Annotated in this window: 53 protein-coding genes and 4 pseudogenes; 13 read left to right on the top strand and 44 right to left on the bottom strand. The window is 42.4% G+C overall.

Annotated elements, in window-relative coordinates; all coding sequences use genetic code 11:
- Positions 1-133: 133 nt before the first annotated feature.
- From LOSG293_RS03670 to LOSG293_RS03660, 3 genes are all read right to left on the bottom strand, one after another.
- A complete protein-coding gene (locus LOSG293_RS03670; RefSeq protein WP_034527136.1) occupies positions 134-820 on the bottom strand; it encodes a 2,3-diphosphoglycerate-dependent phosphoglycerate mutase in 687 nt (228 codons plus the stop codon).
- A 100-nt stretch (positions 821-920) separates the two neighbouring features.
- The gene (locus tag LOSG293_RS03665) at positions 921-1991 is read right to left on the bottom strand and encodes an AI-2E family transporter (protein ID WP_034527134.1); all 1071 of its coding nucleotides are present in this window, start codon (positions 1989-1991) and stop codon (positions 921-923) included.
- Positions 1992-2064: 73 nt separating this feature from the next.
- Positions 2065-2928 carry a hypothetical protein gene (locus LOSG293_RS03660; RefSeq protein ID WP_034527132.1) on the bottom strand — a complete coding sequence of 288 codons (864 nt, stop codon included), beginning with the start codon at positions 2926-2928 and terminating at the stop codon, positions 2065-2067.
- A gap of 177 nt (positions 2929-3105) precedes the next feature.
- Here LOSG293_RS03660 and LOSG293_RS03655 point away from each other — a divergent pair, with 177 nt between their 5' ends.
- Positions 3106-4278 carry an SAM-dependent methyltransferase gene (locus LOSG293_RS03655; protein WP_034527130.1) on the top strand — a complete coding sequence of 391 codons (1173 nt, stop codon included), beginning with the start codon at positions 3106-3108 and terminating at the stop codon, positions 4276-4278.
- A gap of 38 nt (positions 4279-4316) precedes the next feature.
- Here LOSG293_RS03655 and LOSG293_RS03650 read toward each other — a convergent pair whose 3' ends face one another.
- The 20 genes and pseudogenes from LOSG293_RS03650 to LOSG293_RS03555 all read right to left on the bottom strand — a co-directional run bounded on the left by LOSG293_RS03650 (position 4317) and on the right by LOSG293_RS03555 (position 24718).
- Positions 4317-4709, bottom strand: coding sequence for a hypothetical protein (locus tag LOSG293_RS03650; RefSeq protein ID WP_051907196.1), 393 nt, complete (start codon positions 4707-4709; stop codon positions 4317-4319).
- The gene (locus LOSG293_RS03645) at positions 4702-5997 is read right to left on the bottom strand and encodes a Y-family DNA polymerase (protein WP_034527129.1); all 1296 of its coding nucleotides are present in this window, start codon (positions 5995-5997) and stop codon (positions 4702-4704) included. Before LOSG293_RS03645 ends, LOSG293_RS03650 begins: the two co-directional genes overlap by 8 nt.
- Positions 5998-6136: 139 nt before the next feature.
- Positions 6137-6481 (bottom strand): AzlD domain-containing protein, encoded by a 345-nt coding sequence (locus tag LOSG293_RS03640; RefSeq protein WP_034527127.1) that lies wholly within the window; start codon positions 6479-6481, stop codon positions 6137-6139.
- A 13-nt stretch (positions 6482-6494) separates the two neighbouring features.
- Complete coding sequence (locus tag LOSG293_RS03635) at positions 6495-7295, bottom strand: AzlC family ABC transporter permease (RefSeq protein WP_034527147.1); 801 nt, start codon at positions 7293-7295, stop codon at positions 6495-6497.
- A 266-nt stretch (positions 7296-7561) separates the two neighbouring features.
- A complete protein-coding gene (locus tag LOSG293_RS03630; protein ID WP_034527126.1) occupies positions 7562-8878 on the bottom strand; it encodes a D-alanyl-D-alanine carboxypeptidase family protein in 1317 nt (438 codons plus the stop codon).
- A gap of 87 nt (positions 8879-8965) precedes the next feature.
- Complete coding sequence (locus tag LOSG293_RS03625) at positions 8966-10153, bottom strand: sensor histidine kinase (RefSeq protein ID WP_034527124.1); 1188 nt, start codon at positions 10151-10153, stop codon at positions 8966-8968.
- Between the two features lie 27 nt (positions 10154-10180).
- On the bottom strand, positions 10181-10870 hold the full coding sequence (gene croR / locus LOSG293_RS03620) for a response regulator transcription factor CroR (protein ID WP_034527122.1): 690 nt from the start codon (positions 10868-10870) through the stop codon (positions 10181-10183).
- A gap of 238 nt (positions 10871-11108) precedes the next feature.
- On the bottom strand, positions 11109-11828 hold the full coding sequence (locus LOSG293_RS03615; protein ID WP_034527120.1) for a DUF1129 domain-containing protein: 720 nt from the start codon (positions 11826-11828) through the stop codon (positions 11109-11111).
- 28 nt (positions 11829-11856) lie between these two features.
- A complete protein-coding gene (ychF, locus tag LOSG293_RS03610) occupies positions 11857-12957 on the bottom strand; it encodes a redox-regulated ATPase YchF (protein WP_034527118.1) in 1101 nt (366 codons plus the stop codon).
- A gap of 20 nt (positions 12958-12977) precedes the next feature.
- Positions 12978-13169 (bottom strand): DUF951 domain-containing protein, encoded by a 192-nt coding sequence (locus LOSG293_RS03605; RefSeq protein WP_034527116.1) that lies wholly within the window; start codon positions 13167-13169, stop codon positions 12978-12980.
- A 22-nt stretch (positions 13170-13191) separates the two neighbouring features.
- Entirely contained in the window at positions 13192-14082 is an 891-nt protein-coding gene (locus LOSG293_RS03600) for a ParB/RepB/Spo0J family partition protein (protein ID WP_034527114.1), read from the bottom strand.
- Positions 14072-14839 carry a ParA family protein gene (locus LOSG293_RS03595; protein ID WP_034527112.1) on the bottom strand — a complete coding sequence of 256 codons (768 nt, stop codon included), beginning with the start codon at positions 14837-14839 and terminating at the stop codon, positions 14072-14074. The genes LOSG293_RS03600 and LOSG293_RS03595 overlap by 11 nt, the downstream gene beginning before the upstream one ends.
- An 18-nt stretch (positions 14840-14857) precedes the next feature.
- Positions 14858-15595, bottom strand: a complete 738-nt coding sequence (rsmG, locus tag LOSG293_RS03590) for a 16S rRNA (guanine(527)-N(7))-methyltransferase RsmG (RefSeq protein WP_034527110.1) — start codon at positions 15593-15595, stop codon at positions 14858-14860.
- A 250-nt stretch (positions 15596-15845) separates the two neighbouring features.
- Positions 15846-16760: a ribonucleoside hydrolase RihC gene (gene rihC / locus LOSG293_RS03585; protein WP_034527109.1), complete on the bottom strand. Its 915-nt coding sequence runs from the start codon at positions 16758-16760 to the stop codon at positions 15846-15848.
- A gap of 39 nt (positions 16761-16799) precedes the next feature.
- The gene (locus LOSG293_RS03580; protein WP_034527107.1) at positions 16800-18110 is read right to left on the bottom strand and encodes an NCS2 family permease; all 1311 of its coding nucleotides are present in this window, start codon (positions 18108-18110) and stop codon (positions 16800-16802) included.
- 216 nt (positions 18111-18326) lie between these two features.
- Positions 18327-19562 (bottom strand): NupC/NupG family nucleoside CNT transporter, encoded by a 1236-nt coding sequence (locus LOSG293_RS03575; protein ID WP_034527105.1) that lies wholly within the window; start codon positions 19560-19562, stop codon positions 18327-18329.
- An 88-nt stretch (positions 19563-19650) separates the two neighbouring features.
- A complete protein-coding gene (locus LOSG293_RS03570; protein ID WP_034527103.1) occupies positions 19651-20469 on the bottom strand; it encodes an alkaline phosphatase family protein in 819 nt (272 codons plus the stop codon).
- A 1449-nt stretch (positions 20470-21918) separates the two neighbouring features.
- The gene (locus tag LOSG293_RS10320) at positions 21919-22140 is read right to left on the bottom strand and encodes a transposase (RefSeq protein ID WP_056986975.1); all 222 of its coding nucleotides are present in this window, start codon (positions 22138-22140) and stop codon (positions 21919-21921) included.
- Between the two features lie 249 nt (positions 22141-22389).
- The gene (locus LOSG293_RS03560) at positions 22390-23061 is read right to left on the bottom strand and encodes a type 1 glutamine amidotransferase (protein WP_010009865.1); all 672 of its coding nucleotides are present in this window, start codon (positions 23059-23061) and stop codon (positions 22390-22392) included.
- Positions 23062-23392: 331 nt separating this feature from the next.
- A pseudogene (locus tag LOSG293_RS03555) lies at positions 23393-24718 on the bottom strand (IS1380 family transposase).
- 191 nt (positions 24719-24909) lie between these two features.
- On the opposite strand from LOSG293_RS03555, the gene LOSG293_RS03550 reads away from it, so the two are divergent.
- Both LOSG293_RS03550 and LOSG293_RS03545 read left to right on the top strand, forming a co-directional pair.
- The gene (locus LOSG293_RS03550) at positions 24910-25098 is read left to right on the top strand and encodes a PspC domain-containing protein (protein WP_034527100.1); all 189 of its coding nucleotides are present in this window, start codon (positions 24910-24912) and stop codon (positions 25096-25098) included.
- Between the two features lie 123 nt (positions 25099-25221).
- A complete protein-coding gene (locus tag LOSG293_RS03545; RefSeq protein WP_034527098.1) occupies positions 25222-25632 on the top strand; it encodes a TIR domain-containing protein in 411 nt (136 codons plus the stop codon).
- A gap of 32 nt (positions 25633-25664) precedes the next feature.
- Here the strand turns inward: LOSG293_RS03545 and LOSG293_RS03540 are convergent, their stop codons facing one another.
- The 6 genes and pseudogenes from LOSG293_RS03540 to rbsK all read right to left on the bottom strand — a co-directional run bounded on the left by LOSG293_RS03540 (position 25665) and on the right by rbsK (position 33418).
- On the bottom strand, positions 25665-26564 hold the full coding sequence (locus tag LOSG293_RS03540) for a DUF7601 domain-containing protein (RefSeq protein ID WP_034527096.1): 900 nt from the start codon (positions 26562-26564) through the stop codon (positions 25665-25667).
- An 81-nt stretch (positions 26565-26645) separates the two neighbouring features.
- Positions 26646-30008 (bottom strand): prealbumin-like fold domain-containing protein, encoded by a 3363-nt coding sequence (locus LOSG293_RS03535; protein WP_034527094.1) that lies wholly within the window; start codon positions 30006-30008, stop codon positions 26646-26648.
- Between the two features lie 78 nt (positions 30009-30086).
- On the bottom strand, positions 30087-31001 hold the full coding sequence (locus LOSG293_RS03530) for an adhesive domain-containing protein (protein ID WP_034527092.1): 915 nt from the start codon (positions 30999-31001) through the stop codon (positions 30087-30089).
- Positions 31002-31163: 162 nt separating this feature from the next.
- Positions 31164-31586: pseudogene (locus tag LOSG293_RS03525) on the bottom strand (GNAT family N-acetyltransferase); the annotation flags it as partial.
- A gap of 189 nt (positions 31587-31775) precedes the next feature.
- Positions 31776-32456 (bottom strand): ribose-5-phosphate isomerase RpiA, encoded by a 681-nt coding sequence (rpiA, locus tag LOSG293_RS03520; RefSeq protein WP_034527090.1) that lies wholly within the window; start codon positions 32454-32456, stop codon positions 31776-31778.
- A gap of 44 nt (positions 32457-32500) precedes the next feature.
- Entirely contained in the window at positions 32501-33418 is a 918-nt protein-coding gene (gene rbsK / locus LOSG293_RS03515; RefSeq protein WP_034527088.1) for a ribokinase, read from the bottom strand.
- Positions 33419-33835: 417 nt separating this feature from the next.
- On the opposite strand from rbsK, the gene rbsD reads away from it, so the two are divergent.
- A complete protein-coding gene (gene rbsD / locus LOSG293_RS03510) occupies positions 33836-34231 on the top strand; it encodes a D-ribose pyranase (RefSeq protein WP_034527086.1) in 396 nt (131 codons plus the stop codon).
- Positions 34232-34274: 43 nt separating this feature from the next.
- Entirely contained in the window at positions 34275-35630 is a 1356-nt protein-coding gene (gene fucP / locus LOSG293_RS03505; RefSeq protein WP_034527084.1) for an L-fucose:H+ symporter permease, read from the top strand.
- A 54-nt stretch (positions 35631-35684) separates the two neighbouring features.
- Here the strand turns inward: fucP and LOSG293_RS03500 are convergent, their stop codons facing one another.
- The 6 genes from LOSG293_RS03500 to LOSG293_RS03475 all read right to left on the bottom strand — a co-directional run bounded on the left by LOSG293_RS03500 (position 35685) and on the right by LOSG293_RS03475 (position 41211).
- Positions 35685-36398, bottom strand: a complete 714-nt coding sequence (locus LOSG293_RS03500) for a hypothetical protein (RefSeq protein WP_152551090.1) — start codon at positions 36396-36398, stop codon at positions 35685-35687.
- 300 nt (positions 36399-36698) lie between these two features.
- Positions 36699-37082: a hypothetical protein gene (locus LOSG293_RS03495; protein WP_034527080.1), complete on the bottom strand. Its 384-nt coding sequence runs from the start codon at positions 37080-37082 to the stop codon at positions 36699-36701.
- Between the two features lie 53 nt (positions 37083-37135).
- Positions 37136-37825, bottom strand: a complete 690-nt coding sequence (locus tag LOSG293_RS03490; RefSeq protein ID WP_051907195.1) for a hypothetical protein — start codon at positions 37823-37825, stop codon at positions 37136-37138.
- Positions 37826-37930: 105 nt separating this feature from the next.
- The gene (locus tag LOSG293_RS03485) at positions 37931-39073 is read right to left on the bottom strand and encodes a glycerate kinase family protein (RefSeq protein ID WP_034527078.1); all 1143 of its coding nucleotides are present in this window, start codon (positions 39071-39073) and stop codon (positions 37931-37933) included.
- Between the two features lie 14 nt (positions 39074-39087).
- Complete coding sequence (locus LOSG293_RS03480; RefSeq protein WP_034527076.1) at positions 39088-40389, bottom strand: GntP family permease; 1302 nt, start codon at positions 40387-40389, stop codon at positions 39088-39090.
- 159 nt (positions 40390-40548) lie between these two features.
- Positions 40549-41211 (bottom strand): YdeI/OmpD-associated family protein, encoded by a 663-nt coding sequence (locus LOSG293_RS03475; protein ID WP_034527074.1) that lies wholly within the window; start codon positions 41209-41211, stop codon positions 40549-40551.
- A 146-nt stretch (positions 41212-41357) separates the two neighbouring features.
- Here LOSG293_RS03475 and LOSG293_RS03470 point away from each other — a divergent pair, with 146 nt between their 5' ends.
- The 3 genes from LOSG293_RS03470 (at position 41358) to LOSG293_RS03460 (ending at position 42738) form a co-directional block, all read left to right on the top strand.
- Complete coding sequence (locus LOSG293_RS03470; RefSeq protein ID WP_081919876.1) at positions 41358-41843, top strand: LytTR family DNA-binding domain-containing protein; 486 nt, start codon at positions 41358-41360, stop codon at positions 41841-41843.
- A complete protein-coding gene (locus LOSG293_RS03465) occupies positions 41809-42363 on the top strand; it encodes a hypothetical protein (protein WP_152551089.1) in 555 nt (184 codons plus the stop codon). Before LOSG293_RS03470 ends, LOSG293_RS03465 begins: the two co-directional genes overlap by 35 nt.
- 87 nt (positions 42364-42450) lie before the next feature.
- Positions 42451-42738: a type II toxin-antitoxin system HicB family antitoxin gene (locus tag LOSG293_RS03460; RefSeq protein WP_034527070.1), complete on the top strand. Its 288-nt coding sequence runs from the start codon at positions 42451-42453 to the stop codon at positions 42736-42738.
- A gap of 30 nt (positions 42739-42768) precedes the next feature.
- Here the strand turns inward: LOSG293_RS03460 and LOSG293_RS03455 are convergent, their stop codons facing one another.
- Complete coding sequence (locus LOSG293_RS03455; protein WP_235786795.1) at positions 42769-43662, bottom strand: serine hydrolase; 894 nt, start codon at positions 43660-43662, stop codon at positions 42769-42771.
- Positions 43663-43881: 219 nt separating this feature from the next.
- Here LOSG293_RS03455 and LOSG293_RS03450 point away from each other — a divergent pair, with 219 nt between their 5' ends.
- Together LOSG293_RS03450 and LOSG293_RS03445 are read left to right on the top strand one after the other, a co-directional pair.
- Positions 43882-44079 carry a type II toxin-antitoxin system RelB/DinJ family antitoxin gene (locus LOSG293_RS03450; protein WP_081919875.1) on the top strand — a complete coding sequence of 66 codons (198 nt, stop codon included), beginning with the start codon at positions 43882-43884 and terminating at the stop codon, positions 44077-44079.
- A gap of 70 nt (positions 44080-44149) precedes the next feature.
- On the top strand, positions 44150-44404 hold the full coding sequence (locus LOSG293_RS03445; RefSeq protein ID WP_034527140.1) for a Txe/YoeB family addiction module toxin: 255 nt from the start codon (positions 44150-44152) through the stop codon (positions 44402-44404).
- Positions 44405-44763: 359 nt separating this feature from the next.
- Here the strand turns inward: LOSG293_RS03445 and LOSG293_RS03440 are convergent, their stop codons facing one another.
- Together LOSG293_RS03440 and LOSG293_RS03435 are read right to left on the bottom strand one after the other, a co-directional pair.
- Positions 44764-46047, bottom strand: coding sequence for an immunity protein YezG family protein (locus LOSG293_RS03440; protein WP_034527068.1), 1284 nt, complete (start codon positions 46045-46047; stop codon positions 44764-44766).
- Positions 46048-46238: 191 nt separating this feature from the next.
- Entirely contained in the window at positions 46239-46901 is a 663-nt protein-coding gene (locus LOSG293_RS03435) for an MFS transporter (protein WP_081919874.1), read from the bottom strand.
- A gap of 296 nt (positions 46902-47197) precedes the next feature.
- Here LOSG293_RS03435 and LOSG293_RS03430 point away from each other — a divergent pair, with 296 nt between their 5' ends.
- A complete protein-coding gene (locus LOSG293_RS03430; protein WP_051907192.1) occupies positions 47198-48163 on the top strand; it encodes an FAD:protein FMN transferase in 966 nt (321 codons plus the stop codon).
- Between the two features lie 54 nt (positions 48164-48217).
- Here the strand turns inward: LOSG293_RS03430 and LOSG293_RS10110 are convergent, their stop codons facing one another.
- The 3 genes from LOSG293_RS10110 to LOSG293_RS03420 are packed head-to-tail and all read right to left on the bottom strand — an operon-like array spanning position 48218 to position 50048.
- Positions 48218-49108 (bottom strand): hypothetical protein, encoded by an 891-nt coding sequence (locus tag LOSG293_RS10110; RefSeq protein ID WP_235786792.1) that lies wholly within the window; start codon positions 49106-49108, stop codon positions 48218-48220.
- Between the two features lie 53 nt (positions 49109-49161).
- Positions 49162-49413 (bottom strand): IS3 family transposase, encoded by a 252-nt coding sequence (locus LOSG293_RS10105; protein WP_002816285.1) that lies wholly within the window; start codon positions 49411-49413, stop codon positions 49162-49164.
- Positions 49414-49442: 29 nt separating this feature from the next.
- Positions 49443-50048 carry a helix-turn-helix domain-containing protein gene (locus LOSG293_RS03420; RefSeq protein WP_235786791.1) on the bottom strand — a complete coding sequence of 202 codons (606 nt, stop codon included), beginning with the start codon at positions 50046-50048 and terminating at the stop codon, positions 49443-49445.
- 288 nt (positions 50049-50336) lie between these two features.
- Between LOSG293_RS03420 and LOSG293_RS03415 the strand changes: the two genes are divergently transcribed.
- Positions 50337-51308 carry a S41 family peptidase gene (locus tag LOSG293_RS03415; protein WP_081919873.1) on the top strand — a complete coding sequence of 324 codons (972 nt, stop codon included), beginning with the start codon at positions 50337-50339 and terminating at the stop codon, positions 51306-51308.
- Between the two features lie 253 nt (positions 51309-51561).
- Here LOSG293_RS03415 and LOSG293_RS03410 read toward each other — a convergent pair whose 3' ends face one another.
- Positions 51562-52491 carry an IS30 family transposase gene (locus tag LOSG293_RS03410; protein ID WP_034527060.1) on the bottom strand — a complete coding sequence of 310 codons (930 nt, stop codon included), beginning with the start codon at positions 52489-52491 and terminating at the stop codon, positions 51562-51564.
- A 334-nt stretch (positions 52492-52825) separates the two neighbouring features.
- On the opposite strand from LOSG293_RS03410, the pseudogene LOSG293_RS03405 reads away from it, so the two are divergent.
- A pseudogene (locus tag LOSG293_RS03405) lies at positions 52826-53803 on the top strand (IS256 family transposase); the annotation flags it as partial.
- 196 nt (positions 53804-53999) lie between these two features.
- Here LOSG293_RS03405 and clpL read toward each other — a convergent pair.
- Both clpL and LOSG293_RS03395 read right to left on the bottom strand, forming a co-directional pair.
- Complete coding sequence (gene clpL / locus LOSG293_RS03400) at positions 54000-56114, bottom strand: ATP-dependent protease ClpL (protein ID WP_034527057.1); 2115 nt, start codon at positions 56112-56114, stop codon at positions 54000-54002.
- A 200-nt stretch (positions 56115-56314) separates the two neighbouring features.
- A pseudogene (locus tag LOSG293_RS03395) lies at positions 56315-56442 on the bottom strand (IS30 family transposase); the annotation flags it as partial.

Here is a 56442-nt window from a genome sequence, read left to right as displayed (position 1 = left end):
GTTAAATATTGTGTCACAATAGAAATTCGTAACTCTAAATTAAATTTAGTCATAATAAAACCCCCGAGATTGTTGTCCAATCTCGGGGGTTCACTTCAAGGCGGATGCTTTTTTGATCTAAATGTTAGTTATCTTAGTACTTTTCCTTGCCAAGCACGTTCAACTTGTCATCGAAGTCATAAACAACTGGTTGGCCAGTAGCCATTTCCAAGTTGATGATGTCTTCGTCACTGATTTGTTCGATGTACTTGCTCAAGGCACGTAATGAGTTACCATGGGCTGCGATAATGACGTTCTTGCCATCAAGCAACTTAGGTGCAATTTCATCTTCCCAAAGAGGCATAACGCGTTCCAAAGTAACCTTCAAGTTTTCACCACCAGGGATCAAACGTGGGTCTAAGTTAGCGTAACGACGGTCTTTAGCAGCTGAGCCTTCGTCGCTTTCGTCCAAAAGTGGAGGTAAAACGTCGTATGAACGACGCCAAGTATGAACTTGGTCATCGCCCCATTTTTCAGCGGCTTCAGCCTTGTTTTGGCCTTGTAATGCACCGTAGTGACGTTCGTTTAAGCGCCATGTTTTAGTTTCAGGAACCCAAAGTTGGCCTGATTCTTCCAAAGCGTAGTGTAACGTCTTGATCGCACGAGTTAAAACTGATGTGTAAGCATAGTCAAATTCGATACCAGCTTTTTTGATTGATGCACCGGCACCCTTAGCTTGCTTAACGCCTTCTTCGCTTAAATCAACGTCAACCCAGCCTGTAAATTGGTTAGATAAGTTCCATTCACTTTGTCCGTGACGGATTAATACTAATTTTGCCATAGTAGTCAATGACCTCTTTCTCTATGAATTCAAATTTTAAAATACCTTGCCATTTTACACCAAACGAGCAGATATTTCAGCATCTACCTTAAAATATTGCTCACTCATTATCTTGTCGTTCGGACGCTCGTTTCTCACGCATCTTTTGAAGTGCTTGACCATGCAGTTTGACGCTCTTGACGCCTAGAATATCTAGGAAAAAGGTAAAGATTGGCACACTGACAATCAGTCCCCAAATACCAAGCAGCGCTTCCCCACCAATCAACAACACGAAGGTGTAGAAAATTGGGAGCTCGGTGCGACTCGACATGAATTTCGGATTCAAAATGTAGGCCTCAATCGTGTGTACGACAATAATCGTAATGATGACGGCAATCACATCATTAATCCCACCCACTGAGTAGGCGATGATGCCAAGAGGCACAACGGAGATAATCACACCAGCCACCGGTACTAAACTCAAGAAGAAGATCATAATCGCCAAGGTTGGCAACTGTGGCATCTTCATTACTGCCAAGACGATCGTTGTGATGAACGTATTGCAGACGGCAATGAAGAACTGCGCCTCCAAGACGACGCCAAACGTGTTGATAAACTTTTTGGCGAAAAAGGTAATGTCCTGGAAGAACCAGCCGTAATCACTCGTCAAAAACAATTTTGAGAACCGTGTCATCGACTTCTCTTCGACTGTAAAGAAGAAACTCAGGATGAGTGATAATAGCAGCGTAACTCCCATCGAGCCGATTCCGGTCACGTACGTAATCACTATCTTAATGCCATTTTTAAATTGATCCAGCAACTCTGATTGACCAATATAATTTCCAATCCATTTGACGATTTCATTAGAATCATTACTAGGATCCTGGTAAAAATTGTAAATCGTTTCAACTGAGTGCACCGCTTGAACTGCCATCTTTGGTAGGTACTGAGTGACAGCCAGGTACAACAACCAAATGATTAGGGCATAAACGGCCACAACGATGACACTCGTTGGAATTTTGACATAGCGCTGAATAAAGTGCACCAACTTGATAACCAACAGCGTAAAGATGAAGGTCAGCAATATGGTGTTCATTTCCCCGCGCACTAGGTATAGCACCAACATGATTAGCAGTAAGACGGTGAATCGTCTTAACCTAACATTATCAACAAATTGTTTCCAAGCCTTCATAATCTACCCCCTTGTAATGCGAAAAGGGCATGGTCAACTTGACCACGCCCTTTCCTGGATCACGTTTTAACTTTTATTTGTAAGTCTTTTCTGCGTACGCTTTAAAACTAATTCCCTGCTTGTTAGCAGCAATGAGCCCCGTACGAATATCTTGATCTGAGAATTGTCCCGGTTGAACCCCAACGCTTTGGAGCGTAGAACGTGCGTCATTAATCTGAGCTGCCGTAATGGTCTGACCATTAATTTGGGTCTGGCTCTTTGGCACCGTGTACTCGTTACTACCTTGATAAGCATCCGCTGCTTGCTTTTCACTCTCAGTGAGTGCGGTACTACTACTGCTGCTAGAACTGTTAGTTGATGGCGTTGAACTTTCACCCGTCATCCCTTTATTGTTAGCTTCCTGCAGATTCTTAGCCTTCTCATAGATATTCTTGTAGTAAGCCTTTGAGAACTCAGTATCTGAGAAGAGTTGATTTAGTGTGTTATTTGAGGCTTCATATTCCATGGCCTTGTTTTGAGTGACAGCCTCGCTATAAAGCTTGTTGTACTTCTTCACGTTGGCCATTACAATCTTCAACGTCTTTAGGCGACTCTTAGCCCGTGAAACTAAGATACCAGATGTGTTTTGAGTATTCTTAACCGTCGTAAAGTAGTCCTTAGCAGACTGGAAGTGACGATCTGTCATCGCGTTTTTACCAGAGACAAACGCTTGTGTCTGGTCGAGATAACGCTGTGCTGCCGAATCATTCGTCTTGCGCTTCAAGGCGTTTTCAAAATGGCTCTCAGCCTTAGTATATTGTTTATCTTGAATAGCGGATTTCCCGTTACTCATCTCGGTGCGATATTGGTTTTCGGTGATTTGGTGATTTGAATAGGCATAGCCCCCAACTAAAACGGCTACGACAACGGCCACTACAGCCCATACCCATCGTTTCAAATGTATCCCCTCAATTCATGTAAGCTATTTTTTGTGTTGAGATAATTATACCATGAAGCACTGATAGCAACCAATTTTGGCTTTAATAATTCAGTTCTTACATAAATATTTAAGAAGCGTATAATGTACTTTGTATTTTTTATTAGGCGAGGCCTAATTTCAGAAAGGAATGTTAACATGCTTGAAAAAACGTTTTACAAAGCTTTTCTGAGTCGTACCTTTAACATCCCCGTTTCCGTAACATATTGGGATGGCAAAACCGAAACTTATGGCGAGGGAACCCCAGAAGTTCAAATTATCTTTCATGAGGTCATTCCTGTGAAAGAGATCACCCGTAATGCCTCAATCGCGTTAGGCGAAGGTATTATGGATGGCAAGATTGAAATCAAAGGTAGCCTTGAAAAATTGATTCAAGCCGCCTATGAGAACACTGATAGCTTCTTCCATAACAAGAAGTTCATCAAGTTCTTGCCTAAGCAAAAGCACGATGAAGCTGAGAGTAAGGAAGACGTCCAAAGTCACTATGACTTAGGAAACGACTTCTACAAAATCTGGCTCGATAGCACAATGACTTATTCATGTGCCTACTTCGAAAAGCCAACTGATGATCTTGAAACTGCTCAAATCAACAAGGTTCATCACATCATCAAGAAATTGAACCCTAACAGTGGTCGGACCCTTTTGGATATTGGCTGTGGCTGGGGAACCCTGATGTTAACTGCTGCTCGCGAATACGGGCTCAAGGTAACGGGTGTTACTTTAAGCCAAGAACAATATGACTACGTAAATCAACAAATTAAAGAACAAGGCCTTCAAGACGTTGCCGAAGTTCGTTTGGAAGACTACCGTGAGCTTGGTAACGAGCAATGGGACTACATTACTTCCGTTGGTATGTTCGAACATGTCGGCCAAGAAAATCTTGGCGAATACTTCGATAAAGTGACCCACTACCTTAAAGAAGACGGTGTCGCTTTGATTCACGGAATCACGCGTCAACAGGGGGGTGCCACTAACGGTTGGTTGAACAAATGGATTTTCCCTGGTGGTTACGTGCCCGGTTTGAACGAAATCATGGGCCACATCATCGATTCTGGTCTTCAAGTAGACGATATGGAACCACTACGTCGTCACTACCAAAAGACGACCGAAATCTGGGATGCCAACTTTAATGCCCATCATGACGAAATTGCTAAGATGTTTGACGAGCGCTTCATCAGAATGTGGGATCTTTATCTCCAAGCCTGTGCCGCTTCGTTTGCATCTGGTAACATTGATGTCATTCAGTACTTGTTGACTAAGGGTGCTTCTGGTAAAGTCTTACCAATGACCCGTGACTACATGTACAACTAAACTTAAGCTTATGAACGACCAAAGGAGTCTGACAACTGTCAGGCTCCTTTTTCTGTGAGTTCCACCCACCGTATTTCATCCAGCGCAAGCTTATAGTATTCTTTTCCCACTTGTAACACGATCACTTCATCAGCCATGCCAATCACCATGCCGGTGACCGTAGTCAATTGGCGTTCTTGTTCATCGGTGACGTTAAGTTGGACCTTGATGGTTTGTTTTTCCTGCCAGCTTACCAGTAATTGTTCACTGATTGCTATTAAACTCATTGCTTCGTGACGAGGTTCGACCGTCTGATTAGCATTATGTTTTAGTGCCGCTGTGTGATCCGATAGGAAAAAGCCACCCCACTTCAACATCCCTCGATCATGATAATCACGTTGAAAGAAATGCGCCGCCAGTTGCTCGGAGGCCAATTTGCGTCGCCTACTCATAACTATTACCACCATTATGACCACCGACCAGCGAAGCGCGTTCAATCATTGTACCACCCTTTAATAGACTGCTAGCCATCACTAGTGCGGTAGTCCCAAACCGTTGACGAATAGCGTCCGTCACCCGGTCATAGTTATCACGTTTGATTTGCTGTTCAATTCCGCCATCTAGCAAATCCAGTTGTTGTCCACTGTCCGCAGCAAGTTGACCACAGGAAACCGCCACGTTACGTACCGGTTCTCGCTCCCAGTACTTTCGAAACATCGTAATGACCGTCTCCGCAATTTCTCGATTACTGTTAGTTTGTGGAATTGTCACCGTGTGTGAGAAGCCACCACGTTCGCCTTCTGCTGCGTAAGCGAACCCAATCGATAAACTGACGCGCCTAGCTTGTTTGCCGTGACGACGGACTCGTGAGGCTACCTGGTTAGCCAGTTCTCGTAATACCAGTTCAATTTCTTCTTGACGATGGTAATCACGAGGCAAAACCTGGGAATTGCCTAAACTCGGTTCGCGAACCTTAATCCGTTGCGAAAGCTTTGAACGATCAATTCCCCACGCTACCGCAAAGAGTTGGGTGCCAATCACGCCCATCTCCTCCTTCAGCCAGTAAGGATCCGTATGCGCTAAGTCATCCATGCTATAGATGCCCAATCGATTTAAATGTGCCGCAGTCCGGCGACCGATACCCCAGACTTCAGTCAAATCCTTAATCGGCCAAATCAGCTTGGGAACTGTCTGGTACGTCATCTCGTCGATAAAATCAGGGTCATGCTTGGCATAGACGTCTAATGCAATTTTGGCCTGCACTGGCGTTTCCCCAATCCCGATCGACGTATAGAGGCCCGTCCGCTGAAGCACCATGTGCTGCACCGCCAAAGCTGCCTCTCTGTGCGTTTGACCAAATAAATGCCACGAGTGGGTCATGTCCAAGATAGACTCGTCAATTGAGTACGGGTAGAGATCTTGATCAGTGACAAATTGGCGAAAAATATTGTTAATAATCAAATTCTGTTCAATATACAAATTCATGCGTGGTGGGACAACAATCAGTCGATTATCTTCCGGCACATCTCGGACTCGACTGACGTTCGACACATGGAAGAGTTTCTTTGCCATCGGTGAAGTCGCCAAAATTAAGCCTCCATTAGTGTTGGCAGCTTCAGACATCACAACTAGCGGCGTCCTTAGCGGATTCTCATGGCGCTGAACACACTCCACACTTGCGTAAAAGGACTTGATGTCAATTAAGAAGAAAACGCCATGTGGCTCATTAGCGTAATCCATGTGATTCACCTCTTCGTTTTTGAGTTAAATTCATTATACGAACAAACGTTCTTGTTTTCAACTCAAACATTTCCCCAGTGACCGACAAAAAAGGCCATGACGTTGTCGTCATAGCCTTTGAAATAGTTAAATTAATTTTTCAGATTACCATTGCCAGTAAGAAGACCGAGATTAAACCTAAAATAACCGAGATGGCCATTGACCGCGTCCGATACGCAATGACGATGACAATCAGTGAAGCGGCAAGCTCAGGCAAATGAGTCATTGGTGCCAAGTGATAGTTCGCATCGATGAAGACATCCTTCACAACCAAAGCCGTAAAGAGCGAAACGGGCACGTATTTCATCCATTCGTTAAACCAGTCTGGAATTTTACGTTTTGTGAAAACAAGTAATGGTATATAACGTGGTAGAAACGCCACGAAAAAGCCAAAAATGATAAGCCAAAAATGTTGAGTGGTCGTCCATGTGTTAACAGAATTCATATAATATCCCCTGCTAGTTATTGTCCGATTTTTCTACTGCTTCCTTACGACTACCAGGTCCCCGTACTTTCCAGAACCAACGTGTATCCGGTGACTTCGTCTTAAAGTGATGTTCAAGTAAAAAGCCAATGAAGGAAGCAATCAATGTTGAAATGACTAACCCAAGCGTACTCTTCGTAATGATGAGGAAGAAGGCCGCCAGAAAGGCTGACAAGACACAAATCAATAGCGTTAAACGATTCTTAATCTGCATCACGATCATGTATAAGAAGAGCGCCGTCAGAGCAAAATGTACCACGGAAAGATCAATCTTCAATGCACTCCCGACCAGGCTACCAATAACGTTACTGACAGACCAGAACAGTAAGGAATAGTGCTCGACCATTAACGCCTGCCGGCCATCCCATTTTTTGTCAGTCGCAAATTTTAAATAATTCACGGCGTAGTTTTCATCGTTCATTGAGAAAGCAAACGTAAAGATAAACTTATGCGACTGCCCTTGTAGGTATCGAGATAAACTCGACCCCAGCAAAGCATATCGTAATTCCAAGAAGAAAAGCATTAAAACGATGGATAGTAGTGGCGCATTAATGGTCAGCATTGACGCAATCATAAATTGTGCACCACCCGAAAAAATCACAACGGAAACCATCGCTGTAAGAAGCGTATTAAAGCCAGCCGCGTGCAGTAAAATCCCACACGCCAAACCGATAGGAATGTAACTCAAATTGAGCGGCATGGATACCCGAAGTGTGGATAACCAAAGGGGCTCATTTGGGTTTCGGACCTGTTTAGCCAAGAATAATTCCTCCATCAAAAAACCTGCAGTGAAGTAACTGACAACAAAAGCCTCCAACGGCTGCTTTTGCTCGAATCTAATTGCAACACTCATTTGCAAACAAATAAGTGGCTTATTGGATGAAACCGATTAACTTGTGAAAATATATGTAAGATAGGCGATTGTACCGTCTTCGCCTACCTATTATAAGAAAGATTTCGAGAAATACCAACTTTATTTTCAACATTCATACAAAAAAGGACGAAATTTATCATTCTGTCCTTCTGAAAACCTTTTCTTGATTAGAAGAGTGAAATTAAACCGCGCCACATTCTAACAAAAATGTTAGCTTTTTCCACTTTAGTGGCAGCCGTTACTGGTGTACTTGCACTCATCTTGCCAGAAACAAAACCTAGCTTGTCACCCTTCAAGGAAACGTTGGCCGTTCCAATCGTTTGGCCCTTCTTCACTGGTGCAATCAACTTGTTGTCCTTGTTCAAAGACTTTTTGATCTTGATTGAGCCCGTAGCGTTACTTGCCACTTGGTTGTCGCGAATCCATAAGGTCAACGGCGTCTTGAAATTGGTCTTCACAGTCGTCTCTTTAGCGTTACCCGAGGTTACTGACTTTACACCGTCAATTTGGCTACTCTTGTAAGTCACCGTCTTGAAGTTCTGGAAGACGTATGACATCAAGTGTTGGGTCTGAGTAAAACGGGAGGTATCCGTATCAGACTTGTGAGAAGCCCCCATCACAACCGTGATAATACGGTGGCCGTTCTTCTTCACTGTTCCAGTAAAGTTAGCACCTGCAGCATCTGAGGTACCAGTCTTCAAACCGTCAACTGGAAGTTCCTTGTAAGCTTTTGCCAAACCAGGGAGCATCCAGTTCCAGTTTTCCATCTTGATCTCATCGTCAGTTCCCTTTTGGAATGACAAACGAGTAATCGATGTCGTCTCGAGAACTTCAGGATACTTGTTCAACAAGGCCATTGAAAGCTTACCCATGTCACGAGCAGAGAATTCATTTTCGGCTGAGTCTGCAACGTCATCATAACCAGCATCCCCAACTTGTTTGTTCGTCAATCCAGATGCGCTGTAAATCTTGGCATCCTTGATGCCCAATTTTTTAGCCGTTGAACGCATCTGGTTCACAAATGCGTGTGGCGTACCAGAAATTGCATTTCCTAACGCTGTGATAGCGGCGTTAGCTGAGTAAATAACGGACGCTTGGTACAGTTCCTTAACTGTGTAGGTTTTGTCCTTACGAAGCGAAACATTTGACAGCTCCTTGTTTTGACTCATCTTATAAATCGTGTTATCGATACTAATTTTTTGGTCCCACTTCAGTTTGCCGGAGTGGATGTTTTCCAAAACGATGTAAATTGCGAGCAACTTGCTCATTGAAGCGGCTGGTAAGACCTGTTTTGAATTCTTATCATATAAGATCTGACCGGTCTTTGCGTCAATGGCCAAACCTGCCTTCGCCTTTAAATTGACTGTTGTAACGGCTTCTGCAGTTGCTGCTTCCGTCGTTGCAGTTGGTAGACTCACCCCTGCAGTCGCTACCATAAGGGTTGTCGCTAAAATTGTGCCCAATTTCTTTACTGACTTAAACATGCCTAATTCCTCGCTCTAATTATGTAATATGTAATAAAGGACGGTGAAAAACACCGTCCTCTTATTTTACCACATGAAATTTTGATTCTATACCATTTGTGAAGTTTCATTCTTTAATTTAAGGAGCCGGTCTTCTCCTGCAGTATTTTCATCCTGCTTAATCGGTAGCACCACATTAAACGTCGTCAATTCATCATCAGATTGCACCGTAATGGTCCCATGATGGAGCTTCACAATACTTTGCGTAATCGCCAAGCCCAAGCCGGTGCCACCCGTTTCTTTATTCCGTGATTCTTCTACACGATAGAAACGCTCAAAAATGTGGTCTAAGGACTCCTGAGGAATCTTAGGGCCATCGTTAGAAATCTGAATTTGAATCTGTTCATCATTCAATTTAACGGCACTCATGTAGATATGCTTGCCATCTCCACCATATTTCAAGGCATTTGAAATTAAGTTGTTAAACACCCGACTCAACTGTTCTGCATCCGCATCGAGTGTCAGTGGCTTAGCATCAGTTGTGACCTCAATCGTCTTATCTTGCTTTTCCGCTTCCAATTCAAAACTGGCTGCCACCTGCTCCATCATTTGCGATAGATCTAGCTTGTTAAACGTTGCCTTAGCAGCCGTCTGTTGCACCTTAGTGTACTCAAATAAGTCCTCAACCAAGGCCTTCATCTGGGTCGCCTTCAAATAAGCCGTATGCGTGTACTTCAGAATATCCTCTTCCGAACGATACTGCTTATCTTCAATGAGGCCCAAGTAGCCAATAATGGACGTTAACGGTGTCCGCAAGTCATGGCTAACATTGGTAATCAGTTCATCCTTGGAACGCTCGATTTCTCGTTCCTCAGTCATTGATTCCAGTACCGAGTCAACCAGTGAATTAACAGACTCCACCACGTGTTGGATATCGCCACTCAATTTGAATGGAATTCGGTGGCCAAAGTTGCCTTCCGCAATAAAATGCAGCTCATCAATGATGTGATATAGCTGCATTTGGTGATAGCGGCGCATAAGTCGCCAATAAACAACCCAGATATCCAAAGCGCCCATCAATCCAATGAACAAGTTCTCCCAGCTCCACAGCTGAAAATGTTCGGGACCAATGACGATGGACTGCTTAATGATGAAAATACCATCACGCAAACCCGGGTTCAATTGAATCGCCTGGGTGATGATCACTAAAACGGACAAATTCAAAAGCAGTAACAGAATAACCGTTACGACACCTTCGAAAAATAATTCACTTTTTTCGCGCCCAGTAAGTTTCAAGTGTGTTGACTCCTTTAAGTAAGCTAACTAATGTGACTCAATCTTGTAGCCAACGCCCCAAACAGTTTGGATAACCTTTTCACCGTTGGTTGCCTCTTCAATCTTATCCCGTAAGTGAGAGACATGGACCATCACGGTCTTAGCAGAAATGATGGATTCTTGACGCCAAACACGTTCAAAAATTTCATCCGCTGAGAAAACCCGATTTGGATGGCTAGCTAATAGGTATAAAATACCGAATTCCAAGGCGGTTAACGAAATCACCTTTCCGGCAATGGTCTTAACTTCATGGGAATCCTTGTTAATGATTAATGGTCCGATATCTAATACATCAGGTGTATCGTCGGTCACATTATCTTGACTTCGACGGAGTAATGAACGCACGCGTGCCATTACTTCAAGGGGATTGAAGGGCTTCGTGACGTAATCGTCACCACCGGTAATCAATCCCTGAATCTTATCCATATCAGCTGTTTTGGCTGACAAGATTAAAATTGGAATTTGGGAGTCCTTCCGTACTTCCTTGATGACCTCCATTCCACTCATTTCAGGCATCATAATGTCCAAAATCATTAAACCAATGTTTGGCGTTGTTCGTAGCTTGGTCAAGGCTTCACGGCCGTTATAAGCGGAAACGGGTTCGTAGCCTTCATTTTTAATGTAAATTTCAAGTAATTGCGCAATTTCTTTATCGTCATCGACAACTAAGATTTTCATGGTTAACGCTCCTTCGCAATGCAAATGCATCCTTATATTTCTGAGATAACTTTACCAATTTTTTCGATAAAAGTCGCAAGATTAGCTAAAACTTAATCGAGTTTAAACTTAATTAACAATTAGCCATGACCAAGTTTCATTATAAGCTAATCTTGGCACATTTTAGTGAAATAGGCAATTTCGTTGCTGTTTTATGGTAGCAAAAAACGCCCACAGTGTTTGTGGACGCTCCAATGGTTTAGAATAAGAAGCCTTTTTTCAATCCGTATTGACGACGAATCCATAGTGCACCAGCACCAGAAGCCACACCGACAATGATTGATGGCCAAGTCTTCAAGATTGGATTTGCAACTGGTGGAATAGCGCTCGTTAAGTAGAAGAGTGACATCCACACAATGAACAGTGCGATCACAATGAGCAAACGCGTCCAAATTGATTGACTGTGCTTACGCTTTGGATCGAAAATCGTTGACATGTAAGGTAATGCCAACCCAGCTAATGCTGATGAAATCAAGATTGATACGATTCCGACTGGCTGACTACCAGCAGCCGTTTTAGGTGAGAATAGCATAATCGCACCAAACATGACGTTGAAAATCATGAAGAAGATGAGCCCGTTGTAGAAGGCGCTAGGCCAGTAAGGATCGTCAGCACCAGGACCCTTGGCGGGACCGTTCACCACGTAGTCAACCCGTTCTTGAACTGATCCGTACATTCCCTTGGCGGTCTTACCACTCTTTTGACCTTCAAGTAATTCTTGGACCATTTGGTTGACGGCTTCCGCCTTCTTTTCGACGGAAAGTTTGCTCTTTTCTATCTCGGAATTAAATCGAAACATGTAATCAGCGTTACGTTTTGTGAGTCCCAAGTTGTCAAAGGCGCTCCGCTCATTTTTTGCTACGTTATTTCGATCTTTTTGAACACCTGCGTTACGTTTGCGGTTTTGATTATCGCTCACGGGAGAACTTCCTTTCTCAATCTAATTTTTAAACGTTGAAACGGAATTCGACAATGTCACCATCTTGCATGACATAATCTTTACCTTCAATCCGAAGTCGGCCAGCTTCCTTAACGGCCGCTTCACTTTCATATTGGTCCAAATCATCGAATGCCATGACTTCAGCACGAATGAAACCACGCTCAAAGTCGGAGTGAATAATGCCGGCTGCTTGAGGAGCCTTAGTTCCAGCTCTGTAAGTCCAAGCCTTGGTCTCTTTACCACCAGCGGTAAAGAAGGTTTCAAGGCCAAGCAAATGGTATGAGGCACGAATCAAACGGTTCAAGCCAGGCTCTTCAACGCCTTCAGCTTCAAGGAAATCAGCCTTTTCAGCATCGTCCAATTGGGCAATTTCCTCTTCAGCTTCAGCAGCAACCGCAATGGCTTCTGCCCCTTCTTTTTTCGCATAAGACTCAATGACATCGAAGTACTTTGAGCTCTCAGGATCAGCCATGTCATCTTCAGCAATGTTTGCTACGTAAAGGATTGGCTTTGACGTCAATAAGAAGAGACCCTTCACAATTTTTTGCTCGTCTTCGTTAAATTCGATTGTCCGAACACTGCCACCAGCTTCAAGGACTGGCTTGATCTTTTCAAGCACGGCCAATTCAGCTTTGGCTTCTTTGTCGTTCCCTTTAGCCACTTTAGCAACCTTAGCTAAACGCTTGTCAACGGCTTCAAGATCTGACATTCCCAGTTCCAAATTGATTGTTTCAATATCATCAACCGGATCAATTTTACCAGAAACGTGGGTGATGTTATCGTCATCGAATGCACGAACCACGTGCACAATGGCATCAACCTGACGGATATTTTCAAGGAACTTGTTACCAAGACCTTCACCCTTGCTAGCACCCTTAACGATTCCGGCGATATCCGTGAATTCAAAGGTCGTTGGAACAACCTTTTTAGCTGGAATCAATTCTTGAATCCGATCCAATCGTTTGTCTGGCACTTCAACCATTCCAACGTTGGGGTCAATCGTAGCAAACGGGTAGTTCGCCATTTCTGCGCCTGCTTTAGTAATTGCGTTAAATAGGGTTGATTTACCAACGTTTGGTAAACCAACAATCCCTGCCGTTAATGACATTAAATACTCACTCTTTCCTTTTATTCAGCGTTATCTGCTTTTTCGAGCACACGCTTTAATTTCTTTTCAAATTCACGACGACTCAACATGACCACGTGACCGCACCCGGTACACTTGATCTTAATATCTGCGCCCATTCTGGTGATTTCCCAGCGGTTCACACCACAAGGATGGGGCTTTTTCATTTCAACAAAGTCACCTAAATCGTACATCAGCAACCATCCTTCCGTTAGGTTAGTCCAAGTTCACGTCCAAAATATCTAATATGCGACTCAAATCATCATTGGTCAAATAATCAATCTCGATCTTACCCGTACCCTGCTTAGCGTTACTTTCAGTAATCGTGACTTGAGTGCCGAACTTCTCTTGAAGTTGGTCCTCGCTAGAACGGATATAAGGTGATTTCCGTTTGGCCGGTTTGTGGGTTTTGATCTTCTTTTTCGCTTGACCATTAATCTGGTTCACGATTTCTTCAAGCGCTCGCACCGTCAATTTTTCGTCAACCGCACGCTTGGCTAAATCACCAAGTCGGCTACGATCTTTCAATGACAGCAACGTTCTAGCCTGACCCATCGATAATTGCTTTTTGTTCAAGTATTCCTTGACCACGATGGGTAAACCAAGTAACCGCAAGTAGTTGGCAATATATGGTCGACTCTTACCTAGTCGTTCTGAAACCTGCGCCTGTGTTAAGTTCAAACGCGTCATCAACGTGTTATAAGCTTCTGCCTCTTCAAGTGGCGTTAAGTCTTCCCGTTGCAAGTTTTCAAGAACGGCAATTTCCATCATTTGTTCTTCAGAAACCGAGCGAATGATTGCTGGAATTGTCTTATTGCCGACGAGCTTAGATGCTCTGAAACGCCGTTCACCAGCTAGAATCTCAAAGCGTTCTCGCTTAGGATCCGGTTGCCGAACAATGATTGGTTGAAAAACACCCGATTTTTTAATTGAAGCCGCTAAATCATTTAAAGCCGCTTGATCAAATTTTTGCCGTGGCTGGTAAGGATTGGGCGTAATAGCCGTTAGGACAATATCCGTAACTGTTTCTTCTTTCGGATCTACGCCATTGTCCGCAAAAAGCGCCTCAATACCCTTTCCCAAGCCTTTTTGGTTTTTATTTACCATGAGCAGCTAGCACTTCCTTTGCAAGTTCTGCGTAAACAATTGCACCCTTAGACTTCTTATCGTAGTCCATAATAGGCATCCCGTAACTTGGCGCTTCAGACAAGCGAACGTTGCGGGGAATAATCGTCGTATAAACTTTATCACTAAAGTATTTACGAACTTCTTCATTAACTTGACGGCCTAAATTAGTCCGAGCGTCATACATCGTCAGTAAAACCCCTTCAACGGCAAGATCCTTATTGAAGTGCTTTTGTACGAGTTTGACAGTATTCAATAGTTGGCTTAATCCTTCCAAAGCGTAATACTCACTTTGAACTGGAATCAAAATTGAATCACATGCGGTGAACGCATTAATGGTGATGAGTCCCAACGAAGGTGGACAATCAATGAGAATGTAATCGTACTGATCAGCGACCTCTTCTAACGCGCTCTTTAAACGCGTTTCTCGTGCCATTTGTGGCGTTAATTCAATTTCAGCACCAGACAACTGAATGGTTGCTGGGACAACATCTAAGCCTTCATGAACAGTCGGTAAAATTGCTTCTGTAATTGGTTCTTCATTCACGATGACATCGTAAATATCTTTTTCAATCGTACTCTTTTCGATACCAACACCACTCGTGGCATTCCCCTGTGCATCGGTATCGACTAATAAGACGCTCTGATCAAGATCGGCTAAACTAGCACCTAAGTTAACTGCAGTAGTCGTCTTACCGACCCCACCTTTTTGATTCGCAAGCGCAATGATAACTGCCATGCTTAATCCACCCTTCTTTTAATGAGTCTCATTTCCCAATGGTTCCTTTGCAGGTGTACCTGCTTTACGCGGATACTTTCCCGGCGTCTTTTTGACTTTGTTAATCACGATGATGTTACGTTGGCCTGCATCAAATGGTAAATCAAACGACACGTCGTTGCCCATTTGACCTCCGAGTAGCTTAACGGCTTGAACTGCATCCGTAAGTTCCTGGTCGGCTTGTGCCGCCTTCAAAGCGACAAATTGGCCCCCGACTTTAGTCAATGGCAAACAGAATTCACTTAGGACACTCATTCGTGCCACAGCTCTTGCCGTCACAAGATCAAAGCGTTCACGAAATTCTGACTTCCGACCGCCAAATTCTTCCGCTCTTGCATGGTAAAAATGCACGCCTTCCAATCCAAGTTTCGCCTGTAGCGTCTTCAAGAAGTTGATTCGCTTATTTAAAGAATCCACAATCGTAATATCTAACTGAGGAAACGCAATCTTTAGCGGAATTGAAGGAAACCCAGCACCCGCTCCCACATCACAAATTGTTAACGGTTCTGTGCGAATTGCTTCTATATAAAAAGCCGGAGTAATGGAATCAAAGAAATGCTTCAGGTACACGGCATTCTTTTCCGTAATGGTCGTCAAGTTAACGTGCTCGTTCGTCTCAACTAGCAGTTGATAGTAAGTATCAAACTGGGCGAGTTGATGCTCATTCAAAGTGACGCCGTGTTCGGCTAAAAGTTGCTGAAATTGATCTGGATTCATACTGTTCTCCTAATCTGTGAAACATGTTTCACGTACCGTTCTACTGTAACGTAAAATCGTTCGGCACGCAAGCGTCTGCATTAATTATACTAGAATTCAAAGCCACAAAAAAGAGCGATCCCAAAACTCTCGTTAAGGAATCGCTCTTATTTGATGGCGACTTGGCCTGTCATTTTACGACATCATCCAATTGATATTGTCGCATCGCGTAATTGGTACTCAAAAGCTGACTGCTTTATCGCGCACCTCTTTATTTTTCGATTGCCGTAATTTCTTCAATAAACCACTTGTTGAAGGCTTCCGCATCGATGTCTACACAAACTGCTGTGTTCGTGCGACCGTTATGGTAGGCACCACGAATGTCACCAACTGTTTCACCATTTGCTGGACCTTCAGTTTGAACATCCACCCACATTTTTTCAGTTTGGATAGCTTCAGGGTGAAGTAAGTAGAAAATGGTGTTCACATCGTGCATTGCGATACCGTCTGATGAATTATCACCATCATGAATAATGATGTCATGGAGCATCTTTCCGGTTTCGTTAAGGGTTGGTAACTTTTCGATACTTTCATGAGTCAACAGCGCCTTCATGGTAATATCTAGTCCCACCATGACAATTGGCACACCTGATTCATACATAATTTTAGCCGCATGAGGATCGGTAAAGACGTTAAATTCAGCTGCGGAAGTCATGTTCCCTTTGCCAAGGGCACCGCCCATTGCCACAATCCGTTCGATGTTTTGTTTAACTTCAGGATATTCAGAAAATAGTAGCGCAATATTGGTGTACGAACCTGTTGGTACTAAAGTAACGGGTTCCTTAGCACTTAAAATGGCATCCCGTAATGCAATAACTGCTGATTCGGCCATTGGCTTTGGTAAATCAGTTGGAAATTCGTAACCAGGCATCCCTGACTCACCATGAATTCTTGCAGCATCTTCAAATTCCTTCATTAAAGGCTGCTTGGCCCCCATGGCAACTGGAATATCTGCATCAAAGAAGCGGACCAATTTCAACGCGTTCTTAGTAGTTTTATCAACCGTGACATTTCCCGCAACAGTCGTGATTAATTGCAAATTGATCTTAGGATCATTAATTGCCATTGTAATTGCTGCCGCGTCATCGATTCCTGGGTCTGTATCCATAATAATATTGATTGCCATTGTTCATTTCCTCCTTGTATTCGCAAATCATATTTAACCCTATAGCAGGGTACTAAATATCAAATCTAATAAGAATAGAATGCCCAAAACACAAATGGGTAAACTGAGTTGACGCCGTTGACCACCAGCCAATTTCAAGATTGGATAGCAAACGAATCCGAATGCTAGCCCAGTAGAAATACTGTTGGTTAACGGGATAAGCACAATAATTAAAAATGCGGGGAACCATTCCGTAAAGTCACCAATTTCAATATTACCGATGGCCCCCATCATTAAGGCCCCTGTGATAATAATGACCGGTGCGATGGCAGCCTGTGGCACATATTCTAGCAGTGGGATGAAGAACAGTGACAGTCCAAACATGACTGCCGCTGTGATAGTCATCCATCCTGTACGACCACCTAGCTCAATACCTGAGGCACTTTCTGCTGCCGCAACCGTTGGTGAGGTCCCAAGAAAACTGGACAGGAATGTTGTAACCGAACTACCCTGAAACGTTTTTTTGAACTTTCGCTGTTCAGGTAGGATGCCTTGAACCAAGCCCATTGACTCAAACACGAGAATCATGGTCATTGAGAAAGTTGCCAGGATAAATGGTGTTGAAAGAATTTGAGAAAAATCACCTTTACCCACAATTTCGTGGTAATTAACCAAGTTTCGTAACACGACGCTTGGCGTGTCGGAATCCTTGATGCCAAACAGAACACCCACAATTGAGGTGATAATAATCCCGATGAAAAAACTTCCCTTCACCCGGCGTAGATAAAGCACCAGACTGATGACGAGTCCAAACAGTGCCAAAAGCGCAGCTGGTTGAGTTAAATCACCCAAAACAATTAATGATGTCTTCCCGGCCACGATGAGTCCTGCCTTTTCTAAGCCAATTTCGACCAAGAACAAACCAATTCCTGCGGTGATACCGTGCTTCAGTGAACTGGGAATTGCCTCAGACAAGATGTCGTTCATCTTGGTGAAAGCAATCGCCATATAGATGACCCCGGAAACAGTCGCAATTGCGACGGCCGTTTGCCACGAAAGACCCATGTTCACAACCAGCGTGTAGGTGAAGAAGGCGTTAACCCCCATCCCTGGTGTCAGGATAACCGGCGAATTAGCGTAAAATCCCGTGATCAAACAGCCAATAATTGAACTGAAAATCGTAGCAAAAACACTTAAATCGGCCGGAATCCCCGCATCCTTTAGAATCATGGGATTCACAATGATGATGTACGAAATGGCGAAGAATCCAGTAATACCGGCGATAATTTCATTTCGTAAAATCTCTTTGTGCTTAAGAACCTCCAAAAAACGCATATTATCTGCGGAGGTTTCCGTTGATTTTGTTTCCATAAAGCTCCCTAGCTTTCAATACTCAATCACGAGTATTTAGACTTGTCGGGCTATTGCAACCTGGTGGTCTCACGCACCAGACTGGGTTTCAGCGTACCTAGACGTTTCGAGCGACCCTTCACAATAACAGCATACCAAAATTTAGTAACCGCTACCATAATTTTTGTCAAAAATAGCCCAGACCAGCTGGCCTGAGCTATGAAGTTTTGAATTATCTTACCAAACGAATAATCCAACGATACCTGCTGACATCAAGGATACGATAATTCCTGATAACAGCATGTAACCTACGTTTTTAGAAATAAGGTCGTTCTTTTCTTTATCCACTAAGCCCTTGAACGCACCGATAATCATACCAGTGGTACTAAAGTTAGCAAATGAAGTTAAGAAGACAGTCAATTGTGCTTGATAGTGAGCTGGGAAGACCTTCAAGTCGTTGATAGTTGGGGCAATCTTACCCATAACAACGAATTCGTTGGTAACCAGCTTTGTTCCCATGTATTGCGCGAATTCGAACGCATGAGAAACATCCATACCCATCAACCAAGCAACTGGGAACATCACGATACCTAAGATGTGTTCCAAAGTTAACCATGGGTTGAAGAGTTGCAAAATCTTGTCAATCAAGGCAGCTAAAGCAACGAATGCGATAACGTTAGCAGCGATGATTAAGATCAAACGACCGGCACCCAAAATTGAGTCACCCAAGAATGAGAAGAATGGTTCTTTCTTACCATCTGCTTCAACACCTTCAGCAGAGGCACCTGAACCGCCCATTTTAGCGATTGTATCTTCTTCAGGTGAAACCTTAACTGGGTTCAAGATGTTCGTCACAATAATGGCGTTTAAAATGTTCAATGGTACAGCAGTCAAGACGTATTGACCTGGAACCATTTGCGTATAAGCACCTAAGATTGAGGCAGTGATACATGACATTGACATCAAGGCTACCGTAACACTACGTTCTGCGGACATTTGCTTCAATTGAAGACTTGAAACAGCAAGTGCTTCAGTGTTACCTAAGAACATCATTTCAACTGAGAAGAATGATTCGAACTTAGGTTGACCAGTAATGGCTGAAAGGCCACGACCAACCCATTTGATGACCCATGGTAAGAATCCGATATAAGTTAGAATATCGAATAATGGGACAATCATCAGGATTGGAAGAAGTGCACTCGTAACGAAGTCCATTTGCTTCACGTTAACCCAACTTGGTAAGGCGAAAGCGATACCTGTGTAGGAAACCTGAACCAGCCAATTGAAACCGTCAGCAGCAGCTTTAACGGCATCTCGACCCCAACTGAAACTAGTAAGAACCCAAGCGAACAATAAGTTAAGAACTAAAACAATAATGACTGATTTCCAGTTAATGTTCTTGCGGTCCTTAGAAAACAGAATGGCGATACCCAGGTAAACGAGGACACCAATAATGTTGACAAGTAAATACATTGACTTATAACCTCTTTTTCTAAAATTTAACGTAGGCTATCAATTAGCCGAAAGCGAAAAGTTTCCAATACTAGGTTAACTAAAAATGTTAGTGAAGTTCCGAGATAAAACTAGTGCCGGGTCCCTCTTTAAAACCGAAGTTATCAAGAATGGTTGCCCCTAGGTCAGCCATAGACTTCTTAATTCCAAGTGATCTACCAATCTCGATTGCTGGTGTATAAGCAAATAATGGGAGATACTCGCGTGTCAGAAGCTCTGGATGATGAGGATCAGCCGAATGATTAGCAGTAATCAACAGTAAATCAGAATGCTTCATCACTCGCATGATAAGTTCTAATTGACTATCAAACACCATTAACAAGTCGCCTAATTCCGATGCACTGGCCGGATTATAGTCATACTGAAATTCAGGTAACTGAATATAACTCAGCCGATAGTTTTCCTCGCCAATCTCTGCCGCCAACAATTGCAAGGCTTCCTGGTTCCGATGAATCAGAACCCGCTTAGTCGATGCCTGATTACTCAGGTAGCTAATAAGTGGACTTGCCAGAAGTACTTGCTCGTGACGGTTAGCGAGATAATCAAAGACAGACGTCGTCCGGCCATCTAACATCATGTCCCAGCTTTCGCGAATGCCAGAAGCAAAATTGTTATTCGCGTTATCCGGGCGAATCTTGCCGTAGAATCCTACGGGTTGGTCCACCGGCTCAACGTGTTGTAACGGATTTTGCTCCCTTAAATTGCCTAAGCCAAGCTGAGTCAAGGTTGGTAAAGTTAGTCGATTTGCAGTTGCCTCATCTAACCTTGCCAAGCTATCGCTGCCGATTGAGTTAAATCGGTTAGCATCTGGTGCTTCTCCGATGCCCATGGCGCCGAGATCAATTACAAAAATTCTACGAAACGTCATGCTCTCACCTCTAGATTAAAACTAGTATTGAACGCAAATCGCTTACATTTACGTTATAACTATCTTACCGTTTTTATTCTGCGCTGTAAATTTTATTTTTTTAGATTTTCTTAGGAATTTAGGAATTAAAATACGAACGTTTCAATTAATAATTAACCGTGTAAGCGATTAATTACTTAACTAAACTACGGCTCACTTTGAGCATAAAAAAACGGTTCTACTCACATTATAAAAAGGAGTAAAACCATTTACTGAACTGGAGAAGATTTAGCAAAATCCTCGCCCCTGCCAAGGAATTTCATTATACGTCACATAAAAAGAATTTGCCAACTAAGCAAATTCTCATATGAATCAATAGATTTTAAGATAGGGTAATCGATTCTTGTTTGGAGGAAAGTTGATTACCAGTTTATTGATTCCAAAAGTCATATCCGAATACCAGATTGTCCGCTCACCTTTTTTAAATCAGTGCAAGTAGATCCTAATTCAATCGATTAATTCACTAATCGTCCATGACCCATTGTAGTCTTAACCTATCGAATCGCAAGTAAATGACTTGAAATTTTTAGACAAAAAAATACCGAACTACATAATGTAGTTCGGAGGGATTACAACAACTCAAGTAGCTAACTCAAATTGTTGTTGTTCCACACACACCTAATTTTTTATCTTATTTGTAGGGGACTAAAAATATTATTTGTAGGGAGAATACTTTTAGCAATAAGTATATTAGGGAGGAGATGTTTGTAGGAGCAAACATCTGAAAAAGACCACCACAACCTGGGGGGGTTGTAATGCCGGTGCATGTGGAACTAATCAATGTATCCGTTGATTGTAAATTCATTATAGCATTTCATCCAAAAAATAAAAGGGAAAATCCAGATTTTTATCGAATCAATTACTGAAATATGTAGCCGTTGCAACGATATTATATACGTTTATAGCCATTAGTGTTCATTAATTACACTTGAATTTATGCATTTCACTTGAAAAATTATTCATTATTTTAATCTTTTTCTAATTTTTCACATTTTCTACTAAGTCCAGTACCCCTTACTTATAGACAAGCATTAGCTCCTTCTTAGTAAAACGATTAACTAGACAATTGTTTCAAAAAAATTGACTTAGCAAGCATTTATTGACTTTTCATAAGTGAGCCATCACTTATCCAATTGTCCCCGATAATGCTTTAATGTGTCTATCAGCTATAAAATGTCGTATAATTAAGTCACAAACATGAAAGTATTTTTATTCCTGAATTATTCATAGTTCATAAAAATCCCGTCAGTTTTCGAAAAAATACGAAAACTGACGGGTATGTCTTTATCTTTTGCTGAAATAAGATGTTTATCAGTTCTAGCTAGTGAGATCTTTCAACTAACTCAGAATTGCTTTGAACTTTTGGATACACTTGTCCCTTGGTTATACAGATTTTTTTAATTTTGCCGGTTATTCAATAGCCTGGATACGCTGTAGAGCCTGGTAGAACAGCCGATGGTAAACATGATACGAGCTCAGCCGCAACTGAATGCGTCGGCCAGTATGCACAACACGTGCCGCAACTTTGAATAAACGGATTCGCAATGTGCTAACGCACAAGCCGGAATCATGTTTTGTCAGTGCTAGCTGCTTTAAAAAGTTGACAATATTGTAAGCCAGTACACTAACCATCATCCGGTTCCATGGCAAGGTAAAGAAATCGAAGAAATACTTGTACTAGTCGAAGAATATTATAATAACTAGTTATCTTATCTCTTTATCGTTGCTATGCCGGCTTTGACAATCAAAACAGATGAACTTGACTGCAAAGTTTGCCTGATTTTTTATTATTTTTACAGTTATTCCCACAGTCCTTGTCTTTCTTTACAAATCAAAGAATAACAAAAAAGCCACCTTGTCTGAGGTGGATTTTTTGCGTAACTATAACTTTTCTGTAATATAATCTAACATTTTAAACAGTACTCTTTTATTCTCAATAGGTACAGTTTTTTTTAGAATATCAGTAGCAGATTGACCAAGTACCGAATTTTTTATATATGGGAAGTCATTAACAACCATTTCACGTACATTATCAGCTTGGGGTTCAAAATGGAACTGTAAACCAATAACTCGGTGATTCAGCACAAATCCCTGATTTTTAACAGCTTTACTTGAGAAAAGAAGTTGAGCCTCATATGGGATTTCAAACATTTCTTCATGCCAATGCAAAGCTAATAATTCGTCTGGCAAATCAGGAATTACCATACTTTTACGATAAACTGGAGCCCACCCTACTTCTTTAGCAGGAGATTTGGTAACAGCGTATCCTAGTGTTTTAGTAATTTGTTGAGCACCATAACAGACACCAAACATTGGAACATTCCTATCTAAAAGACCTTGGATTAACTCACGTTCCTGTTTAATCCATTGAAGATCGTCATTTGGACTCATTGGACCACCTAAAATAACTAACATATCAGTTTTTTCTGCTGTCGGCAAATATCCAAATCGATATGGGTGATAGATATATACTTGATGATTATGGATTTGAGCCCAGTCTAAAATAGCACCTGGTCCTTCATTAGGTGTATGTTGTAAGACATTTATTCGCATATAAAATCCTCTCCACACTAAAAGTGCCAACGGCAATTTGATATGGGTTTCGCCTGCAACTGCCCTAAATTACGATGAATTATAACTCAACTTGAAAATAATTGAAAGAGATGAATTCAACCAACACTATAATTGCCTGAATTATTCATAGTTCATAAAAATCCCGTCAGTTTTCGTATTTTTTCGAAAACTGACGGGTATGTCTTTATCTTTTGCTGAAATACGATGTTTATCAGTTCTAGCTAGTGAGATCTTTCAACTAACTCAGAATTGCTTTGAACTTTTGGATACACTTGTCCCTTGGTTGTACAGATTTTTTTAATTTTTCCGGTTATTCAATAGCCTGGATACGCTGTAGAGCCTGATAGAACAGCCGATGGTAAACATGATACGAGCTCAGCCGCAACTGAATGCGTCGGCCAGTATGCACAACACGTGCCGCAACTTTGAACAAACGGATCCGCAATGTGCTAACGCACAAGCCGGAATCATGTTTTGTCAGTGCTAGCTGCTTTAAAAAGTTGACAATATTGTAAGCCAGTACACTAACCATCATCCGGGCAGCATTGGCATTAAACGTTGAACTATCAGTCTTATCGAAAAAGAAACCTGTTTTAGCTTCTTTGATGTAATTTTCCATTTGGCCGCGTTTGTGATACAGTTCGAAGGCAGTTTCAGCCGTTAAATTAGTCAGATTAGTGACGATAAATTCATGTGAAAAGATCAGTTCACCAGCTACTCGAGTTGATTTAATATAAATCTGCCGTGGCTTAGGCCACGATGCTGATTGATAGATTTTAGAGTAGTAATGAGTCTCTTCCTCTTGCTACTGGGTTTGATCACTGATCTTGACGAACTTTTCAGCTAGATTCTGTAATTTTCGATTGCGTTTGAGTCGAATAATGTAAAACACATCGTTGGCTTCACAGACATCGTAAACTTCTGGCGTGGCGAAGCCACTATCACCACGAACCAGAATGTCAGTCGTGGGCAGCTGAGTTTGATAATGCTTTAATAGTGGTGTTAAAAAAGCTTTTACATCTTTGCTGGTGTAGGCATTTCCAGGACGCAAGACAGCTTTCAATAAGTTACCATCTTGATCAGTTGCCAGTAATGGATGATATCCTTCAGTACCATAATGTGCGTTGTAGTTAGTGGCTTCCTGTTTGCCATAAGTGTCTGAGTGAGTCGAATCGATATCAATAATCGTGGCTGTCTGGTTGGTTAATAGTCGAACACGGTCGATCAAAGCCTCATTTAAAGTCTGTAATGTGCTAACACTATCTTTATCAAAGCGTTACCAAAAACGTGATATTGTTGCTTGTGAAGCCAAAGACGGTTTATCCAATAATAATTTAAAAAGCGGTTCTTTTTCTAAAAAAGTTGCCGCAGAATCTGCGCTATAACCAGCAATAATCTGAAGAATTAACTGTTTTAAGATACTAGAATTACTGTGTTGACAATATCGTCGCTGGTCATTGAACCTCAATAGTTTGTCGGCCAAGATGGTGAACTGGAATTTTGCCATCAGCTCTACACACAATGTTAGCCCGCCATCGGAAGATAATTGATCACCCGTATGCGATACTAAAATGTTTTTGTTGAAATTTAATGCCATTTCCTGTAAAGTTTTTAGTATAGAGTCCTCTTCTCTCATGTGTTTGATGGGTATTTTGCATATCTTTGTGAATAAATCAGGTTATTCAAAACATCTAAAACGCTTATTAGACAAAAATATTCTTTGTAATCTCAAAAATTCGCATTATTTTTAGCTAAAATAATCAAATTTTGAGAATTACGGTCACAAGTTTTGATTTTAAAGGATTATCAGAAAGGAAGGTCTCAATAATGAAAATCGATATTCATCGTTCCGCTACAAATCGCGTCATTGCTGGTGTTGTTGGAGGAATTAGTGATCATTTTGACTGGAACGCTAACGTGGCACGCTTAATTTTCGTCGTTCTTGCGCTAACACCCCTCTTCCCAGGATTGATTGCATATTTAGTGCTTTGGTTATTAATGAAGGACCCACAATAAACTTCACAATTAGTCGTCGCCTTCTGGTAACGGCTTTTTTTGGCTTATCATTAGGCAAATATATTGTTAACTATTAAGCAAAATATTATGATGACAATAAGATTATAATTGGCGGTGATCGTCATGTCTCCACAATTTTACATCAGCATGAGCCAAGATCTGGAAAGTAACCGTGCACTAACGGAACTTCTAGACTGGCTAGCGACTGATTCAATTAACTACCAAGTTAATCAATCACACTTGCCGTTTAGCGCTTTTTCTTCTGGCCCTGTCCGACGCAAAATTCGCCAGCACATTCGAGCTTGCGACTATTTTCTCGTAATCATCAGTCAAAATACCTATAAATCAAACTGGGTGAACTGGGAAATTGAAGCTGCACTGAGGCTTCATAAACCGCTACTCATTCTGCGCGTCAGAGATACTTACATCACACCAGACGCACTTTACAAAACCGAATACGATGAATGCCTGACCTTTTCTAAGCGACATCTGGAAGAAACGCTGAGGTCACTTTCAAGCAAAAACACCGAGTAGCTCATCAGCTACCCGGTGTTTTTAGTTACCGCTTATTTCTTGCGGTCATAGTATCTGTTACGAATGTGCCAAGCAATCAGGTTAAGAAGGATGAGAATTTCTAAGATGATTAGCCAATTGTTTGCGAAAAATTCGGCAGTCTGTGGTAGGAGTCCTTTACCACTTCCTGCGCTAGTTCCACTTCCAACAGATCCACCAGCTCCAGACGTTCCTGTTCCAGTACCCGGTGTTGCCGACTCACTGCCACCCGCATTCGGTGTGCCAGATTCATCGATTGGTGGCGTTGCTTCTTCGGTTGGTTCTTCTTCATCCCCACCACCCGGAGGAAACTCTGGGTTTTCAAGGTGGTTCGTGAAATCAACTTCCTGAACTTTATCGTCAGCGATTGAAATGGTGCCCGTTGTATCGCCCACTACCGTCTCACCTTGGTTAACCTGGTGAGATGGCGTGTAGTCGCCGTAATCAGATTCCGCGACCTTCAGTTCAGTACCCGTTGGAATCTTGTAGATTTGAACGGATTCGTCGGCTCTCAACGTCACTGTTGCAACCCCATTATTGAACTTCAATCGTTCAACTAGTGGTGTATTGCTATTTTGACGTGTTGTACCGGTTTCCAGTTCCATGTTGAAACTGGTGTCGACCTCTTGAGTGCCCTTCTTGAGGACTGTTACCGTAAACTTGAAGACGTCGCGCTTATTGTCGTCAGTCACATCCCCCGTCAGGGTCTTAGTGATCAGTAAGTTACCTGGATCAAACCAGTTAACATACTCAACGATTGTCACTTCATCTTGACCATCCAACTTAATTTCATCAGTTGTTTGACCACGCGTTGCTTCGCCATCGTTGACCTTCCAACTTGGCTTGTAGTAAGGCGCTTGGTCATCGGTCAATTCTTCATGAACAACAACGGTTGTATCAACTGGTAGTCCCAAAATTCGGAGACTCTCGCCGTGTCCGATCTTTGTGGTTGCCCGTCCATCTTCATCAACGATAATCTTGCCAGTCTCATTACTCTAGTTGATTGTTTCATACTCGCCAGCTACGTTTGCGTTGTCGTTCGTTAACTGCAAGTTAAACGTAAACTTGGCTTCGAGGTCTTTACCTGTAGCGTCGGTAATTGTCTTCTTAAGTTCGAAATCTTGTGAAGGCTTGTGGTTAGTGTAAATCACATGGTTAAGACCTTCATCTTGAGTTTCAAATTCATCGGTTAAGAAATTACCCGCTGCGGTTGGATCATTTTGCGAGTCACCACCGTTGACTGTCCAAGAAGTGTCGTAAATCCAATTAGTTTCACGATTTTCAATAACTTTCATCTTGACGCCAACTGGCAGGGTATCGACAACTAGTTTTTCACCGTGCTTCAGTGTAAATTGATTCGACCAAGTGCCGCCACTATCACGTTTAGTAAATTTCAGTTCGACTTCTTTACTACCAATTGTCCCCTTGAGGGTTTGACCATCAAGCTTGTTATCAGTATTGATTAAGTGGAACTTAAAGTCGTGATTCCGATCATTAGTGACGTTGGTTCCGGTTACTTGCTTTTCAACTTCTAGGGAAGTGTGTTGGAGACGGTTAGTAAATTCAACAGAGCGATCCTTATTGTTTTGAACATTTACAGGATCCGCTTCACGTCCTTCTCCAGAACCATCATTAGTTTCCCATGCCGTTTGATAACCATCAACAGGGTTCAATTCATTCACTTGGAACGCCTGAGTCGGTAATCCAAAAATTCGAAGCATTTCTCCAGCTTTAATCTTAACAGTGGCTTTTCCGTCTTCAAACATCACTGTTTTAGATACGGGCTCGCTATTGTTCAGCTTGTAGTATAACACCTCAAACTCACCATTAACGTTTTGGTCAGTCTCACCATTATCCAGCGCCAGGATTTCAAACTCGAACTCCTTATCAGATTCAATTGGACCAGACCCTACTTTATAGAGGCTCAGGCTTCCAGTATCTGGTTTGGCATTGATAAACTGAACAGATGAGCGACTATCACTTTCAATGGCTACTTGATCCGCTTCTGGACCTTCGCCATCAGTTCTGTCGCTACCACCATTTCGAACCATCCAGGAAATATTGTAATCGCCTTGGCCGCCTAATTCAGTTGCTTTCAGCTTTGCCCCAACAGGAAGTCCAGTAATGCGGATAAACTCTCCTGAGCGAAGACTCACTTCAGCTTTATTATCTGTGAAGGTAATTTGATTAGGCCCACCAGGACTTGAAACAACATCGTAGGTACCATTCACAGATACCTTATCACTAGCTTCAATGGTAAATTTGAACTCTTTGTCCTTTTCGGTTGAGTCACCCACCGTATATTTCGATAACTCAAATTCACCAAGTTCACGCACGTTACGGAAATGAACGGTTTGCTCTCTGTTTGGTGAAACACCAACGTTTTCCACCGTTGATGACTCAGTGTCAGTTCCCGAGCCGACCTGTACAAAGGCCCGATATGGGAAATCACCATCAGTCTGCTCTTCAATATCGAACTGATAACGTGCTTCAATTCCTTTAATCAGTAACGATTGACCATCTTCGAGTGTGAACTGACTGTTGGTAATGTTATCGTCTCCGAACTGTACTAATTCACCATTTTCAAAACGAACTTTTAGATTCTCCGAAAGCGTACCTGGTCCTGTTAAGGTCGCATCGAAAATCCCAGTTAACTTATCTGACGCATCGTTTTTGCTATCAGCCGTTATCTTGAAACTAAATGATCCTTGGTTGTTAACCGGATTGATAACTTCTTTGCTGATTTTGATGTTGCCATGTTCTTCCTTAGTGTTTTCGATAGTGAAAGGTAAGCTCGTTTTACCCTCATCAGCTTTAATGTCATATCTGAATTTTTCTATCACATTCTGCGGTCGATATCCATTAGGCACTTCCGTTTCGACAATTCGGTAGTAGGGGATCTTATCCAAGTTAGCCAAAATGATTCTGCCTCGTTCGTCGGTTGTACCCTCGACAACTTGGCCGTTTCGCTCAAGTGGTTTGTAATCACTATCTTTTGGTGCTTCACCTGAGTTTGTCCATTCTGCATATTCTAGTCTAAATTTAGCGCCCGCAAGCACTTCTTTGGACTGACTATCTACCTTTGTAATATCAGTTGCAAAACGCGTGTAGCTTCCAAAGCCATGGGAATATGACTTAATAGTCACTTCCGCATCACCCTTAATCCCTTTTCCTGTAATGGAAATCCGGTTAGTTAATTCTCCGTCTTTACCCTCACCCACGATTAAAGTGTGGTATTTCATAATTAACGGTGAATTTAATTCATACTTGTCATCAAGATTAACCTTAAATCCATTTTCGGTTGGGGTGAGCGTGTAATCCACTCCTGGCTTGAGTTTATTAGTAGCCTTGTATTGTGGTTTCTGACCATCATCAAAAGTAAGTTCAGCTTCATGAATTTCTAACTTATATTCATCTTCATCCATGAACAGCAATCCATCGTCCATTTCATCAGTAATCTCAATGTTCGTATTGTCGCCAAACTGACCGTTTCCTCCATTAATGATGGATTCCCATTCCACAACTCCGGAATTATCAGTCGTTTTCGCGCGCTTACTAATGTAGAAATCTTTGTTGGTGTGGCTTACTTCAGCCTCAACTTTGTTTTTTCGTAATTCTTTGTCACTCGGTGTCGTGATTGTGGCGTTGTTAGTAAATTTCCAATTCTCACCTGAATGACCTTTCGCCTCAAAATCAACCTTGGTATCAAAATTCAGTCTGAGCGCAGAGCTCGTAGTCTCGAGTAAGGTAATAATAAGCCGTTCAACATTATCATCAGTGATACGCTCGATGGTATAGTCGACTCCCTTTCTAAGAGCCGTCCCAGTGAAATTACCACTACCATCAATGGCAAGCTGCTCTAGCACAAAGTTTTCTTTGCCGTCTTCAAAACTTAGATACTGATTACCATCTTTGTTCAGCACATCATCAATGATAATTTGTTTGCCTGCTTCGTACTCGTAGCGGCTATGCAAGTTCATACCGATGGACCAACGAACCTTAGCGTCATTGTAGCTGTTGCTACCCATGTCTAATTTTCCTGATTTGTTGGCTTCATTGTAGATATCATCTGGTAACGTCTTAGTAGCCGTCACTTTCTTAGTGAAATAGTCCAAACTGATTTCTGCACTATTAGTTAGATACTTACTATCTCCCAGTTTCTCTAGATCATATTTTGTCTGGAAGGTGATATTTATCTGTTGTCCTCGAGTATTTTCGTTTTTAATTATTTTAAATGTTGTCGTCTTACCATCAGGATCAATCTCTTCGGTGTAGTCCGCCTTTTCACCTTCAACTAAAGTTTTTCCATCTGCCTTTAGTCCTTGCATTAATTGGAGTAAATCAAAATCAAATGCCATCTCAGCACCATCTGAATCATAGATTTTTTCCGCTATACTATCACGATCAGCTTGACTTAATAAGCTATACTCGTCAGTTTAGTTGCCTTTAATCACCGACAATGTTGCCGCGGTAAAAATATTAACCGGATTTTCTCTTTCCTGATCTAACTTGTCCTGAATATTACTTCCGCCTTCATCTGCCGCAGCTGCTTTATCATCTGAGGAGGAACTCTTATTTTCACTTTTTTGCGTCTGCTGTTCACGGGCAGATGCTTTGGACTGAGCTTGAGAACTTTCATTGGCCTTCTTGGCAGCTTCCTTTTGCTTAGCTTCCTCTTTTTCACGGTCAATCTTCTCTTGCTCAGCCTTTTTCGCTGCTTGTTCTTTCTCTTCAGCCTTTTGCTTCGCCGCTTCAGCTGCTTGAATGAATTCCTGATCTGACATAATGCCACTTGGTAATTCATCCAGAATCGCATCAGACTCCGCTAACTCTTTTTCATCAGCGTCCTTACCTGCAATTGAGAGCGCTTGCAAATTAGCTTCTTGATCGCCCACCGCAATCCCAAGTTGACTCACTTCCATCGGTGTTCCCATAGTCAGTGATAATTCTACCTGGAAATTGGTCGTACTTTCCACGTTCGTCCAACTCAATTCGTACTTTTTCGTACGTCGAATATACTCAAAGGTTAAAACGGCCTCTGAGTTTGAAACTGTGAAGCGTTGTTTCTTTCGTTTCAGGAGTAACTGACTCTCTGGCACGGACAGTTCCGCCTTGCCGTCAGGTTCTGCTCCCGATTGATTCGTGATGGCGAGATTAAAAATCAGCTTTGCATCATCGCCCTCACGAACCGTTTGATTGATCATTCGATCGTCTTTGTCCACAAGCATCGCGCTTTCAATTTCCACTTGAGAGCGATGTCCATTGGCCAGCGCCGCTACACCCTGGTACATGTTTCCCAATACAAACGTAAATACGGCGATGATCTGGATTATCGTTCCTTTCTTAACCATTCATCATCATCCTTTCAAAATTGCCTGCGTGTGCTTACCCGACTCTTGACTCTTATCTTGAGTGTAACGTATCAATTTGAATGAATTATGAATAGGTTATGAAGTTGATAAGTTCACAAAAAAAGATGGTCATCATACCGACCATCCTGATTTAATGCTATTTTATTGTTGCCATTCCGATCGCAACATTGACCATTGGTTCACATCCACGAAGCCGTCGTCCAAACGGATACCTTCCCGCTCCACGCCATCTAAATGAAAGCCAGCGCGCTTGGCGACGCTATTGCTTGGATCATTTGCCACTGCGGCTCTGATAATCAATTTATTCAATCCGAGTTCTTGAAAGCCAACGGTCATCAAACCTTGAAGTGCCTGGCTCACAATTCCCTTGCCGGTATCGGCAGTATTGAGCCAATAGCCAATCTCCGAACTATGATCTAGTGGACCAAATTCGTTAAAACTATTGATGCCAACCGAACGGCCGTTAAAGCGAATGACCAAATTCAGCGACTTTCCTTCTCCAGCATTTAAGTTACATTCTCTGAGAAAATCGAGCTCTTCACGCTCTTCCTGCATCTCGTTGGCCCAGGGTAGCCATGGCGACTATTTACTATCGCTTCCCACAGAGGACCTGCATCCTGATTAGGGTTCGGAAGCGCAATGCTTAGATTTTCGTTGATTCGGTATTCAAATGGCATAATTATCATCTTACCTTCATTTTTTTCTAATTATACCAAAAAAGCCACCGACAAAGTCGATGACTTCAATTTCAATTTAACGGGCGTGTAAAACTTCTGGTCCATCTTGACGGCCGACGATGACTTCGTTAACAACATTCAAGAAGAGTCCGTGTTCCACAACACCAACAATCCCGTTTAGGGTTTCAGCAAGCTTAGCAGGATTTTCAATCTTACCCATGTGTAAGTCGATAACGTAGTTCTTAGAATCCGTCAAAACGTGTTCGTCGCCGTTCATCCGGAATGCTGGGTTCAAACCCATCTTATCTAATTTTTCCAAAACATGAGTCGAGCCAAATGGAATCACTTCAAGTGGCAATGGAAACTTGCCCAAAGTGTGAACCATCTTGCTTTCGTCAACAATCCAAATGTTCTTCGTTGAATTAATGGCAACGATCTTTTCCCAAAGGTGAGCCGCACCGCCACCCTTAATGCCTTGGAAATCATCACTGATTTCGTCGGCACCATCAATAGTTAAATCGATGTGGTCAACGTCATCCAACTGTTTAACTTCGATGCCAAGTGATTCGGCTTGTTTAGCACTACGGTCAGAAGTAGCCACACCAACGATGCTCAAGCCTTCGTTCTTAACCCGTTCGCCAAGCGCATCAATCATATATTTAACCGTTGAACCAGTTCCTAAACCAACGATCATGCCGCCTTCAATAAACTTAACAGCTTCGCGGCCAACTAATTCTTTTAACTGATTTTGATCCAATTGTAAGCCCTCATTTCTGATTCATTTTAACTAACTCTACTATACTACTTGTTTGCTTCAACGATTTCCTCGTAAGTTGGAATTGAAGGCATCGCACCTAAGCGTTGCACTGCGATTGAACTTGCTCGTTGTGCAAATGTTAAGGCTTCAGCAATGTTGCTCAAATCAGGCTTTAATTGTGAACTCAATGAGCCTAAGAAGGTATCACCCGCGGCGGTCGTATCAACGGCCTTAACCTTAAATGCTGGTACAAAGTCGTGACCCGCCTTAGTTGAGTAGAAGGCACCTTTACTACCAACGGTGATGATTAAGTTTTCAACGCCCATTTCTTTAAACTTGTCGGCGTTGGCCACCATTGAAGCTTCGTCTGTTACTTCAATACCAGTCAACGTTGCACTTTCTGTTTCGTTAGGCACGATAATATCAGATAGTTTCAAAAGTTCAGGATCGATTTCAGCAGCAGGAGCTGGGTTCAAAATGGTAAAGACACCGTTAGCCTTGGCAATCTTGAATGCTTCAACTGCGGCAGCTTGTGGTGTTTCAAATTGGGCAATCAAGAAGTCAGCGTTCTTGATTTTATCTTCAGCAGCCACGACTTCTTCTTTTTTGACTTGTTGGTTAGAACCACCGTAAACCAAAATACTGTTTTGGCCTTCTTCATCTAATAGGATAAAGGCTGAACCAGTTCCGACCGTTTCGTCAGTAGCGATGCAGGTTGTATCAATGTTGTCGTCTTGCAACGATTCGATCATAAATTGGCCTGAACTGTCTTTACCAACCTTACCAATAAAACTGGTTTCGGCACCAGCACGAGCAGCGGCAACGGCTTGGTTTGCACCCTTACCACCAGCAGCACTACTCTTGTTTTCAGCTTGGAGCGTTTCACCAGGTAATGGCATCCGCTTTACACGCATCGTTGTATCAACATTTAAACTTCCTAAAACCGTCACTTTGTTAGTCATTATGATTCGACTCCTTCTAGTTATTAATTTCGTAAAACGTTTTACTAATTTCATTCTTATTCATCCATGGGACAGAATATCATAATCTGAAATTGGAAACAAGTCTTTTTTATCCTAAACGTGAACCGCTTCACAGAAATTGTAATCGATTGCACACCTTTTAAAAATTTTAAACTTAAAATTCTGACGATATACACTAATATAACCCGTTTTTATTCATTTTCATATAAAATCGTTTATAAAACAATGTTGTAATCCCTTTTATTTTGTGCTAAGATTCTCGTCGTTAATCATCTCATTTTATTTTTTGACGGGTTGGCGCCTTTAGTAAATCGGTTTACGTATTTATGATTTGTAAACGCTTCATGCTCAGCTTGTTTCAAATAATAAAAAACCAGAAAGGAAGCATTTAGTTTTATGAAGAAAACAACTGTTATCAACTCAGAATTATCTACTGTAATTGCTGGAATGGGTCACATGGATTGGTTAAGCATCGGTGACGTCGGTATGCCAGTTCCAATGGGTACCAAGAAAATTGACTTGGCGCTCACAAAGCAACTCCCTAGCTTCATCGATGTTTTAAAGAACGTCTTGAGCGAACTTGAAGTTCAAAAGATTTACTTGGCTGAAGAAATCAAAACGGTCAACCCTGATCAATTGACTGCCATTAAGAATCTCCTACCTGACGTTGAAATTGAATACATGCCTCACTCAGAGTTAAAGAAGAACACCGCTAAGACTCACGCATTCGTTCGGACCGGTGAAATGACCGCCTTCTCTAACATCATCTTGGAATCTGGTGTCACATTCTAATTTTTGTAAAACCTTTTACTAAATACACTAAGGAGTGTTAACAATGCAATCAACTGCCCAAAAGACTCATGGTTGGACGCAACTTGCCGATGGTTACCTCAGCAAAACGCCCATCTTTCAATTCATTATTGTTTCAATGATCTTCCCACTTTGGGGAGCAGCTGCTAGTTTGAACGATATCTTGATCACACAGTTCAAGACCGTCTTCCAATTAAACGATGCTTCAACCGCTTTCGTCCAAAGTGCTTTCTATGGTGGTTACTTCTTAATTGCCATCCCCGCTTCGTTAATTATCAAGAAGCAATCCTATAAATTTGCCATTATGACTGGTTTGATTTTCTACATTATTGGATGTGCCTTATTCTTCCCTGCTTCTAACGTGGCTACTTACAGCATGTTCCTGGTTGCCATCTTCGCTATTGCGATTGGCTTGAGCTTCCTCGAAACCTCCTGTGATACTTACAGTTCAATGCTGGGACCTAAGCGTTTCTCAACCATTCGTTTGAACATCTCTCAAACGCTGGTCCCACTTGGTGACATCGCTGGTATCCTGCTTGGTAAGTACCTCATCTTCGGTACAGTTGGTAACCTTGGCGAAAAGATGGCCGGTATGCACGGTGCCGAACGAATTGCCTATGGTGAAAAGATGTTGCAACTCACATTGCGTCCATACAAGTACATCTTGGTTGTTTTGATTGTCATGCTCATCATCTTAGCTTTAACACCAATGCCTCGTGCCAAGGCCCTTTCCCAAGCAGCCGATGGCCAAGAAGCTGCTGAAGACAAGCCTTCATTAGTCGAAACAATCAAGTACTTGACTCACAACTACCGTTTCATGAAGGGTGTCGGTGCCCAATTCATCTACGCCGGTATGCAAACCACAGTTTGGTCATTTACGATTCGTTTGGCCTTGGAATTGAACCACCACATCACTGATAGCGCCGCTTCAACGTTCATGGTCTACAGTTACATTGCGTGGTTCGTTGGTAAATTGGTCGCTAACTTCTTCATGTCTCGTTTCTCCATTACGGGTACATTGACTGCCTTCTCATTCCTTGGAATCGTTTCATTGGTTATTACCTTTACGGTACCAAGCATGATTGCCGTTTATGCTGCCATCATGACTAGTTTCTTCTTCGGTCCAGAATGGCCAACCATTTACACTCGGACGTTGGATGCCGTTACTGAAAAGAAGTACACGGAAACTGCTGGTGCCATCATCGTTATGTCATTAATCGGTGGTGCCATCATCCCAGCTATCCAAGGATTAGTTTCAGATGCAACGACGCTTCAATTCTCATTCATCGTGCCAGCTATCTGTTACGCAATCGTTACCCTTCACTTCTACACTGAAGGTCGTTTCGACAAAAAGTACCCTGAATCAGTTCAAGAACATTAATACTATCTCAAAATAAATACCCTCACAGCGCGTGCTGTGAGGGTATTTTTTAATTTAAAAATCTTCAAATTCCGGCATGACCGTCATATTACTGTCTCGCATTTCTTTTAGTGCCTGACCTAGCAGATCACGGGTAACCCGACCGCTAAACTTACTAGCAAAGTCACCACCCACCGTATTGATAAAGGTATCCAGCACCGGTGTCCCTTTAGTTTTACCGGTACCCCGCAATTCCATACAGAGTTGACTCACGACTGCTTCAATCTTCTCTGCGTTACTTAATCGCCGTGAAAAGGCCTTTTCATCAATATGAAAGACGACGCTCAAGAAACCATTATAGAACATCATGGATAGCTCTTCCTTATTGCTGATGATGCTGCCATACATGGTGTCCCTATCCCAGCGGCACCAACTCGTATTGTTATACCGCTTGGGTGGAATCGGGAGCATGAAAACCCCAGGATCCAGCAGTCGGGGCATGAGCGAGTGCACTTTTGCCATTTTGGCAAAGTTGTTTTTCACAAAAACACTGTAATCAAGCCACTCCTCTTCACGCTCACGAAGCATCGCATTGCAAGACTGATTAACCGCAATGTAACCGTGTTTTCGATGTAAGACCGCCGTCCAGCGTGAGGGATTCCCCTTTATTGGTACTAAAAGCAGAATATCATCCCAATGTAGCCCCTGAACCTTAACTAGTTTGCCACTTGCCTCAAAGACGGAAAGCTTAAGCTGCTCGACATCAAGGTACCCCTGTTTGATCACCATGGTACGAAACCAGGCTTTTAAATGCTTCAACTCCTTATATTCCGGCTGTGTGTCGAAAGTTATCTCCTGCTGCTTGATGAAAACCCCTCCAAATAAACTTGATTTATCAATTATTTTTTAAAAGTATACGGAAAGTCGTCTATGATGTAAAGACTTAATTGAAACTTTGTTCACATTAGTTTATAAAAGTTACATTGGTAAACAAATAAGTAGCGTTAAATTGAAATTAATTTCAGGCGGGTACAAAAAAAGATCGATCCGAGGGGATCGACCTTTTTTGAAGCATGGCAAATTAATTTATTATTTTACTGTGTAAACTAAAGTTAACGCTGCGCCATACGTTGGTGTATCTGGAAGTGATGCTGTATCTAAAGTATAAGTCTTATCAGTACCAACAATGGTAGTATAGCCAGCCTTAGTTAAAGCTGTTACCAAGGTTGCCTTATCAAAGACTTTACCTTCAGGGCCTTGAACTGTTGTATCAGTGGATAAAGCAGTCTTTGCAGTTGTCCAAGCTGTGAAAGCAGCTGAATCACTAGTAAATGATAAAGGTGTATAACCACCATTAGCGGTCTTTTGTTGCGTATCAACTGCTGTGACTGCCTTCGTAGCATTTGGTGTTACATAAGCATTGTATTGAGTGCCTTGAGCAGCTGCCGTAGAGCCGGTAGCTGTGAAAACCAAACTATTTGCATTATATCCTGCTGGAACAGCCTTTTTAACTACATCACTTGTGGCTAAGTTAACTGTTTTATTGTCATCAACGGGTACAATAACCGTAGCAATTTTTTCTGAGTTATTGTTTGCATCATACAGGGTAACGGTTGAACCTTTAGCAGAGCAGTTACACCGTCAGCCTTCAAGCCACTGTATAAGATCCAGCCGTTAGCAGCTGAATACTTCGCGTCAGTAGCTTCAACCTTAACCCAAGTGTCGCCTTCGCGAGTACGAGTACCCACAGCGGTAATATTGAAGTGTGCTTCCTTATATGGTGTTGAGTCAGTAATCACACGACCAACCTTGTATTGCGTCCAAGCTGGAACCTTGTAAGTAACAGTCTTGTTATCGTTAGCAGTACCAGGGTTAGCAATTGAGAATGTCCCATTCTTTTGTTCAGTAGTTAAAGTACCTTCTGTGAAGGTATCGTAACTGTTGATACCACCGGCAAACGTAGATGCGCTCTTACCACCGTAAATCCAACCACGATAAGCTTTATCGAATGAAACAACCTTGTAGTAAACTGAGCCACGGTTTGTAACCGCAACATCGTAAACACGGAAGTTCTTCTTTGAGCTAGTTGAGTTAGCTAAATGCTTAACTGTTGTCTTTGAAGCAACTACACGAGCGCCCTTCAACGTACCAACCTTTGTGTAAATAGCATTAGTACCGTTCAACGTAACGTTACGAGTTGAAGATGTCCCAATCAATGATGGGTATGAAGCAATTTTTGCATAAGTCTTTTCACTTGCGTTAGTTGTTGCAGCGCTTTCTCACCAGCGTTGTTACTAAATCTTTACCAAACTGTCACACAGTTACTCAAACCGTTTGAACAGCCTTCCCAAGCTTTCCGCGACTCGCTCCAGATTTTCCTGACCCGAATTCATCGCCTCACTGAGCGACATGGCACCGGGCACAATTGGAAAAATAGCACGAATTCCCAGCTCATAGAGCGTGTCGAGTCCATCTCCAATGCGTCCACCGACTGCAATCACTGTTGCATCCGGGTTAACCTCTTTGGCTGCCAACGAGACGCCAGTCGGTGTTTTTCCATACTGCGTTTGAAAATCGATGCCACCCTCTCCAGTGATGACAACGTCCGCGTCTTTCAACGCTTCTTTCAAATGGGTCATCTCGACCACAATATCGACACCCCGTCGCATTTGCGAATTAGTAAACGCCAGCAAACCCGTACCCAAGCCACCCGCAGCACCAGCTCCCGGCTGATGTTCCAAGTCCTTACCTAGTTGAACTTTAATGACTTCGGCATAATGATGTAAGTTGGCATCCAAGGTCTTAATCATTTCAGGCGTGGCACCCTTTTGTGGTCCAAAGACTGCCGATGCGCCCTTCTCGCCGGTCAGGGGATTCGTCACATCAGAAGCGATATCAATTTCAACTTCCCGAATAGCTTCTGGCACACCGCTCACATCGATGGTCACCAAGTCGTCTAAATGACCGCCACCACGTTGAATTGGCTTACCATTGGTATCGAGCAATTTCACTCCCAATGCCTCAGCCATCCCCGCACCACCGTCATTAGTGGCGCTACCACCAATACCAATGATGATTTTAGTGGCACCATGCTTTTCCACTGCGGCACGAATCAGCTGACCCGTCCCAAACGTTGACGTTTTTAGTGGATTCTTGGTTTGCTCACTGACAAACTGAATCCCGCTAGCTGCAGCCATTTCAATGACCGCAGTCGTTTGATCACCTAATAGGCCAAATCGCGCACTGGTTGGTTGGCCTAACGGATCTAGCACTGCTTCTTCAACAAACTGACCATTGGTTGCATCCACTAAGGACTGCACTGTACCTTCACCGCCATCCGCCATCGGCACCTGTTGATAGGTTGCATTCGGGAGCACCTTTCGCAACCCGCGTTCTAATGCTGCTGCCGCCTCTTTAGCGGTCATACTCTCTTTAAACGAATCTGGCGCTAACACAAATTTCATTTCAAAACTCCTCTCTACTTAAATAGGAAGCCGTACATAATTGTAGCCACAATAGTCATCGTTAATCCAACCAACGTTTCGTACGTTACCGACTTCATCCGCGCGCGTAAATCCATATTCATCGCATTGGCCGTCACGTGGAAATAGTTGCCGTGTGGCAGGTGATCGATCACGGTCGCTCCGGTATGAATCATAACGGCTGCTGCCAACGGTGCAACGCCAAATGACAGAATCGATTTACCGAACGAGCCAGTTGCCAGGATGACCCCAGTTGAGGTTGAAGCGGTCGCTGCCGCCATCAAGATCCCGGCTACCGGTGCGAGGAACGTTCCGGAAAGTCCCGATGCCTTAATCAAGCCAACGAAGGCACTTGGTAGTGTCGAGGAGGTAATCAGACCACCAATCGCACCGGCACCGATTAAAATTAGGACCACATCAGTCATCCGGGCCATCCCCTTCTTCGTATATTCTAGAACAAACCGGCCCTTTTTCATCGCCAACATACCAATTAACCCGGCAAGTGGCAAAATGTACATCGCATCCAACTGAATTTTTTCCAGCAAGCCAATCTTGAAGATACTCCCAATTGGATTCAGTAACAGTAGCACGACCGCCACTAAAGGCGTCACAATTGCTTGTCCAAACGACGGTAAGTGCTCTGGCGCTGGCTGCTCGTCCGCTTTGATAGCTGCTAGATCAGCTTCACTCGCGATATCTCCCTTGTTCTTTACTAAAGTCGCCAATAAGATGGCCATGACGAGACCGAAGATGGCTGGAATAAAATCAGCAATCATCACAGCACTCAAATCCAAGCCAAATGCATGGGCAACCGCAATCGTGTTAGGGTTCGGTGAAATGATATTCCCGGCTTTGCCGCCTCCCGAAAGCGCTATCAAAAGTGCCAACTTTGAAATATGCATCCGGGTGCCAACCTCTAACGCAATCGGTGCCACAATGAGCACAGCAACCGGAATGAAGACCCCCACGGCCGTGATCACCATAGTCGACAAGGCCAGCGAAACGATGGCAAACCGTTCACCCAGTTTTTCCACGATGGTCTTCGCAATCACGTTGGCGGCCCCAGACTCCATCATGACGCCGGCCAAAACGCCAGCTGCTAACACTCGCACCACCGTGCCCATCACGGACTGTGTTCCGGCGACAACAATATTGGTGGTTTGAACCATATTAGCGCCACCAATAACAGCTCCAACAATGGTCCCCAACAGCAACGAATAAACCGGATTGAGTTTATACAAAATCAGGATAATTGCGAGCGCTAAGCCAACTAACGCCCCGATCCAACTAACTGTCATCTTATTAGCTCCTTTTCATGAAAACGTATTCATAACGGATAATAACATACATCTTTTCAAAATAACACCTTGTTTTTTCAGTCAATCGGTTTACTTTTTGTAAAATGTAACTTTCTATTTCCAACAAAAAAAACACCATCGTGAGATGGTGTCGGTAATTTAGGATTGTGCTTGCCGATACAATTCAACAGACGAATAACCAGCTTCTAGCACTTCAATCATTTTGTCAAAGTGACTGGCCTGAGTGGCTGCTGTTCGCGGTGAGAAAACGTAACGCGCCCACTCACGTCGGTATCCCGGTGTTAATTCACGAAACTGTTGCAGAGTTGACGGGTAGGTCGCCAGCATTTCTTCAAGTTCTGGCAGGCGACCTTCGCAGTCTGCCACCCGTTGACTGGGTTTATTTTGCTGGCGTGGGGCTGCCGTGAGCCATTGTAGGCCGACTAAAGTAAAGTCCTCATCCAACTTGAGCATCCAGGAAAATTTGAGATGTGTCTCCCCCATTTGGCCCGTTGTTTCATCAACGTGAAGGTAAGGAAAAATATCATCGCGTCGCACACCATCATAATGCTTGCTCTGCACCTTTGGATAGGCAATGTACAAATACCCCGATTGAGCTAACAATTTATCCCGGTTGACCGCTTCGATTTGTTGCTTCATTTCATCTAAACTCAGCGCAAACGTCATTAAAAAATCGGTTTGATCACTAGGCTCTGTATGATAGTCAACTTCCTCAAAGAGTGGTGCAACCGATTTGGGTAACTTCTGGATGACAATTTCGTGGTACTTGTTTAACTTCAACTTTTCGGCAATAGTACTCATGGCTTTTCCTCCCCAATTCCGTCTGTATTCCTCGCCATTATCTCAAGATTTGACCACTTAGACAACCAAACGGACCACTTAGGCCAAAAGCATTTACCTAACGCCATTTATATGGTGTACTTATAACAACGAAGGGGGCGGTGAGCTTGAGAGTTCGATTTGAAACTGATGACAATCTACAAGATGATGAAGTCGTGATTCATGCGCGCAAAATGACCTCATCAATGACTCAGATGATGCAACAACTTGAGTCTCAAACTGCTCCGCTCAACCTCGCTTTCTATCAGGGTGATGCTGCCTTTTATTTTCCGGTTCAGGATATCTTGTTTTTTGAAACCGACGACCGCCAAATTCAGGCTCACACCGAAACCGAGGCGTACACCGTGCACTACCGCTTATACAAATTGGAAGAGCTCCTACCTAACCAATTTATTCGGGTTTCCAAGTCAACTATTCTGAATGTCACCAAAATTTATGCGTTAACCCGCTCCATTTCCACTTGGCAGGTGACTTTTCAGAATTCACACAAGCAATCTTTCGTTGATTCAAAGCCTTTTTGGTCGCAGCATTTTCGGCTCCGTCTTCTCACTCGCCTTATTGACTATGATCTGGGAGGGCCCATTCGGTATTGAGCAACTCGATACCGGAACCATTCTAATCGCTGCCCTGCTAATTTGGGCCGGTCTTTCCATTATGTTCTCAAGGCATCACCACATTGGGGCTCACGTCGATTATCACGTGAACCACCATCACAACGTGATTGATGCTGAAGAGGATTTTAACGAAGATACCGAAACGATTACCGAGGACGCCACTGATGCTGAGGAGATCAACGTTTCCATTCGAATGACGCAAAGTGTTCGCTACATTCAAGCCACTAATCTCAAAACAGCTAATATCTACGTTTCGATGGCAGGGGCCAAAATTTACTTTGATGACGTCGATATTCCTTCCGGTACCGCGACCATTAACTTAGACGCTTCCCTTAGCGGTGTCGAACTTTACATCCCCGACGAGTGGCACCTGATTAATCAACTCGACAGTTCTCTTAGCGGTTTGGACGAATCCGGTAACCGGGTTGATGCGGATGGCCCTACCGTTTATCTTAAGGGCAAATTGAACTTAGGTGGCCTCACAATTATCTATATTTAGATAAGATATGTTTGCGCTTTCATGAACGTTTCGGTATGATAAGGATGTAAAGAGAAACCAGAAAACGTCAAGCAAAGGGGCGGTCAAATGAACACTGATTTGGTGAGTTATCCAGCCTTATTCACACCCATTGCCAATGAACACTTTCTCGTCAGCTTCCCGGATATCCCAGGAGCATTCGCAACGGCCAACAATCTTCAAGATGCGTTTTCTGTCGCCGTTAATACGCTTGGTACCTTGGCAACCAAGGAAAAAGAGTTGCCAGCGCCCAGTGCCCTATCGTGTCCGCAAATTGAACTGGACGGCTCGATGACGGTGTTGATTACCGCAGACGTTTCCAATATTAAATCGCCTCCAAACAAAAAAGGATTTTGACTTCATGGTCAAAATCCTTTTTTCATTTAGTTATTTATTTTCATACACAATTTCTTGAACTCGTTTAGTCATTTTAGGGAAACCACTAAAGCCACTTTGTTTGTGACCATGCGTCATAACGACTAGGAGATATTGCTGACCATTTGGTAAGGTCACAATTCCAGCATCGTTATTGGTACTGCCAAGCCAACCCACCTTATCATTCACCTTGGTCCCCTTCTGCGCTTTTCTCGCCCCGGCAGGAATACCGCTCCGGTAGACCTGTCTGCCCATATAGCCTAGAATTCGCTTGGCATCACTACGATTGGAAAACGCACCCTTGTAGTCATGCAAATCACGCAAGACCAGCATCAAACTGTGACTGGTTGTCCCCGCTGCTTTGTACGGTTTAAAGACAGGTGAATACCAGTTATTTCGTTTGATAAATCGATTGAGGCTTGTTTGACCATATCGGTTCAAGACCGACTCGGCATACTCATTTCGACTGTGGACAATCATGTTGGAGACGTTGGCCTTATTAGCTTTAGTCCAACTAAACTGCCCCTTCTTTTTGAGGTTCATCAGGTACGCAGCAATGAATAATTTATAGGTACTGGCTGACACGTGTTTCGTGTGGCTTCTAGATTCTACTGCTAATTTGCCCCGTTCATACAAGTCAGCATTACTAGCTTTGGCCGCCTTGCTGCCCGGTTTGGCACCCAGATTATAGAAGCTAACACTGACCGTGCCGTCCTTGGTATAGGATTTCAGGTACTTTGACAGTCGGGTTTTAATGTAGTTTTGCTTGATTGTCGTTTTTTCTTGCGCACTAACGGGATCTTCTTTTGCTTCATTATCTGAACCGCCAAAATGAACCCAGCCCATTATTGAAAGCAGCCCCACTGCCAAAGCCAACGTGATTTTGATTTGCCATCTTCGTGTCATCACGAACCCTCCATCCTTTTTCCTTTTCATACTTATTATACTTGAATAAGCAAGTAATGACAGGGCAAAATGAGGAACTGGATGGGCGGGGCTTTTTGAACAACTACAAAAAAATTGATATTTTAGGAAACTACGTAGTTATGATTAGGTAGTTACGGGATGTTGATGAATACGATATCATCGATTAATGATACAATGTATTCAGATTAGAGGTGTTGAATGATGACAAAAACAAACCCCAAAACTACTATCAGTATCCGAGTTGATGACGATTTAAAAAAAGAAACGGAGAAAACACTTGATAGCATGGGCATGAACATGACGACCGCATTTACAATCTTCGCAAAAGCGCTTGTGAAGCAGCAAAGGTTCCCCTTTGAGATTACTGCGGATCCTTTTTACAGCAAAGATAATTAAGCGTACTTAGAAAAACAGATCGAATTGATGGAGAGTAATCATGGTACCAAACATGGTTTAACTGATGAAGATGGACAAGATTTGGAGTGACGATGCTTGGAACGATTATCTTGCCTGGCAACAACAAGACAGAAAAACACTGCGACGAATTAATCGATTGATCAAAGATATTGATAGGAGTGGCTCGACTGGAATTGGAAAAGCTGAAATTCTTAAAGGAAATTACTCAGAGTGGTTCAGTCGTAAAATAGATAAGAAGAATCGACTGGTTTACAAAATAAAAGATAATCAATCATTAATTGTGGCGTGTAAAAATCACTATTAAACGAGAAATAAACACACCTAATGATTCCATATAGGCGACCAGCGCTCGAATCGAAAGTGGCAATTTAAACCCAAGCATGAAAACGCTCCGGAAAATTGGCACAGCAGGTGGTAAGCAACCCCCGAATTCAATTCATCTAACAAAAATACGCGCTATTGAACTAATAAAACCGATCCATGAACTACTATGCACTCCAGTTCATGAATCGGTTTTATTAATTATCTACCCATTTAAAAGTTTAAAGAGATGTCCCCTTTAATCCCTTCAAGAGTCTTCCCTTATGTATCGCGACATCCAGCGCTTCTACTTTAGTATCATAGGTGTTCAAAACGACAACCTGATACGTATCTGGGTGAACATCACTTTCCAAGGTTAACAGTCTCCTCAGCCAACTTTGCAACTCCTGCTAATGATGTAACTCCGGATACGTCCAAAGCACCTAATTCATCCGAATTAACCATTGAAATGAAGCGCCGCAATGCCGGTTCATAACTATGCTCTGCGGTACTTTCATCAATTTCCTTTAAAATGGCTGTCATTTTAACAGCTTCCTCGACTTGATTATTGGCTACTAATGTCGCCTGTATTTTTTCTAGTTCTTTAAACAGCAATAGTCGCTTACCACTATCCTCAAACTTCCCAATCAAATAATCACGAATAATTTCAAAAATGCGCTCTTTGTCCGCATCACTAATAACCTCATAATCATGTGGCGCGTCCCATTGATCGACCATCGTTCGGTCGAACCAAAGGAGCGGATCCCGAAAATCGATATCAATCATCATTTTTCGTTCGCGCCTGACCGCTGCGGACGTTTCCTCGTACTCCAAATTATAAAAGTGCGGAATTCCAATGTTGTGAGTTTTTGTCTCCGGCTCAAAGCCCACCCGATCCATCTCTTTAGCAACTTCCTCACTCAAGGCCGGTAGTATTCCCCGTAAAGGCACGTTTTGAAGATACTTATCTGCGTAATACGCTGCAATCTGGTCATCAGCAAATTGAGTAGCTTGCCAATCAGCGTGGGTAACCGTCAGTTCAGCCTCCGTGCGGTAGGTCAATATCAAATATGAAATCGCCTTTGTATCTTGTTTTTGTAGTAGTTGACGCAACTCACTGACTTTCTCGGTCACCGGTGATAACGTCCGACTTTCAAAAGCAGAGTATCCCGTCGCAATGGTATCCCCTTTGAAGTACCGATTAGGTTCACCATAGTCATTGAAATAATAGTTGATGGTTACACCGTCCGAAAAGTTACAAAAGGCAACTAAATCTGCCCATTGGAGCGGAATTTGCCCGCTGATTTCTCGCCGAATTTCCTTAATTAAACGGTCCATCTCTGACTCATTTGGATTCGTCTCAACTGTTGCCGCCCAATTTCGATTGGCCAATAGCGTCACCGTCATAATCGGTACGATCACAAATGGCATCACAACACTTCCCACACTGATGATGGTGCCAAAGAAACCCAAAATCAGTAGAATGAAAGTCGGAATTTGCCAAACCAGCAATAATTCGCTAATCCAGATTAAAAAGCCGCCCACAAGACTAAGAACCGCCAAACTAAAGTAAACCGTCCACACTTGCTTAATATTCCCCGGTTTAAGGACGCGATAGAACAAGGTAAAGGAATACAATTGAATCAAAACTGCTACATACCCCGCAATCGCGGGACCTAATAATTGAAGAAATCACAGACCGTCATCCTCATTCGAACTTCCATAACCTGACTGGTGTAAGAAGCTCAGCCCCAATTCCAACAGGAGAAGTAGCAACCAGGGCAGGATGCCATTAATCAAAATCAGGTACCATTTTGACAGTTGCCGAATGCCGGGCGTCACGCTGTTAGGCCGAAATCGAAAGCCAACATAGCCCAGTACCAACATTCCCATAAAAGTAACGCGCCACGCCAGTCAATTTTAATTTCAGGATGACGCTGGCCCTTTGGAAAAATAATCAATTCCACGATAAGACACAAAATTCCCACCGGGAGGTTAATCCAAAAAATGTATCCCCACGGCAGGTGTGCCAAGATAAGTCCCCCTAGTCCTGGACCAGCCAGCGCTCCCAACGAAATAAAGGCACTTTCGATGCCGAACGCCCGGCCCAACTCGTTTGACGGAAACGTATCACTGACAATCGCGTAACTATTGGCCATTGTCATACTGGCGCCAATGCCCTGAATCAACCGGCCAAACAGTACGAATTCCAGTTTTTGTCCGGCACCAGCCAAAAATGAACCAATCAAAAAGACCAACGTTCCCACCTTGAAAACGTTGGTTCGACCGAACTTATCACCAAACTGACCAAATAGCATTAACGTTGCACAGATCACAATTAAATAAATCGATACAATTAAAGTCGTTGCGCTAGTGGCCACAGCCAACTGACGCGAAATTTGCGGAATCGCAATGGTCACAATTGTGCCGTTCACGATTACCATGAAGAAAAACAAGCCTAATACTGCCAAAATGGCCCAACGCTTTGTTCGAGCACCCATGTGATCACCTCAGCTGTAGCATAGACTGCCCTACTCGCTTAAGCAATCAAAGCGACTTACTGTAGAGGTTGTGCCAAAAGTAAATTTTGGTGCAACCTCTTTTCATTTAACCGGACTATTTCGTTTAATCGTGCTCCAGAAGTCAGTTTCCTCCGCCTAACTACGATCAACGACCAATTCCAGAACCAAATTATTCGCCAATCTAGGTTAGTGCTCAGCAACTGCCCGACTTCTGTCGCAACTTCTCCAGTGCGGTATAATTAAGCCAGCATTCATTTAAACCAAGGAGTATTCCCATGACCCAAGCTACTGACATTAGACATAAAACCTATTATGGCCTCGGTACCCAAATCGATTTGACCCTTTTTGGCGTAGCGGATGACCAACTGTTAGATGAGGCTAACGCCCTCATCACGCGCTACGAAGATGCACTGACCGTTAATCGTAGTCAATCCGAACTAATGGTCGTCAATCACGCGGCTGGCCAACATCCAGTGAGCGTGTCCCCGGCCACTTACACACTCACTAAGCTCGCCGTTGAAACCAGTTTAGTTCACGACGGCTTTAACGCCAGCATTGGTCCCCTCGTCAAGCTCTGGTCGATTGGCTTTAAGGACGCAAACGTGCCCACCGACGCCTCAATTCATGAAACCTTGAAACTCATCGATCCAGGCCAAATCGAATTGGATGATGACCAACTCAGTATTTTTCTCAAGCAGCCTGGGATGGAACTTGACTTGGGTGGTATCTCCAAGGGCTACATTGCTGATCGCATCCGCGACTTATGGCGAGCTCATGGCATCCGTGCGGGTATCATTAATCTTGGTGGTAACGTCCTGTTAGTCGGTGAGTCCCCAAAACAGATGACCGGCAAATGGCGCATCGGTGTCCAAAACCCATTTACCAATCGGGGTGACAACGTCGGGGTTGTGGAACTGGAAGCTTGTTCTGCCGTGACCAGTGGCATCTATGAACGGCAACTAAAATCTGGTGGTCAAACTTATCACCATATTTTAGATCCCGAAACTGGCTATCCTCGTGAAAATAACTTAGCCAGTGTCACGGTCTTTACTAAGGATTCGGTGGTAGGTGAAATTGAAACAACCCGCCTCTTTTTCGCTGGCGGTCCAATGACCAACTGGCCAACTAATCTCAACGAAGTTCTGGGTGCCATCTTCATTACTAAGGACCAGCAAGTCCAAGTTGTCGGACTTCCTGAAGAAAGCTTTACACTGACTAATTCCGAATTTAAAATACAATAAAAAAACTCACTCTTCCCGATTTAATCCGGTTAAAGTGAGTTTTCGTTCATACGATTAATTTTTTAAGCTCTTCTCAATAATCTTGCTCATTTCTTTTTGCATTTCAGCTTGGCTCATGACGTCTTGTTCATCTGGTACTGTAATTTTGACGTTCGATTTAGAAATTTTTGACTTAATGTTGTAGGTCGCTCCACCTTGCTTAAGCTTGTAAGACGTAATTTCGTTCGTCTTCACATTAACCGTTTCTGTCAGCTTCATTTTCTTCATGGCTTCTGTCATATTTTTCAGCTGTGAATCGGTTAGCGCCAAATCCTTAGTCGCTTTTTTCTCTTTCAAACGCGCATTGCTCAACTTGTACAGCTTAGCAAGTTGCTTCCCATTAAACGTGTAGCTAATTTTGTCATCTTTTTGCTTGAATTTCTTTTCATCAGCATCCTTCAAGACCTTCTCTAAGTCCTTTTTTGATCCTGATTGGAACTTAGTATCAGTCAATAACGATGAGAAGCTCGTTGAGGCGTTCGCACTATTGCTACCTTCTGCATGGGTTTTTAAGTACTTGCCATCAAACACCGCTAAGTCAGATTTCTTATAAAGTGAACTTGAGGAGATTGACATAATTGGCGTAATAGCCATGTACATATCATGATTCTTCAAATCCATATAGTAAGCCAAATTGGTCGACTTACCTGTCGCCGTGTTCTTGTACTTATAATCCATTCGTAGCACTTGCGTATTCCGATGGCAGATTGCAAGAAATAACGGGTCTATGATATTTAGTGTTGATAGATAAAATCCATCAACACTAAATATCATAGACCCCTTAAATTCCGCAAAGATCCGCAGAATCCGTTGTTTCAAGCCCGCATCTTCGGCCCGGCGTTTTGAAGGTTTGGGGGATCGATAACGATAATACTGAGCTCTGGAAACACCGAGGATTCGGCACATCTTGGTTACCTGGTGGTGATGGCTTTCTTGGTGAATGTAATCAAAGATATTGGTTACTTCTGCGCAAGGAAGCCCAGGGCTTTTTTTAGGATTTCGTTCTCCTCAGACAGCGAAGCCAGTCGCTTTTCCATCGCTTTGATTTCGTCTGGCGATTTACCGGATTGAGTTTTGGCCTGGCCCTGGATCCACTTATGCACTGTTGAATAGCCAATGCCATATTCTCTGGCCAGTTGGGCAGCTGATTCGCCTTGCTTATATAGGTTGATAATGTTTTGTTTGAATTCTTTGTCGTAACGAGTTGGCATGTAAAAATTCCTTCCTTTTGAGAGATGATTTATTCATTATACCCTCTCTTAAAAGTTGTCTCAGGAATCAGCTTACATCCATATTGTCCGGTATAAAACTTTAGCCAACTACCACTACCAAAAGGATCATCAGCTACAAACGCATCAACTCGCTGCGGGGTTTTAACAGCAGCAACATGTTTATTTTTACCATCACTATCAATGATAGTTGTCTTTTCTCTCTTCTCTGGAACCTGGTTAGGTAGTACCGCATAACCATATTGAACTCTTAAAAAAGGATTGAAACGATCAATCCATTCATTTTGGCTAGCACGTCCGTATCCTAATACACTTAACCATAAAAATATAAGAATAAAGATCGCTGAAACAATCATCAAATAGCGTTTATACTTGTCTTTGTCTCGTACGTCCTGACTAATTTTGTTAACCATCAAATTTCCATCACCTTTGAGTAAAATATCTAGAGGAACAGCTAAAAATTCACTTAAATTTACTAATGTGTCTAAATTTGGATAACTTAAATTATTTTCCCAGCGTGATAGCGTTTGACGTGTCACATGTAATTTATCAGCCAATTGTTGCTGGGTTAAGTGCAGTTCTTTTCTTTTTTTCCGTAATACATTAGCAAATTGCAATTTAATAGCCCTCCTTAACTTTTAAGATAGCAGAAATCTCGCGAATGTAACGCAATTACCATGTTACATTGCCCGTTTTCCCGTATTGAACGAAAGAACACTGATTCCATCTGGCAATGGCACTGCCAGAAAACCACGTCTGATTTTTTGTGGTGAGCTTCATTGGAGTAGCGATTACGTAAGATAGCGACCTTTCTTGAAGCTAACTCATTTACAAATATCCCATGATGGTTAGGCATATCTCCTAATGTGTTAAAATTATGTTGTGAGTATCTTAAGGATTAAGGAGTGAGTTATTTGAAAAAGCATAAAAAATTAATTATCTCGCTAATAGTAACTATGCTAGTGATTATTTCTGGAGGAATATACATAGGATATCAGTATGGACCTAACTTTGACTTCTACTTAGTCCCACCAACCCCTAAAAGAGACGCCATGCTGGCTTTTAATAAAATATCGTCCACAGGGATCTATACAGAAAATCAAACGCAGAAAAATAGGATGACAGAGATTCGCAATGACATTTCAAATAAGCATACCTACAAAGAAATTTATCCACTGTTAAAACAAGCCTTGGCAATTAAGGGTGGTAAGCACGCTTCTTTGATAACTCCATCAGAAGTAAAAAAAGAAGTTTCACAATACAAAGCACCAACTAGCAGCGTTAAAAATAATATCTTATACGTCCACTTACCAGAATTCAATGGATCATCATCACAAGGGAAAAGATACGCAAACACAATTTATTATAAGCTGACTAGTAAAACATATAAGGGTATTATCATTGATCTTAGGAATAACCTAGGTGGTGATATTGGCCCAATGTTAGCTGGAATTTCGCCAGTTGTCCCTAATGGAAAATTATTTGAAGTAGTTAATGCGGCAAACAAGCCTACGAGTGTGACCTTCCAAGGGAGTGTTACTAACAACATGGGAACTAAGATAGACCTCGGCAAGGTAAAAAAAATCACAGGAATTCCTGTTGCGGTGATACTCAATCGATTGACTGCTAGTTCAGGCGAGTTAACGGCTTTAGCACTTGAAACCAATCCCAACGTTAAAACTTTTGGTGGTAACTCTGCTGGGTATACTAGTATCAACGATACGTACACTATGTATAATGGTGCCCAAGTAAACATAACTGCTGAAAAAATCAAGAAAAACAATGGGCAAGTACTCTTCAATAATAAAATTAAACCTGAAGTGCAAACTAACAGGCCAATTGTTCAAGCAAACAATTGGCTATTAACTAAAAACTAGTTTTTGGTTAGAGATCGGTTGATCTCTAGCTTCCACTGTATAATAGATTAAACAAGAAGTTTTCTACGTAAAGTCAAGTATATTAGGACTCTAAAGTCTTAAGTTGCGGCCTCTTTTTTGCTCTATTTAAACACTTTACTCATTATATATTTATGATAGCTTCGAAGTTGATTCCTGACGTAGCGGTGCTAATGGCCGGGGTTCTGACTGATTAAATAAACTAGTTTAATTGGGATTAAGGTAGATTGAAAATTTAATCCGAATTTTTGGACAAATTAGTCAGCATGACCTGATAAGGTGTTTGCCAGTTAAGTATTTTAAGCGGTCTCTGGTTAATTTGTAGTAACGTCGTCGTTAAGTCTTGAGCACTAATGTGCTCAAAACAAGTCCCTTTAGGATAAAAATAACGTAAGTTCCGATTAAATCGTTCATTACTACCACGTTCAGTTGGAGTATAATCATGGCAGTAATAGGTCTTAATACCATGTCGTGATTCAAGTGATACTAGACCACTAAACTTAGTACCACGGTCCACAGTAAAGCTGTGCACAGGACCATTAAAAGTTGTTAGAAACTTAGTTAGTGCTTCATTAACAGTTGCTGTTGTCCGATCTTTTAACCGGTATGCCCAAAGTAACCGTGATTTGCGATCGATTAAAGTTAATAAAACTGCCTTACTATGCCCACGAGGGCCAACAACTGTATCTAGTTCAAAATCACCGATGCGATTACGTTGATTAACCACCATAGGACGCTGTTCAATTGATCGTCCCAATGATTGATTATATTTGGACCGTTGGTCAACGTTACGCCGTTGGCGTACGCCATGTTCAGGTAGATCATTCAAGGGGAAATCAATTTTCCCCTGATTTAACCAATTGTAAATAGATTTAGTAGCTAGTTTAAATTCGTGAGCAATCATTTCTGGTGACCAGCTTAGACGTAAATGGTTTAGAATGGTTTGCTTTAATTCGTCACTCAGTTTAGTTTTCCGACCACATCGTGATCGCTTGTATTCGGCAGCTGTTTGTGCAAATTCAGCCTGATAAGGTTGACATCGAGATAATTCATAAGAAATTGTGGACGGTGATCGGTTCAGCCGATCGCCCATTTGGATATTGGACAGCCCTAGTTCACAAAAGGTTTCGATTTTAATTCGTTCAAAATAGGTTATACTAGACAAAAGATCAGCTCCTAAAAGATGGGTTTGTGGTAAACACCATTTTAGAGGAAGCTGATCTTTTTTGTCCGAACAGCGTCCGGATTAATTTTACAATCTACCTTAATGACATTTTTTCGTCAGAACAACCAAATAATACCAGATTACACTAGCTTTGCCTAGGTAATTGGGTATTGCCACATGTTCCTCATATTAATAGAAGGCCCTGGTTCGTGCCTAATGAATCGTTGCTTCAACTGATAAGCCATCCAGTAACCAAGTTAACTGCTGTTGCCTAAGTTTCCAGGCTTCACCTTGATGACCATTGTAGATGGCCGTTTTCCAATAGCTTATATAATATGAACGCTCGTTTGATACGAAGTATGGTCAACTCAACTTAACCATTCCGCGGGATCGCAATGGTATTTTCCAAAACCACATCTTGCCAGCCTACGGTCGGCACAGTGACAGCTTGGAAACAACGGTTATTCAGCTATACACCAAGGGAATTACCACCGCCGAAATCGCCTAACTCATTGAGAAAATGTACGGTGCTCATTACTCCAAAGCCACGGTTTCCAACATGACCAAAGTCGTTGATGAACAAGTTCAAGCTTTCCAGCAACGGCGACTGCCTTCGCAATATGCGGTCATCTTCTTAGATGACACTTACCTGCCTTTAAAGCGGGACACCGTCCAAAAAGAAGCGGTTCATATTGCGATCGGTATTCGGCCAGACGGCACGAAAGAAGTCCTGAACTACCAAGTGGCGCCCACGGAATCAACTGGGATCTGGACTGAATTGCTGGGAACCTTGATCAAACAGGGTGTCAAAGATGTCCTGTTGTTTGTGGCCGATGGGTTAGTTGGTTTGGATGAAGGCTTGAATCGGCATTTTCCTAAGGCTAAACGGCAACGGTGCCTGGTTCATACTAGGCACAATCTGATGAACAAGGTTCGGGTGAAAGACCGTAAAACCGTTATCAATGACTTTAAACAAGTTCATCGGGCTACTAACCGGCAAGAAGCCGAACTAAAATTGAATGACTTCGCCAACAACTGGCATCAGACCTATCCCAACTTAATCAAAAATCTGCTTAAAATGCCGAATCTGCTCACTTTCATGGATTTCCCACCAGCTATTCGCGGTTCATTGTATTCAACCAACTTGATTGAGAACTTTAACAAGCATCTCAAACGCAACACCAACCACAAAGAACAATTTCCAACGGAAGATTCACTGAATCGATTCCTGGTTTCTCAGTTTAATGTCTACAACGAGAAGTCCATGAAGCGAATCCATCGCGGATTCAACGGACTTCAGGACACCCTGTAATCATCCTTTATTTAAATTAACTACATATTATATGTACGGAGGCATTTCATTTACACAAGATTCTTGACGCTACCCATATTTACTCAATAGATTAATATCAAATGGTGAAAATCAACGAAAAAAGGAGATCTATCAAGAAATCTCCTTCCCAATAAATCTCCTCTTACATAAAGTTATTTATGAACACTGATTTAAGCTAAGCTGCCGATATCACAATCTCAGCATCCACTAAATCAGCCTTCAAGTTTTTGACATCCAAGTGGTCAAGGTAGAAATCCGTTACCTTATCACGAATTTGTTGTTCAATTACTCGCCGTAATGGCCGCGCACCCATTGCTTCATCATAGCCTTTTTCCATCAGCCAATCTTTTGCCGCTTTAGTTACCTCAAGTTTGATGGATTTTTTGGCTAACGTTTTTTGTACATCCGCCAACATCAAATCGACAATTTGACTTAAGTCTTGCTTAGTCAGATGTGAAAATTCCACGATTCCATTAAAACGGTTCAGAAATTCTGGGCGGAAAAATGGTGCTAACTTATCCATTAATGACTGATCTCGTTGCTTGTTACCACTTAATGCTTCATTACCAAAGCCAGCATTAGAAGTCGCAATAATAATCGTATTTTTGAAATTAATGACATTGCCTTGTCCATCCGTTAAGCGCCCATCATCCATCACTTGTAATAGTAACGTTAATACTTGTGGATCAGCCTTTTCAATTTCATCTAATAATACAATGGAATATGGATTACGCCGAACCCGTTCAGTTAGAGTATTAGCATTATCTTCATAGCCTACGTATCCAGCCGAGGTACCAATTAATTTCGACACAGCTGTACGATCAGCATATTCACTCATATCTAGCCGAATAATCGCATTTTTATTTCCAAACATATCTAAGGCTAATTGCTTAGCTAATTCAGTCTTTCCTACGCCAGTTGGGCCCACAAACAGAAAACTTCCAATCGGCTGATCACCCTCTGAAAAGCCCGCACGGTTACGCCGAATTGCTTTTGCTACCATTTCAACCGCTTCATCTTGACCGATTACCTTACTTTTCAGACGCTTATCAAGATTTTTCAAATGCTCAATATCATTAGCGCCCATATCAGCAACTGGTATACCAGTTAAACGTTCAACCGATTGTGCCACATCATCAATCGTAGCAGTGATTTTTTCTTTTTGATCCGTTCTTTTAATTTTTTGCTTGGTTTCCTCGATCGACTTCTTGATATCAGCGGCTTTTTTAAAGTCCTCCGATTTAACGGCGGCCTCCTTAGCTGCCTCTAATTTTTTAACGCGTTGATCCAATGTCTCAACATCAGTTTGCGAATTTTTAGCCGCTAAATGAGCCGCAGTCATGTCGATCAAATCGATAGCTTTATCTGGCAAAGTGCGTTGTGGTATATATTGGATTGAATAATCCACAGCCGCCTTCAAAACCTCATCTGGCAATATAACATGATGATGTTTTTCGTACAGCTTTTTAACACCTTGTAATATACGTAAAGTGTCAGCGGCCGTCGGTTCATTAATCACAACATCATTGAATCGCCGTGCCAAAGCCGCATTTTTCAAAATAGTATTGCGATATTCATCTTGAGTCGTAGCCCCGATTACAGTCAGCTCGCCACGTGACAAAGCAGGTTTAATGATATCAGCCAATCCTTTGCCACCATCTTCACCACCAGTGGCACCCGTGCCGATAATCTGATGAATTTCATCGAAGAATAGAATAATATTACCAGCTGCTTTAACTTCCTTTACCAGCTGTTTAATATTTTCTTCAAAAGAACCGCGATATTGAGTTCCTGCTTCCAAAGACGATAAATCAATCGAATAGATTTCTTTATCTTGAATCGTTTCTGGAACTTTACCAGCCACAATTGCTTGTGCCAGACCTTCGACGACTGCAGTTTTACCTACACCGGCATCACCAACTAAGATTGGATTATTTTTCGTTCTACGACTCAAAATTTCTGCAGCTTCTTGAATCTCATTCTCACGTCCAATCACTGGATCTAGTAATCCATCACGAGCCTGTTCCGTCAAATTAGTCCCTAACTTTTCTAAAATTCCTCCTTTTTTAAAAGCCTGTTTACCATCTTTAGATACTTCTATTGTTTTATTATTTTGGGGTAGCTTACCAGTTGCTCGGTATTGAGCAAACTCATCTGGTGTCAACGATTTTCCATTAACTAAGTACCGTGCACGCTCCGAATTTTGATTATCCATGCGCCGAAATAATTGATTGAAAACATCATCCATATCATTGTTGAAAAAAGGATCATTTCCGTAGAAATTGGTCATATTACAACACCTCCATAAAAATTTATATGTGTAACTTAGTGACCATAATATCCTTTAAAACTTAAGCTAAGTATATCACGATTTTTATGTATCATTAAGTAAAGTGATTATCGGTGTATTAAACGAGATACTTTGAAATACCATTACAACAAACCCTTTCAGGATAAATTGCCGTTAATTAGTATAGGCAAATTACAAGTTTAATCCGAACAAGCCCGGAACCTTTCAATGGCAGTCTGTTGATGATGTATTTTTAATGGTCGTTGATTAATTAGTTCAAGTGCTGCTAGGATCTCATCAGTCGTTACTTGGCTAAAATTGGTCTTTT

This window comes from Secundilactobacillus oryzae JCM 18671, assembly GCF_000740055.1.
Classification (GTDB): Bacteria; Bacillota; Bacilli; order Lactobacillales; family Lactobacillaceae; genus Secundilactobacillus; species Secundilactobacillus oryzae.
This window is presented reverse-complemented; position numbering and strand designations above follow the sequence as displayed.

Excerpts from the sequence above, each read along its gene's own strand:
- LOSG293_RS03475 (WP_034527074.1), bottom strand. The coding sequence starts at position 41,211 with ATGAGTACTATTGCCGAAAAGTTGAAGTTAAACAAGTACCACGAAATT.
- LOSG293_RS03630 (WP_034527126.1), bottom strand. The coding sequence starts at position 8,878 with ATGTTTAAGTCAGTAAAGAAATTGGGCACAATTTTAGCGACAACCCTT.
- LOSG293_RS03550 (WP_034527100.1), top strand. The coding sequence starts at position 24,910 with ATGAAAATCGATATTCATCGTTCCGCTACAAATCGCGTCATTGCTGGT.
- LOSG293_RS03645 (WP_034527129.1), bottom strand. The coding sequence starts at position 5,997 with ATGGATTACGCTAATGAGCCACATGGCGTTTTCTTCTTAATTGACATC.
- LOSG293_RS03665 (WP_034527134.1), bottom strand. The coding sequence starts at position 1,991 with ATGAAGGCTTGGAAACAATTTGTTGATAATGTTAGGTTAAGACGATTC.
- LOSG293_RS03575 (WP_034527105.1), bottom strand. The coding sequence starts at position 19,562 with ATGTATTTACTTGTCAACATTATTGGTGTCCTCGTTTACCTGGGTATC.
- LOSG293_RS03445 (WP_034527140.1), top strand. The coding sequence starts at position 44,150 with ATGGACAAGATTTGGAGTGACGATGCTTGGAACGATTATCTTGCCTGG.
- LOSG293_RS03560 (WP_010009865.1), bottom strand. The coding sequence starts at position 23,061 with ATGCGAATAAATGTCTTACAACATACACCTAATGAAGGACCAGGTGCT.
- LOSG293_RS03655 (WP_034527130.1), top strand. The coding sequence starts at position 3,106 with ATGCTTGAAAAAACGTTTTACAAAGCTTTTCTGAGTCGTACCTTTAAC.
- LOSG293_RS03500 (WP_152551090.1), bottom strand. The coding sequence starts at position 36,398 with ATGGTGATCAAACAGGGGTACCTTGATGTCGAGCAGCTTAAGCTTTCC.
- ychF (WP_034527118.1), bottom strand. The coding sequence starts at position 12,957 with ATGTCATTAACGGCAGGGATTGTTGGTTTACCAAACGTTGGTAAATCA.
- LOSG293_RS10320 (WP_056986975.1), bottom strand. The coding sequence starts at position 22,140 with ATGGTTAGTGTACTGGCTTACAATATTGTCAACTTTTTAAAGCAGCTA.
- LOSG293_RS03600 (WP_034527114.1), bottom strand. The coding sequence starts at position 14,082 with ATGGTAAATAAAAACCAAAAAGGCTTGGGAAAGGGTATTGAGGCGCTT.
- LOSG293_RS03605 (WP_034527116.1), bottom strand. The coding sequence starts at position 13,169 with ATGTACGATTTAGGTGACTTTGTTGAAATGAAAAAGCCCCATCCTTGT.
- LOSG293_RS03670 (WP_034527136.1), bottom strand. The coding sequence starts at position 820 with ATGGCAAAATTAGTATTAATCCGTCACGGACAAAGTGAATGGAACTTA.
- LOSG293_RS10110 (WP_235786792.1), bottom strand. The coding sequence starts at position 49,108 with ATGTGCCGAATCCTCGGTGTTTCCAGAGCTCAGTATTATCGTTATCGA.
- LOSG293_RS10105 (WP_002816285.1), bottom strand. The coding sequence starts at position 49,413 with ATGCCAACTCGTTACGACAAAGAATTCAAACAAAACATTATCAACCTA.
- LOSG293_RS03530 (WP_034527092.1), bottom strand. The coding sequence starts at position 31,001 with ATGGTTAAGAAAGGAACGATAATCCAGATCATCGCCGTATTTACGTTT.
- LOSG293_RS03595 (WP_034527112.1), bottom strand. The coding sequence starts at position 14,839 with ATGGCAGTTATCATTGCGCTTGCGAATCAAAAAGGTGGGGTCGGTAAG.
- rihC (WP_034527109.1), bottom strand. The coding sequence starts at position 16,760 with ATGGCAATCAATATTATTATGGATACAGACCCAGGAATCGATGACGCG.
- rbsK (WP_034527088.1), bottom strand. The coding sequence starts at position 33,418 with ATGACTAACAAAGTGACGGTTTTAGGAAGTTTAAATGTTGATACAACG.
- rbsD (WP_034527086.1), top strand. The coding sequence starts at position 33,836 with ATGAAGAAAACAACTGTTATCAACTCAGAATTATCTACTGTAATTGCT.
- LOSG293_RS03430 (WP_051907192.1), top strand. The coding sequence starts at position 47,198 with ATGACCCAAGCTACTGACATTAGACATAAAACCTATTATGGCCTCGGT.
- LOSG293_RS03435 (WP_081919874.1), bottom strand. The coding sequence starts at position 46,901 with ATGGGTGCTCGAACAAAGCGTTGGGCCATTTTGGCAGTATTAGGCTTG.
- fucP (WP_034527084.1), top strand. The coding sequence starts at position 34,275 with ATGCAATCAACTGCCCAAAAGACTCATGGTTGGACGCAACTTGCCGAT.
- LOSG293_RS03480 (WP_034527076.1), bottom strand. The coding sequence starts at position 40,389 with ATGACAGTTAGTTGGATCGGGGCGTTAGTTGGCTTAGCGCTCGCAATT.
- LOSG293_RS03485 (WP_034527078.1), bottom strand. The coding sequence starts at position 39,073 with ATGAAATTTGTGTTAGCGCCAGATTCGTTTAAAGAGAGTATGACCGCT.
- LOSG293_RS03570 (WP_034527103.1), bottom strand. The coding sequence starts at position 20,469 with ATGACGTTTCGTAGAATTTTTGTAATTGATCTCGGCGCCATGGGCATC.
- LOSG293_RS03455 (WP_235786795.1), bottom strand. The coding sequence starts at position 43,662 with ATGACACGAAGATGGCAAATCAAAATCACGTTGGCTTTGGCAGTGGGG.
- croR (WP_034527122.1), bottom strand. The coding sequence starts at position 10,870 with ATGAAAATCTTAGTTGTCGATGACGATAAAGAAATTGCGCAATTACTT.
- LOSG293_RS03580 (WP_034527107.1), bottom strand. The coding sequence starts at position 18,110 with ATGGAAACAAAATCAACGGAAACCTCCGCAGATAATATGCGTTTTTTG.
- LOSG293_RS03535 (WP_034527094.1), bottom strand. The coding sequence starts at position 30,008 with ATGGCATTTGATTTTGATTTACTCCAATTAATGCAAGGACTAAAGGCA.
- LOSG293_RS03640 (WP_034527127.1), bottom strand. The coding sequence starts at position 6,481 with ATGAATTCTGTTAACACATGGACGACCACTCAACATTTTTGGCTTATC.
- LOSG293_RS03650 (WP_051907196.1), bottom strand. The coding sequence starts at position 4,709 with ATGAGTAGGCGACGCAAATTGGCCTCCGAGCAACTGGCGGCGCATTTC.
- LOSG293_RS03460 (WP_034527070.1), top strand. The coding sequence starts at position 42,451 with ATGAACACTGATTTGGTGAGTTATCCAGCCTTATTCACACCCATTGCC.
- clpL (WP_034527057.1), bottom strand. The coding sequence starts at position 56,114 with ATGACCAATTTCTACGGAAATGATCCTTTTTTCAACAATGATATGGAT.
- LOSG293_RS03545 (WP_034527098.1), top strand. The coding sequence starts at position 25,222 with ATGTCTCCACAATTTTACATCAGCATGAGCCAAGATCTGGAAAGTAAC.
- LOSG293_RS03450 (WP_081919875.1), top strand. The coding sequence starts at position 43,882 with ATGATGACAAAAACAAACCCCAAAACTACTATCAGTATCCGAGTTGAT.
- LOSG293_RS03635 (WP_034527147.1), bottom strand. The coding sequence starts at position 7,295 with ATGGAGGAATTATTCTTGGCTAAACAGGTCCGAAACCCAAATGAGCCC.
- rsmG (WP_034527110.1), bottom strand. The coding sequence starts at position 15,595 with ATGAATCCAGATCAATTTCAGCAACTTTTAGCCGAACACGGCGTCACT.